General features: G+C 71.1%; 44 protein-coding genes and 1 pseudogene. 14 read left to right on the top strand and 31 right to left on the bottom strand.

The genetic code is table 11. From position 1 onward, the window contains the following. The 14 genes from AB0442_RS31155 to AB0442_RS31090 form a co-directional block, all read right to left on the bottom strand. A partial coding sequence (locus AB0442_RS31155; protein ID WP_366166967.1) for an ABC transporter permease occupies positions 1-668 on the bottom strand: 668 nt, incomplete at its 3' end. A 100-nt stretch (positions 669-768) separates the two neighbouring features. After that, positions 769-1,692 (bottom strand): ABC transporter permease, encoded by a 924-nt coding sequence (locus tag AB0442_RS31150; protein WP_363541271.1) that lies wholly within the window; start codon positions 1,690-1,692, stop codon positions 769-771. Between the two features lie 66 nt (positions 1,693-1,758). After that, positions 1,759-3,402: an ABC transporter substrate-binding protein gene (locus tag AB0442_RS31145; RefSeq protein WP_366166964.1), complete on the bottom strand. Its 1,644-nt coding sequence runs from the start codon at positions 3,400-3,402 to the stop codon at positions 1,759-1,761. A gap of 151 nt (positions 3,403-3,553) precedes the next feature. Then, a complete protein-coding gene (locus AB0442_RS31140) occupies positions 3,554-4,576 on the bottom strand; it encodes a dipeptide ABC transporter ATP-binding protein (protein WP_366166963.1) in 1,023 nt (340 codons plus the stop codon). Then, entirely contained in the window at positions 4,569-5,615 is a 1,047-nt protein-coding gene (locus AB0442_RS31135; protein WP_366166962.1) for an ABC transporter ATP-binding protein, read from the bottom strand. The genes AB0442_RS31140 and AB0442_RS31135 overlap by 8 nt, the downstream gene beginning before the upstream one ends. A gap of 19 nt (positions 5,616-5,634) precedes the next feature. After that, positions 5,635-6,576 carry an ABC transporter permease gene (locus tag AB0442_RS31130; protein ID WP_363541279.1) on the bottom strand — a complete coding sequence of 314 codons (942 nt, stop codon included), beginning with the start codon at positions 6,574-6,576 and terminating at the stop codon, positions 5,635-5,637. Further along, complete coding sequence (locus AB0442_RS31125) at positions 6,569-7,513, bottom strand: ABC transporter permease (protein ID WP_366166961.1); 945 nt, start codon at positions 7,511-7,513, stop codon at positions 6,569-6,571. Before AB0442_RS31125 ends, AB0442_RS31130 begins: the two co-directional genes overlap by 8 nt. Positions 7,514-7,599: 86 nt before the next feature. Next, positions 7,600-9,237, bottom strand: a complete 1,638-nt coding sequence (locus tag AB0442_RS31120) for an ABC transporter substrate-binding protein (protein ID WP_363541281.1) — start codon at positions 9,235-9,237, stop codon at positions 7,600-7,602. A 417-nt stretch (positions 9,238-9,654) separates the two neighbouring features. After that, positions 9,655-11,559, bottom strand: a complete 1,905-nt coding sequence (typA, locus tag AB0442_RS31115) for a translational GTPase TypA (protein WP_366166960.1) — start codon at positions 11,557-11,559, stop codon at positions 9,655-9,657. A gap of 245 nt (positions 11,560-11,804) precedes the next feature. Then, on the bottom strand, positions 11,805-13,553 hold the full coding sequence (locus AB0442_RS31110; protein WP_366166959.1) for an ABC transporter family substrate-binding protein: 1,749 nt from the start codon (positions 13,551-13,553) through the stop codon (positions 11,805-11,807). Positions 13,554-13,686: 133 nt separating this feature from the next. Next, entirely contained in the window at positions 13,687-16,089 is a 2,403-nt protein-coding gene (locus AB0442_RS31105) for a SpoIIE family protein phosphatase (RefSeq protein ID WP_366166966.1), read from the bottom strand. Positions 16,090-16,728: 639 nt separating this feature from the next. Next, positions 16,729-19,482: a SpoIIE family protein phosphatase gene (locus AB0442_RS31100; RefSeq protein WP_366166958.1), complete on the bottom strand. Its 2,754-nt coding sequence runs from the start codon at positions 19,480-19,482 to the stop codon at positions 16,729-16,731. 349 nt (positions 19,483-19,831) lie between these two features. Further along, the gene (locus tag AB0442_RS31095; protein ID WP_366166957.1) at positions 19,832-20,416 is read right to left on the bottom strand and encodes a (deoxy)nucleoside triphosphate pyrophosphohydrolase; all 585 of its coding nucleotides are present in this window, start codon (positions 20,414-20,416) and stop codon (positions 19,832-19,834) included. Positions 20,417-20,542: 126 nt separating this feature from the next. Then, the gene (locus AB0442_RS31090; RefSeq protein WP_366166956.1) at positions 20,543-21,355 is read right to left on the bottom strand and encodes a methyltransferase domain-containing protein; all 813 of its coding nucleotides are present in this window, start codon (positions 21,353-21,355) and stop codon (positions 20,543-20,545) included. Between the two features lie 135 nt (positions 21,356-21,490). Between AB0442_RS31090 and AB0442_RS31085 the strand changes: the two genes are divergently transcribed. The 4 genes and pseudogenes from AB0442_RS31085 to AB0442_RS31070 all read left to right on the top strand — a co-directional run bounded on the left by AB0442_RS31085 (position 21,491) and on the right by AB0442_RS31070 (position 25,921). After that, positions 21,491-22,075, top strand: coding sequence for a pyridoxamine 5'-phosphate oxidase family protein (locus tag AB0442_RS31085; RefSeq protein ID WP_366166955.1), 585 nt, complete (start codon positions 21,491-21,493; stop codon positions 22,073-22,075). 247 nt (positions 22,076-22,322) lie between these two features. Beyond that, positions 22,323-23,470 (top strand): annotated as a pseudogene (locus tag AB0442_RS31080) (dihydrofolate reductase family protein). Positions 23,471-23,557: 87 nt separating this feature from the next. Then, positions 23,558-24,214, top strand: a complete 657-nt coding sequence (locus tag AB0442_RS31075) for an HAD-IA family hydrolase (RefSeq protein ID WP_366166954.1) — start codon at positions 23,558-23,560, stop codon at positions 24,212-24,214. Positions 24,215-24,550: 336 nt separating this feature from the next. After that, positions 24,551-25,921, top strand: a complete 1,371-nt coding sequence (locus AB0442_RS31070; protein WP_363541291.1) for an FAD-binding oxidoreductase — start codon at positions 24,551-24,553, stop codon at positions 25,919-25,921. Positions 25,922-25,948: 27 nt separating this feature from the next. Here the strand turns inward: AB0442_RS31070 and AB0442_RS31065 are convergent, their stop codons facing one another. From AB0442_RS31065 to AB0442_RS31055, 3 genes are all read right to left on the bottom strand, one after another. Next, entirely contained in the window at positions 25,949-27,172 is a 1,224-nt protein-coding gene (locus AB0442_RS31065; protein WP_366166953.1) for a serine hydrolase domain-containing protein, read from the bottom strand. A gap of 360 nt (positions 27,173-27,532) precedes the next feature. Next, positions 27,533-28,714, bottom strand: a complete 1,182-nt coding sequence (locus AB0442_RS31060; protein WP_366166952.1) for a tyrosine-type recombinase/integrase — start codon at positions 28,712-28,714, stop codon at positions 27,533-27,535. Beyond that, a complete protein-coding gene (locus AB0442_RS31055) occupies positions 28,680-29,258 on the bottom strand; it encodes a hypothetical protein (RefSeq protein ID WP_366166951.1) in 579 nt (192 codons plus the stop codon). The genes AB0442_RS31060 and AB0442_RS31055 overlap by 35 nt, the downstream gene beginning before the upstream one ends. Positions 29,259-29,383: 125 nt before the next feature. Here AB0442_RS31055 and AB0442_RS31050 point away from each other — a divergent pair, with 125 nt between their 5' ends. Both AB0442_RS31050 and AB0442_RS31045 read left to right on the top strand, forming a co-directional pair. Then, positions 29,384-29,566 carry a helix-turn-helix domain-containing protein gene (locus tag AB0442_RS31050; RefSeq protein ID WP_366166950.1) on the top strand — a complete coding sequence of 61 codons (183 nt, stop codon included), beginning with the start codon at positions 29,384-29,386 and terminating at the stop codon, positions 29,564-29,566. Between the two features lie 110 nt (positions 29,567-29,676). Further along, positions 29,677-30,051 carry a hypothetical protein gene (locus AB0442_RS31045; RefSeq protein ID WP_366166949.1) on the top strand — a complete coding sequence of 125 codons (375 nt, stop codon included), beginning with the start codon at positions 29,677-29,679 and terminating at the stop codon, positions 30,049-30,051. A gap of 480 nt (positions 30,052-30,531) precedes the next feature. On the opposite strand, the gene AB0442_RS31040 is transcribed toward AB0442_RS31045, so the two are convergent. Next, positions 30,532-30,810: a hypothetical protein gene (locus AB0442_RS31040; protein ID WP_366166948.1), complete on the bottom strand. Its 279-nt coding sequence runs from the start codon at positions 30,808-30,810 to the stop codon at positions 30,532-30,534. A 19-nt stretch (positions 30,811-30,829) separates the two neighbouring features. On the opposite strand from AB0442_RS31040, the gene AB0442_RS31035 reads away from it, so the two are divergent. Then, complete coding sequence (locus AB0442_RS31035) at positions 30,830-32,206, top strand: hypothetical protein (RefSeq protein WP_366166947.1); 1,377 nt, start codon at positions 30,830-30,832, stop codon at positions 32,204-32,206. 493 nt (positions 32,207-32,699) lie between these two features. Here AB0442_RS31035 and AB0442_RS31030 read toward each other — a convergent pair whose 3' ends face one another. The 6 genes from AB0442_RS31030 to AB0442_RS31005 form a co-directional block, all read right to left on the bottom strand. Continuing rightward, complete coding sequence (locus tag AB0442_RS31030; RefSeq protein ID WP_366166946.1) at positions 32,700-32,993, bottom strand: hypothetical protein; 294 nt, start codon at positions 32,991-32,993, stop codon at positions 32,700-32,702. A 62-nt stretch (positions 32,994-33,055) separates the two neighbouring features. Beyond that, positions 33,056-33,886 (bottom strand): helix-turn-helix transcriptional regulator, encoded by an 831-nt coding sequence (locus tag AB0442_RS31025; protein WP_366166945.1) that lies wholly within the window; start codon positions 33,884-33,886, stop codon positions 33,056-33,058. Continuing rightward, a complete protein-coding gene (locus tag AB0442_RS31020) occupies positions 33,883-34,410 on the bottom strand; it encodes a DUF6879 family protein (protein ID WP_366166944.1) in 528 nt (175 codons plus the stop codon). The genes AB0442_RS31025 and AB0442_RS31020 overlap by 4 nt, the downstream gene beginning before the upstream one ends. Next, on the bottom strand, positions 34,394-34,585 hold the full coding sequence (locus tag AB0442_RS31015) for a hypothetical protein (protein WP_366166943.1): 192 nt from the start codon (positions 34,583-34,585) through the stop codon (positions 34,394-34,396). Before AB0442_RS31015 ends, AB0442_RS31020 begins: the two co-directional genes overlap by 17 nt. Before the next feature lie 331 nt (positions 34,586-34,916). Beyond that, positions 34,917-35,990 carry a redox-regulated ATPase YchF gene (gene ychF / locus AB0442_RS31010; RefSeq protein ID WP_366166942.1) on the bottom strand — a complete coding sequence of 358 codons (1,074 nt, stop codon included), beginning with the start codon at positions 35,988-35,990 and terminating at the stop codon, positions 34,917-34,919. 73 nt (positions 35,991-36,063) lie between these two features. Then, the gene (locus AB0442_RS31005; RefSeq protein ID WP_366166941.1) at positions 36,064-36,444 is read right to left on the bottom strand and encodes a glyoxalase; all 381 of its coding nucleotides are present in this window, start codon (positions 36,442-36,444) and stop codon (positions 36,064-36,066) included. A 182-nt stretch (positions 36,445-36,626) separates the two neighbouring features. Between AB0442_RS31005 and AB0442_RS31000 the strand changes: the two genes are divergently transcribed. Continuing rightward, positions 36,627-37,190: a DUF6542 domain-containing protein gene (locus tag AB0442_RS31000; RefSeq protein WP_366166940.1), complete on the top strand. Its 564-nt coding sequence runs from the start codon at positions 36,627-36,629 to the stop codon at positions 37,188-37,190. Positions 37,191-37,250: 60 nt separating this feature from the next. On the opposite strand, the gene ppgK is transcribed toward AB0442_RS31000, so the two are convergent. After that, on the bottom strand, positions 37,251-37,997 hold the full coding sequence (ppgK, locus tag AB0442_RS30995) for a polyphosphate--glucose phosphotransferase (RefSeq protein ID WP_366166939.1): 747 nt from the start codon (positions 37,995-37,997) through the stop codon (positions 37,251-37,253). A gap of 198 nt (positions 37,998-38,195) precedes the next feature. Further along, entirely contained in the window at positions 38,196-39,170 is a 975-nt protein-coding gene (locus tag AB0442_RS30990) for a 4-hydroxy-3-methylbut-2-enyl diphosphate reductase (RefSeq protein ID WP_366166938.1), read from the bottom strand. Between the two features lie 135 nt (positions 39,171-39,305). Between AB0442_RS30990 and xseA the strand changes: the two genes are divergently transcribed. Further along, positions 39,306-40,517, top strand: coding sequence for an exodeoxyribonuclease VII large subunit (gene xseA / locus AB0442_RS30985; protein ID WP_366166937.1), 1,212 nt, complete (start codon positions 39,306-39,308; stop codon positions 40,515-40,517). A 26-nt stretch (positions 40,518-40,543) separates the two neighbouring features. Here xseA and AB0442_RS30980 read toward each other — a convergent pair whose 3' ends face one another. Together AB0442_RS30980 and AB0442_RS30975 are read right to left on the bottom strand one after the other, a co-directional pair. After that, positions 40,544-41,020, bottom strand: a complete 477-nt coding sequence (locus tag AB0442_RS30980) for a hypothetical protein (RefSeq protein WP_344625833.1) — start codon at positions 41,018-41,020, stop codon at positions 40,544-40,546. Between the two features lie 8 nt (positions 41,021-41,028). After that, the gene (locus AB0442_RS30975; protein WP_366166936.1) at positions 41,029-41,508 is read right to left on the bottom strand and encodes a helix-turn-helix domain-containing protein; all 480 of its coding nucleotides are present in this window, start codon (positions 41,506-41,508) and stop codon (positions 41,029-41,031) included. Between the two features lie 186 nt (positions 41,509-41,694). Here AB0442_RS30975 and AB0442_RS30970 point away from each other — a divergent pair, with 186 nt between their 5' ends. The 3 genes from AB0442_RS30970 (at position 41,695) to AB0442_RS30960 (ending at position 43,441) form a co-directional block, all read left to right on the top strand. Further along, on the top strand, positions 41,695-42,378 hold the full coding sequence (locus AB0442_RS30970) for a sigma-70 family RNA polymerase sigma factor (protein WP_366166935.1): 684 nt from the start codon (positions 41,695-41,697) through the stop codon (positions 42,376-42,378). Positions 42,379-42,426: 48 nt separating this feature from the next. Beyond that, positions 42,427-42,681: an exodeoxyribonuclease VII small subunit gene (locus AB0442_RS30965; RefSeq protein ID WP_366166934.1), complete on the top strand. Its 255-nt coding sequence runs from the start codon at positions 42,427-42,429 to the stop codon at positions 42,679-42,681. Positions 42,682-42,847: 166 nt separating this feature from the next. Beyond that, complete coding sequence (locus AB0442_RS30960) at positions 42,848-43,441, top strand: malonic semialdehyde reductase (RefSeq protein ID WP_263103837.1); 594 nt, start codon at positions 42,848-42,850, stop codon at positions 43,439-43,441. A gap of 104 nt (positions 43,442-43,545) precedes the next feature. On the opposite strand, the gene AB0442_RS30955 is transcribed toward AB0442_RS30960, so the two are convergent. Continuing rightward, positions 43,546-44,085, bottom strand: a complete 540-nt coding sequence (locus AB0442_RS30955; protein WP_366166933.1) for a DUF4245 domain-containing protein — start codon at positions 44,083-44,085, stop codon at positions 43,546-43,548. Between the two features lie 198 nt (positions 44,086-44,283). Here AB0442_RS30955 and glpX point away from each other — a divergent pair, with 198 nt between their 5' ends. Continuing rightward, positions 44,284-45,324: a class II fructose-bisphosphatase gene (gene glpX, locus AB0442_RS30950; RefSeq protein ID WP_366166932.1), complete on the top strand. Its 1,041-nt coding sequence runs from the start codon at positions 44,284-44,286 to the stop codon at positions 45,322-45,324. A gap of 57 nt (positions 45,325-45,381) precedes the next feature. Here glpX and AB0442_RS30945 read toward each other — a convergent pair whose 3' ends face one another. Beyond that, a complete protein-coding gene (locus tag AB0442_RS30945; protein ID WP_344625840.1) occupies positions 45,382-45,711 on the bottom strand; it encodes a WhiB family transcriptional regulator in 330 nt (109 codons plus the stop codon). Between the two features lie 315 nt (positions 45,712-46,026). Then, positions 46,027-46,713, bottom strand: coding sequence for a DUF1707 domain-containing protein (locus AB0442_RS30940; RefSeq protein ID WP_366166965.1), 687 nt, complete (start codon positions 46,711-46,713; stop codon positions 46,027-46,029). Positions 46,714-46,922: 209 nt separating this feature from the next. On the opposite strand from AB0442_RS30940, the gene AB0442_RS30935 reads away from it, so the two are divergent. Next, positions 46,923-48,587: a fumarate hydratase gene (locus AB0442_RS30935; protein ID WP_366166931.1), complete on the top strand. Its 1,665-nt coding sequence runs from the start codon at positions 46,923-46,925 to the stop codon at positions 48,585-48,587. Positions 48,588-48,707 lie beyond the last annotated feature (120 nt).

Below are 48,707 nucleotides of genomic sequence, written 5' to 3'. Positions count from 1 at the left end.
ACCGCGTTGGGCAGGATGTGCCGGAGCATCAGCCTGGAGTTGCTCGCGCCGAGGGCCCGGGCCGCGGTGACGTAGTCCTGCTGTTTCGCGGTGATCACGGCGCCTCGGCCGATGCGGGCGATCTGCGGCCAGCCGAGGACCACGATGAAGGCGACCACGATCCAGATCGACCGGCTCGGGATGACCGAGAGGAAGACCAGGCCGCCGAGCAGGATCGGGATGCCGAAGAAGATGTCGGCGACCCGGGAGATGACCGAGTCGGACCAGCCGCCGAGGAAACCGGCCAGCCCGCCGAGCACGGTGCCGAGCAGGGCGGCGCCGACGGTCGCGCAGACGCCGACGGTGATGGAGGCGCGCGCGCCGTGGACGGTGCGGGAGTAGACGTCGCAGCCCTGCCCGTCGAAGCCGAAGGGGTGGCCGGACTCGGAACCCTGCTGGGCCTTCGAGAGGTCGCACTTCAGCGGGTCGGTGGAGGTGAACAGTCCGGGCCAGATCGCCATCACCACCAGGAAGATGATCAGCAGTCCGGAGATGATGAAGATCGGGTTGCGGCGCAGGTCGCGCCAGGCGTCCTGCCACAGGCTGCGCGGCTTGACCCGCTCGTCGGCAGCGGCGATCTCGGGCTCGTCGTCGAGGCGTTCGTTCTTGATTAAAGTCTGCGCTTCCATGGTGCCGAGGTCGAAGGTCCTGCTCTCGACGGCACTCTGGATCTCTTCTTCCTCGGTGCCGGCGTCCGCGAGCGGGTCCGCCTTGTTGTACTTCTCCTGGTCAGGCATAACGGATCCTCGGGTCCAGGACCGCGTAGAGCAGGTCGACGAGCAGGTTGGCCGCCAGGTAGATGATGATCAGGACGGTCACGAAGCCGACGACCGTGGCCGTGTTCTGGCGGACGATGCCCTGGTAGAGGTAGAAGCCCACGCCGTGGATGTTGAAGATCCGCTCGGTGACCAGCGCGCCGCCCATGAGCGCCCCGAGGTCGGCGCCGAGGAAGGTGACGACCGGGATCAGCGAGTTGCGCAGCAGGTGGTTGATCGTCACCCGGCGGCGCGGCAGGCCCTTGGCCGTCGCGGTCCGCACGAAGTCCGCCCGGGAGTTCTCGGCGACGGTGGTGCGGGTGAGGCGGGCGACGTAGGCGAGCGACACGGAGGCGAGCACGATGCCCGGTAGCAGCAGCGACTCGAAGGTGAGGTCCTCGCCGGCGGTGGCGGGCAGGATGCCCCACTGCACGCCGACCAGGTACTGGAGCACGTAGCCGGTGACGAAGGTGGGGATGGAGATGACGACCAGGGTGAAGATCAGCACCGTGTTGTCCGACCAGCCGCCGCGACGCAGGCCGCTGATGAGGCCGAAGCCGATGCCGAAGATCACCTCGATGGTGAAGGCCACCGCGGTCAGCTTGATCGTCGCGGGATAGGCGGTGGCGAGCAGCGAGGTGACCGACTGCCCGTTGAAGGTGGTGCCGAAGTCCCAGCGGAACAGGTTCCCCATGTAGATCAGGTACTGGAGCCACAGCGGCTCGTCCAGGTTGTACTGCTTGCGGATCTGCTCGGCGACGACCGGGTCGGGGGCCCGGTCGCCGAAGAGGGCGTTCACGGGGTCGCCGAGCGCGTGGACCATCACGAAGATGAGGAAGGTGCTCCCGAGGAACACCGGGATCATCTGGAGCAGGCGTCGGATGACGTAGCGTCCCATGCGAACCTCCAGGGGGCCGCCGGAAGGGCGGCGCCGGGGCCGTGCGGCCCCGGCAGCCGCTGCCGACTACTTGACGGTGATCTGGTCGTAGACCGGGACGCTGAACGGGTTGAGCAGGACGTTGGTGACGCGGGAGGACCAGCCGACGGTGCCGTTCTGGTACCAGAGCGGGATCGCGGGCAGGTCGGTGGCGAGCAGCTTCTCGCCGTCCTGGAACTGGCTGATCGCCCCGGACTTGTCCGAGTTGGCGTTGGCCTGGTTGATCAGGGAGTCGAACTGCGGGTTGCTGTAGCCGGAGTCGTTCGACGCGGCACCGGTGAAGTACTGCGGCTGCAGGAAGTTCTGGATCAGCGGGTAGTCCATCTGCCAGCCGGTGCGGAAGGGGCCGGTCATCTTCTTGGTGGTGACCTGGTTGCGGAAGTCCGCGAAGGTGCCGATCGGGTTGCCGACGCAGGCGCTGGTGTTGCCGAGGGCGTTGTTGATGCTGTTGCAGACGGCGTCGACCCACTCCTTGTGCGGCCCGTCGGCGTTGTAGGAGATGGTGAGCTGGCCGCCGGGGATGCCGCCGCCCTCCTGGACGAGCTGCTTGGCCATGGTCGGGTTGTAGGTGCAGGCCTGGCCGCAGATGCCTTCCTTGAAGCCGCCGGCGGCGCCGAGCACCGGGGAGGTCCAGTCGCTGGCGGGGGTGCGGGTGTTGTTGAACACCACCTTGGTGATGGTGTTCCGGTCGATCGCCATGGCGAGGCCGAGGCGGACCTTCTGCGCGTTGGGGGTGTTCCAGTTCGCCTGGTAGAGCGGGAACGAGATGGTCTGGATGATGCCGGCCGGGGTGTTGAGGAAGCGCCCGTTGAGGTCGGTCTCGACGGTCTTCAGCGCGCTGTTCGGCAGGCCGTTGTCGACGTCGAGGTTGCCGGCCTGGAGGTCGGCGTAGGCGGCGTTGGTGTCGGTGTAGACCTTGAGGTCGATGCCGCCGTTCTTGGGCTTGTCCGCACCGGTGTAGCCGGAGAACGGCCGCAGCTCCATCTTCGCGCTCTTGGTCCACGAGGAGATCTCGTACGGGCCGTTGCCGATCGGCTTGTTGAGGTAGGCCGCGTGGTCGGAGAAGAAGCTCGCCGGGAGCGGGACGAAGGCCGAGTAGCCGAGCGTCGCGGGCCAGGTGGAGAACTTCTGGGTGAGCGCCACGGTGAAGGTGTTGTCGTCGACGACCTTCAGGCCGGACAGGGTCTGCGCGGTCGGGTTGCCGGAGGCCGGCGCGACCTGGTCGTAGCCCTGGATGTACTGGAAGAAGCTGCTGTTCAGCTGCTTGTTGGTGGAGAGGGCGCCGTAGTTCCAGGCGTCCACGTAGGACTTGGCGGTGACGGTCGTGCCGTCGCTGAACTTCCAGCCCGGCTTGAGCTTGACCGTCCAGTTCTGCTGGTCGTCCGAGGTGATCGACTCGGCGTTGGCGTTGCTCGGCTCGCTGGTCTTCGGGTCGTACTGGACCAGGCCGGTGAAGATCATGTCGATGACGGCGCCACCGTTGGTCTCGTTGGTGTTCGCCGGCTCGAGCGGGTTCTGCGGGTCTCCCCACCAGGCGGTCACGATGCCGCCGGTGCCTCCGCTGGCGCCGCTGCCTCCTCCTCCGCCCCCGCTGCTGCCGCAGCCGGTGGCCACCAGGACCACGCTCGTCGCGACGACCACGGCCCAGCGCACTCTGGTCGCTGCAGGCATGAGGCTCCTCCTCTGGGTGTATGACGCATCACACCCCATCGAAGGATCGGGTCATCGGCGGCGCGAGCTGGATACGGCCGGATGGGTGCCGAAAACCCCGCGGGCCCGTGGCGCGCTCGCACCACGGGCCCGGGAGGGGTCGTCCGGCCGGTCAGGAGGCCACCGCGACGCTCTCGCGCACCGCGGCGAAGTGGCAGGCCGAGGCGTGCTTGGCCGGGCCCTCGCCGATCTCCGGGACGGCCAGCAGCGGCAGCTCGGTGCTGCAGCGCTCCTCGGCCTTCCAGCAGCGGGTGCGGAAGCGGCAGCCGGACGGCGGGTTCGCCGGCGAGGGGATGTCACCGGAGAGGATGATCCGCTCGCGGCCCTCGCGGCCGGCCGGGTCCGGTACCGGGACGGCGGAGAGCAGTGCCTGGGTGTACGGGTGGGTGGCGTGCTCGTAGATCTCCTCGTCGGAGCCGATCTCGACCATCGTGCCGAGGTACATCACGCCGACCCGGTCGGAGATGTGCCGCACGATCGAGAGGTCGTGGGCGATGAACATGTAGGAGAGCTCGAAGTCCTTCTGGAGCTGCTCCAGCAGGTTGATCACCTGGGCCTGGACGGAGACGTCGAGGGCGGAGACCGGCTCGTCGCAGATGATCACCTCGGGCTTGAGCGCGAGGCCGCGGGCGATGCCGATGCGCTGGCGCTGGCCTCCGGAGAACTGGTGCGGGTACCGGTTGATGTACTCCGGGTTCAGACCCACCACGTCCAGCAGGTCCTGCACCGCCTTGCGGCGGTCGCCCTTGGGCGCCACCTCCGGGTGGATCTCGAAGGGCTCGCCGATGATGTCGCCGACCGTCATCCGCGGGTTCAGCGAGGTGTACGGGTCCTGGAACACCATCTGGATGTTGCGGCGGACGGCCTTGAGGGCCGCGCCGGACAGCCGGGAGATGTCCTCGCCCTTGAAGAGCACCTGGCCGGAGGTGGCCCGCTCCAGGTTCATCAGCACCTTGGCGAGCGTCGACTTGCCGCAGCCGGACTCGCCGACGATGCCGAGGGTCTCGCCCTTGTGCAGCTCGAAGGAGATGCCGTCGACGGCCTTGACCGCACCGACCTGCTTCTTGAAGAGGATGCCCTGGTGCAGCGGGTAGTGCTTGACCAGGTCCTTGACCTCCAGGATGGGCTCAGCCATGGAGGGTCTCCTTCCAGAGGTGGCAGGCGCTGCGGCGGCCGGCGAGCTCCGCACCGTCCTTGTCGAGCACCTGGTGCAGCACCGGGATCTCGGTGCGGCACAGGTCGGTGGCCGCGTCGCAGCGCGGGTTGAACGCGCAGCCGGACGGCACCTTGAAGAGGTTGGGCGGCAGGCCCTTGATGGCGTACAGGTCCTCGCCCTTCTGGTCCAGTCGCGGGATCGACCGGAGCAGGCCCCTGGTGTAGGGGTGGGCGGGGTTCGCGTACAGCTCGTGGACGGGCGCCGTCTCGACGATCCGGCCGGCGTACATCACGGCGATCTTGTCGGCCACGTCGGCGACCACGCCGAGGTCGTGGGTGATCAGGATCAGACCCATGTTGTACTCGGCCTGGAGCTCCGCCAGCAGGTCCATGACCTGCGCCTGCACGGTCACGTCCAGCGCCGTGGTCGGCTCGTCCGCGATGATCAGGTCGGGCTGCAGGGCCAGCGCCATGGCGATCATGATGCGCTGGCGCATGCCGCCGGAGAACTGGTGCGGGTAGTCGTTGACCCGCTGGGCGGCGGCCGGGATCCGGACGCGGTCCATCAGCTCGACGGCCTTGGCCTTGGCCTCCTTCTTGGAGGCGCCCTCGTGCACCCGGAACATCTCGCCGAGCTGGTAGCCGACGGAGAGCACCGGGTTCAGCGAGGAGAGCGCGTCCTGGAAGATCATGGCGATCTTGCGGCCGCGGATCCTCCGGCGCTGCTCCTCCTTCATGGCGAGCATGTCCTCGCCGCGGTAGAGGATCCGGCCCTGGGTGATCCGGCCCGGCGGCATGTCGAGGATGCCCATGATCGTCTGGGCGGTCACCGACTTGCCGGAGCCCGACTCGCCGAGCACGGCGAGGGTCTCGCCGGCGGCGACGGAGTAGTTCACGCCGTTGACGGCCTTGGCGACGCCGTCGCGGGTGCGGAACTCCACGTGGAGGTCGCGGACCTCCAGCAGCGGCGTGCCCACGGCGAGCCGGTCGGTCTTCTTGGTCTCGATGGCGGTGGTCATCCGATCGTCACCCCTTCTCTCAGCGCAGCTTCGGGTCGAGGGCGTCGCGGACCGCGTCGCCGACCATGATGAAGGCCAGCACCGTGACGCTCAGCGCCGCGGCCGGGAAGAGCAGCACGTGCGGCGCCTCCAGGAAGCGGTTCGAGGCGTCGCTGATCATCAGGCCCCAGGAGATCTGCGGCGGCTGCACACCGATGCCGAGGTAGGAGAGCGCGGCCTCGGCGCCGATGTACACGCCCAGGCTGATCGCGGAGACCACGATGACCGGGGCGACGGCGTTCGGCATGATGTGCCGGAAGGTGATCCGCAGGTTGCCCGCGCCGAGCGCCTTGGCGGCCACCACGTAGTCGTTGTGCTTGTTGGCGATCACCGAGGCGCGCATGATCCGGAAGATCTGCGGCCAGCCGAGGGCGGCCAGCACCATCGACACCGACAGCACGTTGCCGGAGCCCCAGAACGACATGATCAGCATGCCGCCGAGCAGCGACGGGACGGCGAAGAAGATCTCGGTGAAGCGGGACAGCACGCTGTCGAGCACACCGCCGACCCAGCCGGCCAGCAGGCCGAGCAGGCAGCCGACGACGGTCACCAGGGTGGTGGTCAGCACGCCGACCACGATGGAGTTGCGGGCCGACCACACCGTGCGGGTGTAGACGTCGCAGCCCTGCACGTCGAAGCCGAACCAGTGCTCGGCGCTGGGGCGCTTCAGCGAGTCCGCGAGGTCGCAGGCGTCGTTGGCGAACGGGCTGCCGCTGGTGAACAGCTGCGGGACGGCCGAGACGACGAGCAGCAGGAGCACCAGGGTCGCGCCGATCACGAAGACCGGGTTGCGGCGCAGGTCGCGCAGGGCGTCGCTCCACAGGCTGGCGACGCGCTCCGGCTTCTGCTTCGGCTCCTGCCCGCCGGCCGCGGCGGCGCTGCCGCTCGGGGCCTCGGGGTCGACGACGATCGTGTCACTCATAGCGGATCCTCGGGTCGAGCACGGCGTACAGCAGGTCCACGAGCAGGTTGGCGACCAGGTAGACCAGCACCAGCAGGGTCACCACACCGACGATGACCACGCCCTGCTTGTTGTAGATGGACTGCGCGAGCAGGCCGCCCACACCGTGGATGTTGAAGAGCTTCTCGGTGATGACCGCACCGCCCATGAGCGCGCCGAGGTCGGCGCCGAGGAAGGTGACGATCGGGATCAGGGCGTTGCGCAGCGCGTGCCGGCCGATGACCCGGCGGCGGCTGAGGCCCTTGGCGACGGCGGTGCGCACGTAGTCGGCGCGCATGGTCTCCATCAGGCTGGTGCGGGTCAGCCGGGCGACGTACGCCAGCGAGGTGGAGGCGAGCACCAGGGCCGGCAGCAGGTAGGCGCGCAGGCCGTCCTCCTCCCGGAAGGAGACCGGGAAGAAGTCGATGCCGTAGTCGTTGCGGAGCTTGACGCCGAGCAGCAGCTGCAGCGCGGAGCCGAGCACGAACACCGGGACGGAGATGACCAGGAGGGTGGAGATCAGCACCAGCTGGTCGAGGAACCTGCCCCGGCGCAGGGCCGCCAGCACACCCGCGGACACACCGATCACGGCCTCGATCGCGAAGGCGACCAGGGCCAGGTTGACGGTGTACGGGAGCGCCTCGCTGATCATGTCGATGACCGCGCGACCTCGCATGTCCTCACCGAGGTTGCCGGTGAAGACCCCGCTGATGTAGTGCCAGTACTGCACCAGGAACGGGTCGTTGAGGTGGTACTTCTCGCGGATCAGCGCGGCGACCAGCGGGTCGGGGCGCTTCTCGCCGGAGAGCGCCTGCACCGGGTCGCCGGGCAGTGCGTTCACCAGGTAGTAGATCAGAAGCGTCGCACCGAGCAGTACAGGGATCGCCTGTATCAGTCGGCGGATGACATAGCGGCCCATCAGACCTCCACACTTTCGGGCAAGGAAGGAGGCGGCCGGCCGGGTCCGAGGACCCGGCCGCCCGCCCCCGGTCGTCTGCTACCGGGTCAGCCGGCGAGCTCGACGTTGGCCAGGTCCATGCGGCCGAAGGCGTCGGTGTCGACGTTCTTCACGGACTTGGTGTACGCGGCGGAGGACATGTTGGTGTACACGGGGATGTACGGCAGGTCCTGGACGAGGACGTCGTCGGCCTGCTGGTACAGCTTCAGGCCCTCCTCCTGGGTCTTCGCCTGGTCGGCCTGGGTGAGCAGGCTCTCGAACTTGTCGTTGACGTAACCGCCGTAGTTCGAGCCCTGGTCGATGGCGACCTTGGAGAAGATCGGGCGCAGGTAGTTCTCGGCGGACGGGTAGTCCATCGACCAGCCCATGCGGAAGGCGCCGGAGTACTGCTTCTCGCCGAGCGAGTCGAGCAGCTTGCCGAACTTCTCGAACGGCTTGGCGGTGACCTCGACGCCGAGGTTCTTCTTCAGCTGGTTGGCGACGGCCTCGATCCACTCCTTGTGGCCGCCGTCGGCGTTGTAGCCCAGCTCGATGGTGTTGTTCGGGACACCGCCGGCCTGGGTGAAGAGCTCCTTGGCCTTGGCCGGGTTGTAGGTGCCGGCCTCGCCCAGGGCGCCCTTGCGGTAGCCGGCCACCAGCGGGCTGATGAAGTCGTCGGCGGGGACGCGGCTGCCGTTGAAGATGGTCTTGCTGATGGCCTCGCGGTCGATGGCCATCGAGATCGCCTTGCGGATCTCCGGCTTGCCGTAGGTGGCCGGGTTGGTGGCGATCGGGAAGCCGATGTAGCCGACGCCGGACTCCGGCTTGTAGATGTAGCGGTCGCCGAACTCCGACTTCACCGTGGACATCGCCGAGGTGGGCAGCTTGTCGGTGATCTGGATCGCGTCGGTGCGCAGGTCGTTGTACGCGGTGTCCAGGCTGTCGTAGATCTTGAAGGTGACGCCCTGGAGCTTGGCCTTGCCGTCCGCGGCCGGGAAGGCGTCGTAGCGCTTCACCTTGATCTGCTTGTTGTGCTCCCAGGAACCGTCCATCTGGAACGGGCCGTTGCCGACCGGCTTCTCGCCGAAGGCCTTGGGGTCGGTGAAGAACGCCTTGGGCAGCGGGTAGAACGCGGTGTAGCCCAGCATGGTCTTGAACTGGGAGAACGGCGCGTTCAGGGTGACGGTGAAGGTCTTGTCGTCGACGACCTTCAGGCCCTTGAGCTCCTTGGCGGTGGGCTTCTTGTCCTTGCCCGGGGCGAGCTCCTCGGAGCCCTCGATCTTGGCGAAGAAGGGCAGGCCCTCCTGCGCGTTGTCCTGGTTGGCGCCGTAGTTCCAGGCGTCGACGAAGGACTGGGCGGTGACCTTCTCGCCGTTGTGGAAGGTGTAGCCGTCCTTCAGCTTGATCGTCCAGACCTTGCTGTCGGCGGACTCGATGGACTCGGCGACGCGGAGCTTGGGCTCGCTGGTCTTGACGTCGTAGTCGACCAGGCCGGCGAAGAGGGCGTTCAGCACCTCGGCGCCCTCGGACTCGGCGGTGTTGGTCGGGACCAGGCCGTGCTGCGGCTCGCCGAGCTGGACGGCGATCGAGCCGCCGTCCTTGGCGGTGGCCTTGTCGCCGCTCGTGCCGGACGTGCTGCAGGCGGTCGCGGCGAGGGCGACAGCGGTGGCGGCCACGATCCACTTGGCCGGGGTTGCTCCGCGCATGGGGAGATGCCTCCTGAGGTGGTTTCAACGCGGAGGCACCGCAGGGGGAATGGCCGGAGTCTTCGCGCCGGCCATGAGGTGCCTCCTCGCCCGAGGTTCGGCGCGCACCCCTGCGCGTGACCCGTGACCCGAGCTCGACTGTCCCACTATCGGACACCGCGAGATGCGGAACTGACCATTACGGATCTCAATTTGGTCACATGCGCGACGAATTGGTTTCACAAATTGGACATTGAGGGCATACCTAACCGGCACCAAACGGACAGTCGTCGCGCATGACGGTCGGTCACGCACGATTACCGGACATCACCGGCACTCCGGATACCGGACACCCGGCCCGGCCCGGGGACAGACGAACGGCCGGCTCCCGCCCCGCGGAGGGGTGGGAGCCGGCCGTCGGATGCCGTGCTGCGGGCGTCAGCCCTTCTTGGCGCGCGAGGCGGTGCGGCCGCGCTCCTTCTGGTCCAGGACGACCTTGCGGATGCGCACGGTCTCCGGAGTCACCTCGATGCACTCGTCCTCGCGGCAGAACTCCAGCGACTGCTCCAGCGAGAGCTTGCGCGGCGGGACGATCGACTCGGTCACGTCGGCGGTCGAGGACCGCATGTTGGTGAGCTTCTTCTCCTTGGTGATGTTCACGTCCATGTCGTCGGAGCGCGAGTTCTCGCCGACGATCATGCCCTCGTACACCTCGGTGCCGGGATCGGTGAACAGCACGCCGCGCTCCTGCAGGTTGGTCATCGCGAAGGCGGTGACCACACCGGCCCGGTCGGCGACCAGGGAGCCGTTGTTGCGGGTCGTCAGGGTGCCGAACCACGGCTCGTAGCCCTCGTGGATCGAGTGCGCGATGCCGGTGCCGCGGGTGTTGGTGAGGAACTCCGTCCGGAAGCCGATCAGGCCGCGGGACGGCACCACGAACTCCATGCGGACCCAGCCCGAGCCGTGGTTGGACATGTTGTCCATCCGGCCCTTGCGGATGCCCATGAGCTGGGTGACGGCACCCATGTGCTCCTCGGGCACGTCGACGGTGAGGCGCTCGACCGGCTCGTGGGTCTTGCCGTTGACCTCGCGGGTGACCACCTGCGGCTTGCCGACGGTCAGCTCGAAGCCCTCGCGGCGCATGGTCTCGATCAGGATGGCCAGCGCCAGCTCACCGCGGCCCTGCACCTCCCAGGCGTCCGGGCGCTCGGTGTCCAGCACGCGCAGCGACACGTTGCCGATGAGCTCGCGGTCCAGGCGGTCCTTCACCTGGCGGGCGGTGACCTTGCGGTCGACCTTGGCGCCGGACTTGGCGTCCGCGCCCTTGCCGGAGCCGCCCTTGCCGACCAGCGGCGAGGTGTTGGTGCCGATGGTCATCGAGATGGCCGGCTCGTCCACCGTGATCAGCGGCAGGGCGATCGGGTTCTCGGTGTCGGCCAGGGTCTCGCCGATCATGATGTCGGAGATGCCGGCGACGGCGCAGATGTCGCCCGGGCCCGCCACCTCGGCCGGCTTGCGGGTGAGTGCCTCGGTCATCAGCAGCTCGGAGATGCGGACGTTCTGGATCGAGCCGTCGCGCTTGATCCAGGCCACCGTCTGGCCCTTGCGCAGCTCGCCCTGCTCGACGCGGAGCAGCGCGATGCGGCCGAGGAAGTTGTCGGCGTCCAGGTTGGTGACGTGCGCCTGCAGCGGGGCGGCGTCGTCGTAGGTCGGCGCCGGGACGTGCTCCAGGATGGTGGAGAAGAACGGCTCCAGGCTGGTGGAGTCGGCCGGGACGGTGCCGTTCTCCGGCTTGGTCAGCGAGGCGACGCCGTCACGGGCGCAGGCGTAGACGATCGGGAACTCGATCTGGTCCTCGTCCGCGTCCAGGTCCAGGAACAGGTCGTAGGTCTCGTTGATGACCTCGTCGATCCGGGCGTCCGGACGGTCGGTCTTGTTGATGCAGAGGATGACGGGCAGCCGCGCGGTGAGCGCCTTGCGGAGGACGAAGCGGGTCTGCGGCAGCGGGCCCTCGGAGGCGTCGACCAGCAGGACGACCGCGTCCACCATCGACAGACCGCGCTCGACCTCGCCGCCGAAGTCGGCGTGGCCCGGGGTGTCGATGATGTTGATGGTGATCGGCGCGCCACCGTCCTTGGGGTGGTACTTCACCGCGGTGTTCTTCGCGAGAATGGTGATGCCCTTCTCGCGCTCCAGGTCGTTGGAGTCCATCATGCGGTCGTCGAGCTGCTGGTGGGCGGCGAAGGCGCCGGCCTGCTTCAGCATGGCGTCGACCAGCGTGGTCTTGCCGTGGTCGACGTGGGCGACGATGGCGACGTTACGGATGTCGTTGCGCGTGGGCATGCGGAGCGGAATCTCCCGGTTCGTGGGTTTCGGCGCCCGGCTGCGTGACGCCGACTTGCGATCCCTGTCGATCGCGGCCGCCCGTTCCCGCCTGCTACTACCGGTCCACCCGCCGGGCACACCATGCCACGGCTCCTCCTATGGTACGGGGATTCGTGTCAAGGGCCGAAACCGCCGGTGGCACCGGGTGCAAGATCACATCGCGCCGCGGGACCGGCCGTACCCGTCCGGTGCCCCCGCACCGGTCAGTCCTGCCGGAAGCCGACGTCCTGGTACCGCGGGGTGGTGAAGCCGTACGCGCCGGCGCCGGCCACCCCGTTGCGGACGGCCACCAGGTCGGGGCGGCGGTAGAGCGGGACGACGTCGGCGAGCTGCCACAGCCGGGCGTCGGCCTGCTGGAGCAGGCCCTGCCGGGCGGCCGGGTCGAGTTCGCCGGCGGCGCGGTCCAGCAGCCGGTCGATCTCCGCGGTGCCGCCGCGGCCGTAGTTGCGGCCGACCACCGGCAGGCCGTCCGGGCCGGGCTGCGGCTTGGCGTACAGCGGCCGGGTGTCGGAGGGGTAGGCGCTGGCCGGCCAGGAGAACAGCGCGAGGTCGAAGTCGCCCTTGGCGAGGTGGTCGGTGACGAAGGTGTCACCGGGAACGGGCTTGGCGGCGACGGCGATCCCGGCCGCGGCGAGGTCGGCGGTCAGCGCGTCGGCGGTGCGGCGGGCGGTGGTGGAGCCGTCCGGGATGAGCAGGGTCAGCGCGAGCTCCTTGCCGTCCTTGCTGCGGGTGCCGTCCGAGGAGGCCCAGCCCGCCCGGTCGAGCAGGGTGCCGGCGGCGGCCGTGCCGAGCGCTCCGCTGTTGTCGCGGTAGCCGTCCTGCCCGGCCACCAGCAGGTGGTTGCCGAGCGGGACGGCGCCGAGGCCGAGCGGGCCGAGCGCGGCGGTGGCGGTCTTCTGCCGGTCGACGGCGCGGGCGACGGCCTGCCGGACGGTGGTGTCGGCCAGCGGACCGCGGGCGGTGTTCAGGGTGAGCTGGGTGAAGGCCGCGGCGGGCGCCCGGTGCAGGGTGAGGCCGGGCAGCGTCTCGGCCCGGTGCAGGGCGTGCGCGGAGGCCTCGACCATGGCGGCGGCGTCCGGCGGCGCGGCGGCCGTGGTGCCCTCCGGGACGGCCCGGTCGACGGAGGCGGTGACGGCGGCGATGTCGAGCTCGTCCTTGGCCAGCGCGTCCAGGCGGCCGGCGGCGGGGACGGCCAGGAAGTCGATCTCCTGTGCCTTCGCCGGGTCGCCCCACCAGCGGGGGTTGCGGGTCAGCACGGCGCGGCCGGCGCCCTTGTCCCAGCCGGTCAGCACGAACGGCCCGGCCGAGGTCCGGAAGCCGCCGTCGAGCGGCTGGTTGAAGGCGTCCGCGGTGGCCGTCCGGGCCGCCGGGTACAGCGGGGAGAAGAGCGAGCGCCAGTCCGCGTACGGCTGCTTGAAGACCACCTTCACCTCGTGCGGACCGCTGCCCTGCTCGACGGAGGCGATCGCGTCGTAGCCGGCCGGGCGGTCGCTGCGGAAGGCCGGGTCGGCGCCGGACAGCGCCTTCCACTGGGCGGTGAAGTCTGCGGCCGACAGCGGCGAGCCGTCGCTCCACACCGCGGCGGGGTTGAGCCGGTAGGTGACGGTCTGCGGGCTGCGGCCGGCCGGGGTGGACTCGGCGCCGGCCAGGTAGTCCGGGTCGGGGGTGGCGCGGCCGCGGTCGTCCAGCCGGAACAGGCCGGGCAGCAGGGCGCGGGCGATCAGCTCGGAGTCGGCGTCCGCCGCGGGCTGGTAGACGTTCAGGGTGGCCGGGACGGCGTCGACCGCCCAGCGCACGGTGCCGCCGTCGCGGGTGTGCGCGCGGTCCGCGGCGGTGACGTCGGAGGCGGCGGGGCCGTCCTGGGAGCCGCCCGTGCAGCCGGCGAGGCCGGCGGCCAGACAGAGGGCGGCGGCCGCGGCGGCGGCCCGGTCGGCGGCTCGGCTGGCGCGCATGCGCTCCTCCGTCGGGGTGTGGCCGGCCCGAGGAATCCGGGAATGCCCCAACGAAAGGCCATCGGCCGCGCCCGCCCGGGGCGACACGGCGCCCGGGCGGACAGATCCACCCGGGCGGCGTAGACCCTCGGGATCAGAGCGCCAGTTCGAACCAGACGATCTTGCCGTTGGGGGTGCGGCGGCTGCCCCAGCGTTCGGCGAGCAGGCTGACCAGTTGCAGGCCGCGCCCGCCCTCGTCGGTCTCCTGGGCCCGGCGCTGCCGGGGCTGCGCGTAGCCGTCGTCCCAGACCTCGCAGAGCACCGTGCGGTCCCGCATCAGCCGCAGCCGGATCTCGCCGCGGCCGTGCCGCAGCGCGTTGGTGACCAGCTCGCTGACCAGCAGCTCGGTGGTGTCGACCAGCTCGTCGAGGCCTCGGTTGATCAGCCAGTCGCAGGACCGCTCGCGGGCCCGGCCGACCGAGGTCGGCTCGGCGGGCAGCTTCCAGTCGCCGACCGAGCCCTCCGGCAGGGCCTGGACCTTGGCCATCAGCAGGGCGATGTCGTCCTCGCCGTGGTGCGGGATCAGCTCGTCGAGCACCTCGTCGCAGAGCTGCTCCAGGTGCTTGGAGCCGTGGGTGAGCGCGGCCCGGAAGGCCCGCAGGCCCTCGTCCAGCTGGTGCTTGCGGGACTCCACCAGGCCGTCGGTGTAGAGGCCGAGCACCGCGCCGTCGGGCAGCGTGATGGTGACCTCCTCGAAGGGCTCGCCGCCGACGCCGAGCGGCAGGCCGGGCGGGACGTCGAGCATCCGGGCCGGCTCGCCGGGGCTGAGCAGCGCGGGCGGCAGGTGGCCGGCGCTGGCGAAGGTGCAGCGCTGGGTGACGGCGTCGTACACGGCGTAGACGCAGGTCGCGAGGTAGACCTCGACGCTGCCCTCGCCGGAGGTGCCGCCGGGGTCGCCGTCGCCGAGCCCGCGGGCGATCTCGTCGAGGGCGCCGAGCACCTCCGCCGGGTCGAGGTCGAGCATGGCGAGGGTGCGCACCGCGGTGCGCAGCTGGCCCATCGCGACGGCGGCCCGCAGTCCGCGGCCCATGACGTCGCCGATGACCAGGGCGGTGCGGCTGCCGGGCAGCGGGATCACGTCGAACCAGTCACCGCCGACCTCGGTGTTGTTGTTGCTGGGCAGGTATCGGCGGGCGATCTCCAGGCCGGTGGCCGCCGGGTTGCCCGGGGGCAGCAGGCTGCGCTGGAGGATCAGCGCGCGCTCGTGCTCGCGCCGGTAGAGCCGGGCGTTGTCGATGCAGACGGCGGCGCGGGCGACGAGTTCCTCGGCGATGGCGACGTCCCGCGCGTCGAAGGGCTCGGAGCCGATCGCCCGGGAGAGCTGGACGAGGCCGAGCACCTGGTCGCGGGCGACCAGCGGGACGACCAGGGTGGAGCGCAGCAGCGGGTCGGGGCCGGGCTGCGGGACGACGCTGCGGCCGGTGCGCAGGGCGCGGGCGTGCGGGGAGCGCGGCGGGTAGCAGAGGGTGCCGCCGGCCTCGGCGACCGGGACGGCTCCCAGGCCCTCGCCGAGCACCGAGGAGGCGCCGCCGACGACGCTGGAGACGGCGACGCGGCGCAGTTCGCCGGAGCCGTCGAGCAGGCCGGGGCCGCCGGAGAGCGGGCCGGAGTCGCCGGAGAGGAGCGCGGTGTAGAGGTCGACGGTGGCGAGGTCGCAGAACTGCGGGACGATCACGTCCAGGAGTTCCTTGGCGGTGGTCTCCAGGTCGAGGGTGGACCCGATGTGGGTGCTGGCCTCGTTGAGCAGGGCGAGGCTGCGGCGGACGCCGGCGGCCTCGCGTTCGGCGACGTGCCGGCTGGTGACGTCCTGTACCTGGCCGGCCACGCCGAGCGGGGCGCCGCCGGGGCCGTTCAGCCGGAACAGGGCGGCGGACCAGCGGCGGCGGCCGTCGCGGGTGCCGGCGGCGGGGACGCCGCCGGCGAAGCGCAGGTCGAGGATCGGCTCGCCGCCGGCCAGCACCTTGCGCAGGGCGACCTGCAGCCGCTCGGCCTCGCCGGGGGCGAAGAGCTCGGCGGGGGCGAGGCCGGGGAGGTCCTCGGGGTCGCGGCCGACGCAGGCGGCGAAGGCCGGGTTGACCCGTCGCAGGCGCAGGTCGGGGCCGAAGAGGAAGAAGCCGGTCGGGGTCTGGCCGAAGACCGCCTCGGAGGCGGCGAGTCCGTCCTCGACGGTGCGCAGCCGGCCGACGTCGACGGCGAGGCAGGTGGCGCCGGCGGCGGGGCCGCTGTCGACGGGCATCAGGTAGAGCTCGGCGAGGCCTTCGCCGCCCGCGGTGTCGCGGTAGGGGGTGGTGCCCGTCCACTCCTCGCCGGCGAGGACGCGTTCGAGGCGGGCGCGGCCGCGCTGCCAGTGCTCGCGGGGGACGAGGGTGGTGATCGGGTCGGCGCCGAGGGCGTCGCCGGCGGGTACGCCGAAGAATTCGGCGGCGCGGCCGCTCCAGTGACTGATCCGGCCGTCGGGGCCGATCGCGAAGGTGGCGACCCGCAGGTAGCCGTAGATCGAGCCGGGTTCGCCGGGGCCGCGACCGCCGGCGTCGCCGCGGGGGGCGACGCCCTCGTCGTCGGGTGCGCCGGGCTGTCCGGGCACGGCGGCATGACCGCTGCTGCTCGGCGCCTGCGGCGCCGGAATGCTGTTCAACGGACCGACCCCTCCAACCAGTGCCCATCCGGATGTCGAGAAGACCGAGTATTCATCATCCGGGTGCGAGCGCACACGCCCCCGAGCATCACAACATCGAATCGGGGGAGGCCCGCGCGGTGCTCCTTACCCGGCCGTCGCTGTTCGAACCGGCCTGGCCTGCACGGATCGGGCGGTTCGGTCAAGAGCCGGGTCGGACATGGCTGCGTCGTGCACGGATCTGGCAGGATCGATCCGCCGTGTGTCTCGAAAACGCCTACGGATTCGGGCATTTCATCACATGACACAACATCAGCGCCAGCCTGCCGGAACACCCGTCCCGCGGCGTTCCCCCGCAGGTCGCGCGGCGGCTGCGGAGGTGTCGCCCGGGAGCCCGGGGAATCGCGCGGAGCGCACGCCGAAGTCGGAAAAGTCAGACTTTATGGGTCCGCCTGCCGGACGCCGTCGCCACCGTCCGCACCGGCACGCCTGCGCCGCGCACGGCCACCGCGGGCGACCGTCCTACTCCTCCGAGTAGTCGCCCTCGGGGTCGTCCGGGGAGAGCTCGAACCAGACGACCTTGCCCATGCCCTCGGCCCGGGCGCCCCAGCGCAGCGCGAGGCGGCGGACGAGCTCCAGGCCGCGGCCGCCCTCGTCGGCCTCGGCGGCGTGCCGCTCGCGGGGCGGGTCGGGCAGCGGGTCGCTGATCTCCACCAGCAGCATCTCGCCGAGGGTGAGGCGGACGCCGATCGGTGCGCTGGCGTACCGGACGGAGTTGGTGACCAGCTCGCTGACCAGCAGTTCGGCGGTGTCGGTGAGGTGCCCGGCGCCCCATTCGGCGAGGGTGCCGCGGACGAGGCGGCGGGCCCGGGAGACGGCGGTCGGCTCGGCGGGCAACGTCCAGCCGGCCGTCGGGGTGCCGGCCTCGCCGTGGCTGAGCCGGGCGAGCAGCAGGGCCACGTCGTCGGGCTCGCGGCCCTGTTCCATGGTGCCGAGCACGGCCTCGCAGGCCTGCTCGATGGAGGCGTAGGGCTGTTCCAGCACGCTGATCAGCCGGCCGAGGCCGACGTCGAGGTCCTTGTCCCGGGACTCCACCAGGCCGTCGGTGCACAGGGCGAGCAGGGCGCCCTCGGCCACGTCCAGCTCGACCGATTCGAAGGGCACGCCGCCGACGCCGAGCGGGGCGCCGGAGGGCAGGTCGAGGACCTGGCCGACGCCGCCGGGCAGCGGGCCGCCGGCGGCCGGGGCAGGGCCGTCGCCGTCCTTGGGCACCACCAGGACGGGCGGGATGTGGCCGGCCTTGGTGACGGTCAGCCGTCGCCGGACGGGGTCGAAGACCGCGTACACGCAGGTGGCGAGGAGCGCCTCGTCGGGGCCCTGGGCGAGGTCGTCGGCCAGCTCGTGGACGTGCCGCAGCAGGATCTCCGGCGGCAGGTCGAGGGCGGCCAGCACGCGGACGGCGGTGCGCAGCCGGCCCATGGTGGCGGCGGCCCGCAGGCCGTGGCCCATGACGTCGCCGACCACCAGGGCGGTGCGGTCGCCGGGCAGCGGGATCACGTCGAACCAGTCGCCGCCGACCTCGGTGCCGCTGCTGCCGGGGACGTAGCGGTAGGCGACCTCGACGCCGGTGGGCTGCGGAACCTGCTGGGGCAGCAGGGTGCGCTGCAGGGTGAGGGCGGCGGTCCGCTCGCGGGCGTAGAGGCGGGCGTTGTCGAGGGAGCTGCCGGCCCGGTCGGCGAGTTCGACGGCGAAGGCCAGGTCGTCGCGGTCGAAGCCCTCCCGGTAGCCGGCCCGGCTGACCACCAGCAGGCCGATGACGATGCCGCGGGCGCGCAGCGGGACGACCAGCCGGGAGTGCACGCCGAGCTCGTGCGCCGCCTGGGCCTTCGGGTCGCCGGGGTAACTGAGGTCCTCGGACTCCTCCTTGCCGCTGAGCAGCTCGGGGATGCCGGTGCGCAGCACCCGGCCGAACGCGGACTCCTCGGTGAAGGTGATCCGGGCGCCGCGGCGGAGCATCACCTCGACCTCCGGGCCGTCCTGGACGGAGGCGGTGCCGAGCTGCAGCAGGGAGGTACGGCGGTCGTGGCCGTGCCGGGGCAGGTCGTCGCCGTGCGCGACGGCCTGCAGCAGGATGACGGCGGAGTAGTCGGCGAGCCGGGGCACCACGGCGCCGGCGAGCTCCTGGGCGATCCGGGAGGCGTCGAGGAGGTCGCCGATCCGGGAGCCGAACTCGTTCAGCAGGGAGAGCCGCCGGCGGGCGTGCTCGACCTTGGAGACGGCCCGGTAGCGCTCGGTGACGTCCATGACGGTGCCGGAGATGCCGAGCACCCGGCCGGCCCGGTCGGTCATCCGGCTGTAGGAGATCGAGCGGAAGCCGGAGCGGGCGGTGACCGGTGCGGCGAGGGTGACGTCGATGACCGGCTCGCCGGTGGCGAGGACCTGCCGCTGGATGGCGGTGATCTCGTCGGCGGCCCGCTCGGGGAGGGTCTCGCCGGTGGTGCGGCCGACGTGGTCCTCCATCGGGACGCCGTTCATCTCGGCGAGGGTGCTGTTGACGGCGGTGTAGCGCAGCTCGGTGTCGAGGACGGCGATGCCGAGCGGGGACTGCTCGAAGAGCGCGTCGCGGATGGCGAGGTCGCGTTCGACGGCGGCGACGGTACGGGCGTCGGCGAGCGCCACCTGGAGGAAGGGCGTGCCGTCGCCGTCGACGAGCAGTGAGATCCGCACCTCGACGGGGACGTTCACCCCGTCCCGGTCGGAGAGCCGGGTGATGCCGTGCCAGCTGCCGATCCGCAGCGTCTCCTCGATGGCCAGCCGGGCCTGGCCGATCAGCTCGGGGTCGCCGATCAGCTGGTCGATCCGGCGGCCGACCAGGAGCTCGCTGGGCCAGCCGAGCATGTCCTCGGCGGCGGGGCTCCAGAGCACCACCCGGCCGGAGGTGTCGAGGATCGCGATGGCCACCTTGACGACGTCGAAGAGGCTGCCGCGGGCCGGCTCGGCGACCTTGGCGCCGGCGGCGGGGGTGCCGGGGAACGGCAGGATCGGGCGGCCCCGGGGCGAGGCGTTGGGCGGGATGTCGCGGGGCTGCGGTCCGGGCCGGGTCTGCTCGACGGGGCGGGCGCGGCCGCCGCGGCGCAGCCGGGCGCGGGCGGCGGCGCTGCCTGCTGCGGCGCCGGCGGTGCGGCCCGGCACGCCGGGGGTGGCCGTGCGCTGCGATCCGCGCCGGGGGAGGCGACGGGCCCGCCGCTCTCCCCCGCCGTTTCCCGTGGTCGACACCGACGGCGCCTCCGGCTCGTGGGCTGGGCACCGCGGCCGGGGCCGGGTGCGGGAGGGGTCGGCGGGGCGCCGCCGCGCCCCGCCGATCCCGATGAATTCTGCCGAACTGTGACATACCCCATGCAATGGGTTGATATCCCGGCAAGCGGGTCGACTTTCCGATTCGGCCGCGATCCGGCGGCTGCGGTTCGGCTGCGTGGAGCAATCGGTGGCGGAACGGCCCCACCGGTCCCGTACCCGGTCCGGGGGCGACTCAGCCCCGGACCGGCCGACTCCGGTCGGCGGGCCCCGGGGTGCGCCTCGGGGCGGCCCCCGGGGTGGGCCACGGCCGGCCGGGCCGGCTGCGGGCTCAGTCCTCGGCGAGCAGCGCGGCGACGTGCGGGAGGACCTCGCGGTCGTGGGCGAGCCAGTCGACGTCGTCGAGTTCGCCCGGGCCGAGCCAGCGCAGCTCGGAGTGGTCGGCGAGCGCGCGGGGCTCGCCGGAGAGCAGTTCTGCGGCCCAGATCCGCAGTTCCAGGCCGGCCCGCACCGACCAGCTGCCGGGCAGCGGGCGCAGCGCGCGGGCCCGGATGCCGAGCTCCTCGGCGAGTTCGCGTTCCAGGGCCTGCTCCTGGGTCTCGCCGGGTTCGGCCTTGCCGCCGGGGAACTCCCAGTAGCCGGCGACCTCGGGGGGCGAGTTGCGGCGGGCGGCGAGCACCCGGCCGCGGTGCACCAGGGCGCCGCCGACCACGTACCGGACCTCGGGCCGCTTCGGCTGCGGGGTGTCCGTTCGCTGCGGGGCGCGGGGTTCGACGGCCTCGACCCAGTACAGCTGCTTGTGGCCGCGGGCCTCGAACTCGGCGGCGAGCGCCTCGGCCTCGGCCCGGCCGAGCCCGGTGGCGACGAGGTAGCGGTTGCCGTTGTCGTCCTGTCGCATCACCCGGTGATCGTCCATGCCGCCACCGTAACGGGCCCGGCCCGGTGGGGGACAGGCCGGACCCGTGCGCCGACCGTAGGCCACCATTGCTACCGGCCGGTACGGGCGCGGTTAACGGTGGGTAAGACGGCCACGCACCGCCGCTCAGCGGCGGGCGAGCAGTTCGCCGTGCAGGACGGCGAACCAGCCGTCCGGGTCGGCGGCCCAGCGGCGCCAGCCGGCCGCCATCCGGGCCAGGTCTCCGGCGTCGGCCAGGCCCTCGGCGAGGGCCGTGGCGGCGGTGGCGGACCTCTCGGTGCGCTCGGCCCAGGTCTCGCCCCACCACTGCCGCCGTTCCGGGTCGGCGAAGGTCCAGCTGCCGGAGCCGGCGGTGAGGTCGGTGAACCCGGCAGCGCGGGCCCAGGCGCCCAACCGGCGGCCGGCGTCGGGCTCGCCGCCGTTGGCCCGGGCGATCCGCCGGTACAGCGCGGACCACTCGGCCAGCTCCGGGAGCTCCGGGTACCAGGCCATCGCGGCGTAGTCGGCGTCGCGGACGGCGACCAGGCCGCCGGGTGCGGTGACCCGGCGCATCTCGCGCAGGGCGGCCACCGGGTCGGCGACGTGCTGGAGCACCTGGTGGGCGTGCACCACGTCGAACGCGCCGTCGGCGTACGGCAGCCGGTGCACGTCGGCGACCTCGAAGACCACCGTGCCGATCCCCCGTTCCGCGGCGTGCGCGGCGGCCTGCGCGAGCACCTCGGCGGAGGTGTCGACGGCGACCGTCCGGCCGTCGGGGCCGAGCCGTTCGGCCAGGTCTGCGGTGATCGTGCCCGGCCCGCAGCCGACGTCCAGCAGCCGCTGCCCGGGGCGGAGTTCCGGCAGCAGGTAGGCGGCGGAGTCCGCGGCGGTGCGACTGCGGTGCGAGCGCAGTACGGACTCCTGGTGGCCGTGGGTGTAGGCGGCCCGACGGTTCGTCATGTTCGGCTCCTCTCGGCTCCTCACGATGCCGCCGAGCGTAGACCCGTCTCGCTTGACGAGAAATATCGTCCCATCATTCAAGATGATGGGGCGTCGGCGTGGTCACCGCAGGGGCCGTGCGATGACAATCGGAGCATGGGAAAGACGTACGAACGCATCGACGGCCGGCTGCGCACCTTCATCGAGAGCCAGCCGGTCTTCTTCACCGCCACCGCTCCGCTGGCCGGCGACGGGCACGTCAACCTGTCCCCCAAGGGCCGCGCCGGCACGCTCGCCGTCCTGGACGAACTCACCCTGGCCTACCTGGACTTCGGCGGCAGCACCGCCGAGACCCTGGCCCACGTGCGGGAGAACGGCCGGATCACGCTGATGTGGTGCGCCTTCGACGGGCCGCCGACCGTGGTGCGGGTGCACGGCCGCGGCGAGGCCGTCTTCCGCGACGACCCGCGCTTCGCCGAGCTGATCGGGCACTTCGACCCGGCGGCGGACGGCTCCGCGCTGCGGGCCGTGGTACTGGTGCACGCCGAACGGGTCAGCGACTCCTGCGGGTTCGCCGTGCCGTTCATGGACTATCGCGGCGACCGGGAGCTGCACGCCCAGTACTTCGACCGCAAGACCGACGAGGAGTTCGGCGTCTACTGCGAGGGCAAGGAGTACGTCGGCACCAGCATCGACGGCCTGCCCGCACTGCCGCTGCCGCTGCCGCCGCGGACCGGCTGAGGCCCGCGGCGGCAGCGGCGGCGGATCGGTTCAGGGTGAACCAGATGGAGCGGGACTTCCACTCCGGGTGGGTGAGGTCCTCGGCCTCGGCGCCGTCGGCGTAGAGGTCGGCGGCGCCGTCGTCGGTGATCAGCTGGGCGCGGCCGCCCGGCGCGGTGAGGTCCGGCACGTCCCCACGGCCTCCGGTCACCTGGTCGTACGGGCGGTGACCGTACGGTGGAGCGGTAGCCGACAGATCGGAGACCCCGTGTCCCGCCGCCCGTACGTCCTGCTGAGCGCCGCCGTCTCCCTCGACGGCCACCTCGACGACGCGTCACCGGAGCGGCTGCTGCTCTCCAACCCGGCGGACTTCGACCGGGTGGACGAGGTCCGGGCCGGCTGCGACGCCCTGCTCGTCGGCGGCACCACGCTGCGCCGCGACAACCCGCGACTGCTCGTCAACTCGCCCGAGCGGCGGGCCCGACGCGTCGCGGACGGCCGCCCGGAGTACCCGCTGAAGGTCACCCTGACCGCGAGCGGCGGCCTCTCGCCCGCACTCAACTTCTGGCACACCGGCGGCGCCAAGGCCGTCTACACCACCGACGCCGCCGCCCCCGCACTGCGCGGCGCGCTCGACGGGCTCGCCGAGGTCGTCGCGCTCGGCGGCGAGGTCGGGCTCGGCGCCCTCCTCGACGACCTGGGCGGCCGCGGCGTGCGGCGGCTCATGGTCGAGGGCGGCGGCAGCATCCACACCCAGTTCCTCGCCCAGGGCCTCGCCGACGAACTCCAGCTCGCCGTCGCCCCGCTGCTGGTCGGCCAGAGCGGCGCGCCCCGCTTCCTCGGCCCGGCCGACTACCCGGGCGGACCCGCCCGGCGGATGCGGCTGCTGGAGGCCCGTACGGTGGGCGACGTCGTCCTGCTCCGCTACGCCCCGAAGGAGTCCACCCCGTGACCAGCGAAGCCGCCCCCGGCACCGACCTGTACTGGCTCGCGCGCGCCGTGGAGCTCTCGCGCCGCTGCCCGCCCTCCGCGACGGCCTTCTCGGTCGGCGCGGTGGTCGTCGGCGCCGACGGCGAGGTGCTCGCGGAGGGCTACAGCCGCGAGGTGGACGAGAGGAACCACGCCGAGGAGGCCGCGCTCGCCAAGCTGCCGGCCGGCGACCCGCGGCTGCGCACGGCCACCGTGTACAGCTCTCTGGAGCCGTGCGGGCAGCGCGCCTCGCGGCCGCGCACCTGCGCCCAGCTGATCATCGCGGCCGGGGTGCCGCGGGTGGTGGTCGCCTGGCGCGAGCCGGACCTCTTCGTGCAGGCCTGCCAGGGCACCGCGCTGCTGGAGGCGGCCGGGGTGGAGGTCGTGGAGCTGCCGGAGCTCGCCGGGCCGGCCCGCGAGGTCAACGCGCACCTGCTGGGCGGCTGATCCGGCCCGGGCGTCCGTCCCGGCCCGCTTCGGCGGCACTTTTGTATCCTGGAGAGACAAACAGCCGTTTCCGAGGAGCCGCCCCGCATGACCGCCACGACGCTCACCACCCGCGCCCTGCTGCTCGACATGGACGGCACCCTGGTCAACTCGGACGCGGTGGTCGAGCGGTGCTGGCGCCGCTGGGCGGCCCGGCACGGCCTCGACGGCGACGCCGTCATGCGCGTCGTGCACGGCCGCCAGGGCCACCTGACCATGGCCGTGCTGCTGCCCGACCGTCCGATGGAGATCAACCTCGCCGAGAACCGGCAGCTGCTGGCCGAGGAGACCGCCGACACCTACGGCGTCGTCCCCGTCCCCGGCGCCGAGGCCTTCCTCGCCGCGCTCCGCGGGCAACCGCACGCCCTGGTGACCTCCGCCGACGAGCCGCTGACCCGTGCCCGGATGGGCGCCGCCGGACTCCCGCTGCCGCAGACCATGATCACCGCCGGCTCGGTCGGCGCCAGCAAGCCCGACCCGGAGGGCTTCCTCAAGGGTGCCGCCGCCCTCGGCTTCGCCCCCGCCGACTGCCTCGCCTTCGAGGACTCCGAGGCCGGCATCACCGCCGCCCTCGCCGCGGGCATGCCCGTGGTCGGCATCGGCCCGCGTGCCCTGCCGCACCCCGCCACCGTGCACGCCGAGGACCTGGAGCAGGTCGCGGTCGCCCCGCAGCCGGACGGCTCGCTGCGGATCACCGTCGGCTGAGCCCGGCCGCCCCGGGGCGCCCTCCCGTGCAGCACCCGGGTGCCGTCCCGGTGCGTCACCTCCCGGCCCGTCACCGCCCGGTGCGAGGCGGCCAGTTCCCCGGGGGGAGGCGCGATCCGGAACGGCGGCGCTCGGCGGCAGGGCGATTCCCCCTGACGATCCGCGGCCGTCGTCCGCACCTCGCTCCGAGCCTTGCTCCCACCCGGCGGGCGCCCGCGCCCGCCGGGTGGGGTGCGCCCGCGAGTCGTACCGTGGAGGGAGGCCGACCGGGATCGTCGGCCCTCGCTCCGTGCCCGGTCCGGCCCAGGGGGTCGGCACGGTCAGGAGCTTCTTGTCATGGGCAGCAAGACGATCGAGGAACTGGCGGGCGCCCTCCACGGGAGTGTGGTCGGGCCCGGCGACGAGGACTACGACGAGGCCCGCAGGGTCTACAACGCGATGATCGACCGCAAGCCGGCAGCCGTGGTGCGCTGCGCCAACGCCGGCGACGTGATGGCGGCGGTCGACTTCGCCAGGAACAACGGAATGCCGCTGGCCGTCCGCGGCGGCGCGCACAGCGTCCCCGGGTACGGCACCTGCGACGGCGGCGTGGTCGCGGACCTCACGGGCATGCGCGGCGTCCGGGTCGACCCCGTCCGCCGCACCGCACGGGTCGAGGGCGGCGCCACGCTCGGCGACCTCAACGCGGCCACCTACCCCTTCGGGCTCGCCGTCACCGGCGGCATCATCTCGACCACCGGCGTCGGCGGCATCACCCTCGGCGGCGGAATCGGCTACCTGGCCCGCAAGTTGGGGCTCACCTGCGACAACCTGCTGTCCGCGGACGTGGTGACGGCCGACGGCCGGCTGCGGGTCGTCAACGAGAAGGAGGAGCCGGACCTCTTCTGGGCCCTGCGCGGCGGCAGCGGCAACTTCGGCGCGGTCACCTCCTTCGAGTTCGGGCTCAGCCCGGTGAAGGACGTCTTCGGCGGCCCGATGCTCTTCGAACTGGAACACGCCGAAGCCGTCCTGAAGCGCTACCGCGAGTACATCGAGGAGGCACCGGAGGACCTCGGCGTCTTCCCCGGCTTCCAGATCGCCCCGCCGCTCCCGTTCATCCCGGAGGACCGGCACGGCGACACCTTCGCCCTCGTGGTGGCCTGCTGGGCGGGCCCGATGGAGGAGGCCGAGGCGGCGATCCGGCCGATGCGCGAGGTCGCGCCGCGGGTCGCGGAGATGGTCGGCCCGATGCCGTACCCCGCGCTCAACAGCGCCTTCGACCCGCTGGTGCCGCCGGGCCTGCAGCACTACTGGAAGGGCGTCTTCTCGACCGAGCTCACCGACGACGCGATCACCGCCCACCTGGAGCACGGGCCGAAGGTGCCGGCCGTGAACTCCACGATGCACATCTACTCGATCAACGGGGCGTGCCACCGGATGGCACCCGGGGCCACCGCCTTCGCCCACCGCGAGGCCACCTTCGCCACCGTGATCGCCGGGATGTGGCCCGACCCGGCCGAGAACGACGCCAACGTCGCCTGGGTGCGCGACTACTACGCCGCGGTCGCCCCGCACTCCGAGGCCGGCGGGTACGTCAACTTCATGGCCGACGACGACCAGCACCGGGCCGCCGACAACTACGGCTCCAGCTACGCCCGGCTGGTGGAGGTCAAGCGGGCCTACGACCCCGGCAACCTGTTCCGGGTCAACCACAACATCAAGCCGTAGCCGGGTCGGCGGCCGGGGCCGCGGCCGTCAGCCGAAGACGGCGCCGGCCAGCTGCATGATGACCGGGGTCTCGGCGCCGTCCAGGCCGGTCGGGTTGAGCGAGTAGACCACCGTCCGGGAGAGGTCCCGGGTGGCGAACACGCCGTTCGTCCAGCCCGGCCGGGAGCCGGTCTTGCCCCAGATCTCCACGCCGCCGACCTTCGTCCGCTCCAGGCCCATGCTCATGCAGGCCCGGCCGGCGTCCGGCCCGGTCTCGCAGTGGCTGCTGTGGTGGGTCGGCACGTCGGGAACGGTGAACAGCGCCTCCTGCTGGGCGGGCGGCAGCAGGCGGCCGCGGAACAGCGCGGTGACGAAGCGGTCCAGGTCGGCGGCGCTGGAGATCAGCCCGCCCTCCGCCCACGGCCAGGGGCTCTGCTCGGTCACGTCCACCTGCCGCGGGGTCCCGTCCGGGCCGGGCACGGTCAGCCGGGGGCGGGCGGCCGGGTGCCGCAGCGCCGGGTCGTCCGCGGCCGGCACCGAGGTGTCGTGCAGCCCGAGCGGGCGGACGATCCGCTGCTGCACCTCGTGCGCGTAGTCGTGCCCGGTGACCTGCTCGACCAGCAGGCCGGCCACGAAGGTGTTCATGCCGTTGTACTGCTGCGCGGTGCCGGGCACGAAGGCCATCTCCTGACCGTCCATGGTGGCCACCACGCGCTCCGGCGACCAGGACTCGAAGCGGTGGTCGACGAACCACGCGGCCGTGCCGTCGCCCCACGGGCCGTCGGCGCCGTTCGGGAGCCCGCTGGTGTGGTTCAGCAACTGCCCGACCGCGATCGGCGGGAAGGAGGCCGGCAGCAGGCCGGGCAGGTAGTGCTGGACGGGGGTGTCGAGGTCGAGGCGGTGCTCGGCGGCCAGTTGGAGCACCACCGTCGCGGTGAACACCTTGGAGATCGAGCCGATCCGGAACCGCCCGTCGGCGTCCGGGGCCCGGCCGGTGGCCGGGTCGCCGATGCCGCCCACCGCGTCCAGCCGGCCGGCCCGTCCGGAGACGTGCACCAGTGCCCCGGACACCTCGGAGGTCGGCAGCCCGGCGAGCACCCGGCGGACGGCCGCCCGGTCCAGCGGCGGCACCGCCGCGTCCTGCCGCACCACGGCCGCCGGCCCGGAGGCGGCCGAGGCGGGTCCGGCCGCGGTGCCCACCGCCAGTGCGGCGAGCACCGCCCCGGCGGCGGCGACGGCGGTCCAGCGGGTACGGCGCACAACAGCGGTCACGGCGGCATCTCCTGATGGTTCGTCGGCACGGGCCGGTCCGCCCGGCCCCGCACAGGAGTCTGCCGAAACCGGCCCGCCGATCCATCGGGGACGAACCCCCACCCGCCCCCGATCCCGCACCCGGGACAACCCCGACCCGGGCGCCCCTCCGGGTCGGGGGACCGGCGAAGGGGCCGCCCCCGGAGGAGCCGACCCCTTTCGAGCCGCGTGCCCGCCACGTACCGACGCGGCGCCGGACGGTCAGACGTTGAAGCGGAACGTTCGGCATTCGCCTCCCTCCCCAGTATTCCCAAGGGTTCTGCCCCTCCGATCGGGTGCTGGGTCAGCACCAGGTCAGCACCGTGCACCGAGGTCAGCACCTCACGCCGCCGTGGCGACGAGTCGAGGCGCGGGGCGCAGCGCGTTCTGGATCACGTCGCGGCACCGGTCCCACGCCTCGGGCACGAGGTGCCCGTACGTGTCGACGGTCGTCTTGATGTTCCGGTGTCCGAGCCAGCGGCTCACCTCGTGGATCGGCACACCGTTGGCCAGAGCCATCGAGGCGAAGAAGTGGCGCAGCGAGTGGGGCGTGTACTTCGGCTTCCCATCGGGAGACACCACGCCCGCCGCGATCAGCGCCTTCCGCCAGTGGTAGCCATACGTCGAAGCCGTGGGCATCTGCCCCTTGCCCCGCTCGCGCGGGGAGAACAGCACTTCCAGGCCGTCGACCGTGACCGTGCCCCACCGCTTCAGATGGCTGCCGATCTCCTGGTCGAGGAACGGTGGGGTCGGCACGTCCCGGTACTCGTCCGCTGTGCGGTGCTTCAGAGGCACGAGCCGTGTCTTGCAGTCCTGCTGATTCGCCTTCGCGCTGACCTGCCTGCGGAGCCGCAGGAAGCCGTTCCGCTGGCAGTCGGCGGAGAACCCCAACACCTCGCTGATACGCAGCCCTGCGCCGGCCTGGAGCCACACGGTCAGTCGGTACTGGTCGGACATAGCCGCCGCGATGGCGTTCACCTCCGCCAGCGTCGGGATCTCGTCCGGGTCGACCGCCGCACCAGCCGTCTTGAGCGGGGCCACGCCATCGCAGGGACTCTCCGGTATCCGCCGCTCCTTGACGGCCGCCGCCATCATGGCCCGCAGGATGTTCATCCGGTCGTTGACCGTCGATGCGGCAAGACCACCCGCGCTCATGCTCGTCTGAAGCTTCTTCACGTCGGCCACCGTCACACCTGCGATGGTCTTCGAGCCGAGAGCCGGAACCAGATGGTTCGTGATGAACCCCTGGTAGTTCCGGCGCGTCGACTGGTTCACGGGATGCTGCCCCAGCCACTCCTGCGCCCACTTGCGGAGGGAGACCCGGCCAAGCTGGTGGTCGATGTAGACACCCTCGCGCTTGTCGTTCTCCGCCTTGATACCGAAGCTCTCGGCTTCCCGCTTGGTCGGGAACGAGCGCTCTCGTTGGCGACCGCTGCGCCCTCCCGGCTCCCGGTATCGAACCGTCCACGGGTGCTCGCACCGCGTCTGGTTACGGCAGTCGCACTTCTTCAGGACCTTCGCCACGCTGTATCCCCCTCAGAGTCTCCATCGCCTTCTCCGTCAGTCGGCCACCCGCTTTGCCCTCGACCTTGGTCAGGAACCCCCGCTGCCGAGCGGCACGGAGGTGCCCCTTCAGCGTCGCCTGCTTGCTCCCGGTCCAGATCTCAAGATCGTGGATCGGCGCACGTCGCCCGGCGTCCACGTTGCGCACGTACAGCGCGGAGAGCACCGCGAGGTACTCATCGGAGAGCCCCTTGGGGAGGGCAGCCAGCTCGCGGCGGAAGCTCTCCACATCCTGTGCAGAAGCGCTGGCCAGGTCCGCCAGCGGCTTCGTCTCCTCAGCGAACGACGCCGTGTCGATCTGCCGCAGGACCGTGCTAGAGATGCCGCGCGCGACCTCCTGCGGGTCACCGTTCTCGTGCGGCTCAATCCGGACCTCGTGTGGGCCGCCGGTGGCCGAGTCCAGTGGCCGCCACATGGTCACCTTCCAAGCGCCGATGAGCTGGATCTGCTCAATGCCTTCACGCGGGGGCGTACCGCCCGCAGTGCCATCGGGTGTGATCACCATGGACGCCAACGTACGTGACGCCGCCGGATTAGACAAGTCCAGATGCGACAGATCCGGCTTTGACGAAACTGGACTGAACGTGCAGGATGGCTCTCGATCGACATCCCCAACCCTCAGGAGCGCCTTTGCAGCCCAACAGGCTGATGAACGTCAACGAGCTGGCCAGCTACCTCGCCATGAAGCCCGCGTGGGTCTACAACAACCACCGCACACTCGGCATCCCGTCCCGCAAGATCGGCGGACATCTCCGATTCCGGCAGTCCGAGGTGGATCGGTGGATCGACCGCGACTGCCCCGCCTCCGCTTGACCCCACAACTCCGCCCACCTGCGCACCCCAACAGAAAGGAGCGCATGCCCCGTTCAGCAGGGCAATCGACCGGCGCGAACGCGCCCGACACCGCAGGGAGGACACCAACCGTGGGACGAACCCCCTTTCAGTTCGAGGGCGACTTTGCCGCCGTCTCGCAGGAGCAGTACAAGCGCCGGGCCAGGGACCCGCGCTTCGACTACGCCCACCGCGTCGAATACGCAGCCATGGGATGGGCGAACCGGATCGGACACGCCGAGTTCCCGCCGGGCGAGCTGAACAAGATCCTCGCCGACAAGGCCGGCCGAGTTCCGACCAACAACGCCGTGAACAACCACATACGCAAGACCAAGGGCTGGGGCTTCATTGAGCCCGACTCGAACCGCCGATGCCTTGTACTGCCGGAGCACCATTTCCAGAAGGGCATCGGGGACAGGACCTGCGATGAGCACGGCGTGCGCCCGGTCAAGCAGTGGCCTCGGTAGCCACACCCGAGACGTGTCCGTCACGGGAGCAGTGACACCTGAGATGTGCCGATCAGAGGCTGAAGGGCACGTGAGTCGTGTGAGTGCAAGTCCGCCACCTGCGGAAACTGCCACGACCCTCTCTATCTCTGTCTTGTGAGTCGCATCGCTGTCGGTCACAGTCATGTGCAGGGAACGGCCCCTGCCGGGGCCGACAGAGCGAAGCCCGTACCGCAACGGCGATAAGGAATGTCGGGGCGCGGCAGCGCCCCCATCTCGAAGTCGCTGACTGAAAGTCACTGAGCAGAGGGGCCGCTTACGCGGCCCACATGGGGAAGCCCCCTAGACGTTCCTCGCCACTGTCCCAAAGCGGCGCAGCTCGTCCCGGCTGGTCAGGCGCGGGGTACGGCGGATCGCGCGGACAATCACACCTGCCCGAGAAGGGCGATGGATACGTTCTACTTCACAAGGAGAGACGCGCTCTCCGCTCCCATAGGGCTACTACGCCACCTTGCCGCCGATGAGTCCCACGATCGCCCCGAAGCCCATCATGTATGTCGTGGAACAGGCCTCAGCCGCAGCCTTCACCTGCTCGGAGTCGCCGCCAAATGCGGCAAGTAGCACATTCAAGATCAGCGCCAGGACCGTTAGCACGGCCACTGTAGAGAAGATCAGCGTGAAGCGGGGCGTCAAGTCCGACTTGTCCTCAGACTCGTGGGTGCTCTGCTGCTCAGATTCGTACGATCGCGCTCGGCTGCGACTGGGGCTTTGGTTCTCCATGCCCTCGTATACTGCCCAGATGGGACATTGGTGGGACGGTCTCGTCGACGAGGTCGCTCAGCAGATCGGCGGCAACCCTGACCGCCGTATGCTGACGGAGATAGCCGCCCAGGCCGGTCACGAGATAGAGGCTCTCTCTGGCCGGAGCTTCCAGCCGGCGCGTCGAACGACATCGATCTTCGAGCCCAATGGCATGCCCTTCGTGGATGTCCCGGACCTGCGGGTCGGCTCGATGGAACCTGTAGAGGGAGCATGGGCGATTCCCGATCCGGTTGACGCCCAGATAGCGCCTGTCTTGCAGGTATCCCCCTTGGCTCTTCCAGTCGCGAAGGCCGCACCTCGTGCTGATGCACTCTGGATCGCAGGCCAGATCCTCGCTGCGGCATCACAACAGGGGCGCCTGTCCGGGGACCACGTCCTGCGCTGGCTCGGCGCTGTGGACCGCGAGCCCCGGATGGAAATCATGCGCCGGGCCATGGACCCCGCCGTTCGATTCAGCGTCCCGATCCTTGCAGCCCCTGTCAGCGGGTGGTGGATCCAGATCACCCGCCGTCTCATCTGGGTGACGAGCGAGACCGAGGATGAAGGGCGGCTCCTCGAACTATTGCTGGACAGCACGAAGACCGGCAGCGAGCCGATCCCACTCGTGGCCACCGAACCCATCCTGATCGTGGCTCCGATGACACATCAGCCAGTCGAGTGGGCATTCACCGCCCGCATCTGGACCGAGGGAGTTCAACGCCCCATCGACCGGCCATGGACCAGGATCGCGACGGCTATCCACGGCCACGGCATACCGACCATCACCCTTGATCCCATCTCAAGTCCATACGAGATCGCGTGCCAGCTGGTCTTGAAGGGCTACTGGCACGGCTACATCGGGAGCGACGAGCCGGCGCTGGCGACCGCCCTCTCAATGGCGTACCCGCAGCAGGTCGCTCGAATTCAGCGTGAGACTCGTGCCCCAGATAGGGATTCTGCGGCCGCGACACTGCTCGAACAGCTGATCCGCCCGGGGTTCGACCCCGCCCAGGGCGCGGAAGCGACCCGTCGGTACGTGCGCCGAAAGGCAAGCATCGCAGTAAAGCAGTACCGGAAGGTTGAGAAACCAGACCGGTACCCTTGGACGCAGGTCGGAATCAGCGAACGCCGCTACTACAAACTCTTGCCCTTGTTTGCGCAGAAGGTCAACGGCCGCTACAACTACGACCTCGACGACGTGGTAGCGCGTATGAAGGACCACCTGAACCGTGTGGACGACGCGCGAGCAGTTCGAGCAGCGGCCCTTGATGTTCTCCGGTCACACGGCTTCGGCGAGCAGGCAGCACGCAAATGGCTACAACGGCATCGACCCGAGGAGGCCATAAACGCGTGGCCACGTGGCCGACAACCGTAAGTACGAACTATTCGTTCAAGTTCTCGACGTGGAACCACACGAGCCCTGGCGCGCCACGCACGGGAAGAGATTAGGCATCACTCCCATGCAGCCCCAGGCTGCCAGCCAACCCTGACCCAGGCCTTGACCTGCACGTCTCTTCGGCGCATTCGTCCCGCAGTTCCCCTGATCGACCTTAGAACTGTGGCGGAATCAGAGCAGCTAAGACGTGGCGGTGCTACCGAGGGGCTCAAGGGGTCACCCCCCACCTCTCAGCCTCGACTTGCCGACCAGGCGTAGAACCCGCCCGGCTGGTCGTCTGGAGGGATCAGCTCGGACGGTTTCACTTCCTGTTCGACACCCCCTCGGAGGGCGCGGACGAAGACGCGGCCAGCATGGAAGTCCATGACCCTGACGGCTGCGCCGGTGGAACGGAGATAAGCCGTCTGCCCCTTCTCTGGAGTCCACGAGCCTGCCTGCGAATCCTGCACACCTTCCGATCCCCGGCCAACGCTCATGACGCCATCTCGACCCGGACAGCGTGGGGACGCCCAGCCATGGTGAAGCTTAGAGCCAGGTAGCCGTCACGTGCGAGGAACTCCGCCACCCGGCGAGGGGCGTCGTCCTCGGTCAGGAAGTAGCGGTAGGCGTCGTACTGCGTCCATCCCAGCGGGAGTGCCCGAAGGGCGTCCCAGAGAGCAGCCAAGGCGTCATCGAGACGGTTGAAGGTCGCGGGGGTCGTCACGTCCTCAATCGAGACGGTGAACGGGCCACACACCGTCTGGCGTCCCGTGATTGTCGCGGTCATTCAAGCTCCCCGTGCTTGGCGCCGATTGATGCAACCACGGTAGAACTGAGAAGGGCAGATCCCTAGTCGCTTTCCTGTTCCCTCAAGAACTCGTCTCGGATGCCCTCGATCATGCTGCGCATCGTGTCGCCTGCCACTGCCATCTCAGCAAATCCATCAAACTTCCGGACGTAGAGCGAAACGTCCCGAGGATCAGATACGACCAGCTCCGCGTGCACCGTCTCAACTGTCACCGTATTGTCATCACGGATGACGAATGCATGGTTCGCAATGTCGCTCTGCACGGACGACAGAGGCACAACTCTGATGTCGACGTTCGGCAGTCTCGACATGGAAATGATGCGGTCGAGCTGAGCAGCCATCATTCCGACAGAGACAATGCGCCATCTAAGGACCGGTTCCGTGATCACAAACCGCAGCGTCCTGCCGGCCTCATAAAGAACGGACTGCCGGTCAATCCGAGCGGCCATCGTACGTGCCATGGATTCTTCGGGAAGGTCGTGGCGTGCTAGCACTGCGCGGATGTACTCCGGCGTTTGGAGAAGGCCCGGGACCAACGCCGGCTGGAACAGCTTGAGCTCCCGCATTGCCGCTTCCAGGGCACGGGTACGGTGCTGGGCTTTGTAGATCCCCGTCCGGCGTAGCAGCCGCCAGGCCGTGGCCTCGGTTGATGCGGCGCGCGCCGCGCTCATGTACTCGGCCCGCACCTCATCGGAGACACCCAACGCCGACAGGATGCGGTCCACATCAGCTGGGCTGGCCGACAGCGCGCCGTTCTCAATCTTGCTGAGCTTGCTGGGCGACATGACAGCACTGCGAGCAACCGCCTTGGCTTCCTTCCCGGATGCCAGACGCAATGCCCGCAGTGCGGCCCCTAGCTCGTTCTTGTTCACATGCCCCCGTGCTGTTCCCACCACTCGGCAAACGGCACGGCATGCTTCATTGCGATGTCTCGGTACCGGATGAACTCCGGCGCCCGCTCTTCGGAGAGAACTTCCCGGCGGATTACCTCTCCCGTCTCGTCATAGCCAAGAACGAAGGGAACGGCTTCCGAGAACAGCCAGAAGTCTGGCACATCCTCCAGGGGATTTGGCTTCTCGGTGGTGTCGAGGATGAAGAACTCTTCGCCAGCGGTTGAGTTCTTCCGGTAGCCCCATCCAAGTTCGAACCGGAGATACGGAGTCAGCGGGCGCGAGAGAATGTGAACGCGATAGATGCGCTTTCCTGCACCCGTAGCGGCGCCGAGAAAGTCACACCACTCTTGATTGTAGTCTTCAGGTTGAGGCTCCCCCGCAAGGAACGCCCGCAGGCTCTCGGGGTTCGATGATTTGGTGTAGTCATCGAGGGTTTCCAACCGGAATGCTTCGCCGCTGAAGTTGTCGAACAGGTCGCCGAACCTGCTAGATGAGCTGCTCACGCACGACCTTCCGGAGCAGGTCCATCGGGATCTCCACCACGCTTTCCCCGTCCGGGATAGTGAGGCCGTGCTCGTCCGTCACGGCTCCCTGCACCAGGATCGTGCCCCGGTCCGTGGTGTAGATCGTCGGGCAGTCGTTGAGGTCGCACGACCCGACCAGCCTGGTAACACGCATCGTTCCCCCTCCACCGGTTGCTGTGTGTAGCTCGATGCTCCCGAAGCTGTGACACACGGTCAAGGTGCTCCAGTTGAGAGAACGGGAAACCGGGCTGATGGGCTGGATAGCTGGTCAGCTCGGGTCCGCCGCACGGGCGCTGTGCCCGGCAACGCCGCCCCTGCTCAGCACCAGTCCACAGGTCGTCGGACGGTCAGCACGAAGTCAGCACAGGACCCGGAAACAGGCTGAATCAGGCTGAGGAAACAGGAAGGGCCAGACCTCTCGATCTGACCCTTGACCTGCGGCTTCTCGTCCTGACCTCCGCCTCAGCGGATCAGCCGGTCAGGTGTCAGACGTTGAAGCGGAACTCCACCACGTCGCCGTCCTGCATGACGTACTCCTTGCCCTCGATGCGGGCCTTGCCCTTGCTGCGGGCCTCGGCGATGGAGCCGGTCGCGACCAGGTCGTCGAAGGAGATGACCTCGGCCTTGATGAAGCCCTTCTGGAAGTCGGTGTGGATGACACCGGCGGCCTCGGGGGCGGTGGCGCCCTTCTTGATCGTCCAGGCCCGGGTCTCCTTGGGGCCGGCGGTCAAGTAGGTCTGCAGGCCGAGGGTCTCGAAGCCGACCCGGGCGAGGGTGGCGAGGCCGGGCTCGTCCTGGCCCATGGACTGGAGCAGCTCCAGCGCCTCCTCGTCGTCGAGCTCGATCAGCTCGGACTCGATCTTGGCGTTGAGGAAAATCGCCTCGGCGGGGGCGACCAGGGCGCGCTGGGCGTCCTTGAAGTCCTCGTCGGCGAGCTCGTCCTCGTCCACGTTGAAGACGTAGAGGAACGGCTTGGCGGTCAGCAGGTGCAGCTCGCGGATCGGGTGGGTGTCGAAGCCCGCCTCGAAGAGGGTCTTGCCGGTCTCCAGGATCGCCTTGGCGGCCTCGGCGGCGGCCAGCACCGGCGCGGTGTCCTTCTTGAGGCGCGCCTCCTTCTGCAGGCGCGGCAGGGCCTTCTCCACGGTCTGCAGGTCGGCGAGGATCAGCTCGGTGTGGATGGTCTCGATGTCGTCCTTGGGCGAGACCTTGCCGTCGACGTGCACCACGTCCGGGTCGGTGAAGGCGCGGACGACCTGGCAGATCGCGTCCGACTCGCGGATGTTGGCGAGGAACTTGTTGCCCAGGCCCTCGCCCTCGCTCGCGCCGCGGACGATGCCCGCGATGTCGACGAAGTCGACGGTGGCCGGCAGGATGCGCGCCGAACCGAAGATCTCGGCGAGCTTCGCCAGCCGCGTGTCGGGGACGCCGACGACGCCCACGTTGGGCTCGATGGTGGCGAACGGGTAGTTGGCCGCCAGCACGTCGTTCTTGGTCAGGGCGTTGAACAGGGTCGACTTGCCGACGTTCGGCAGGCCGACGATTCCGATCGTGAGCGACATGAAGCGATGTCCCGTGGGCTTGGAGGGCGTGGAGCGGCCGGAGGCGGCCGATCCCCCAGTCTACGGGGCGCGCTCAGCCCGTCCGGTCGGGCTCCAGGAACTCCAGCCGGTTGCCGAGCGCGTCGGCACTGTGGAAACGGCGGCGACCCGGGACGGAGTCGTCCCACCGGACGGGGTGGCCGTGCTCCTCCAGGCGGGCCGCGAGCGCGTCCAGGTCGTGCACCAGGATGCCCGGGTGGGCCTTGGCCGAGGGCGCGAAGTCGGGGACGACGCCGAGGTGCACCTCCACTCCCCCGCTGCGGAACCAGCAGCCGCCGCGCGCCGCCAGCACCGGTGGCTTGGCCAGCTCGGTCATCCCGAGCACCCCGGCCCAGAACGCCCGGCAGGCCGGCTCCGCACCGGCAGGGATGTCGAGCTGCACGTGGTGCAGCCGCTCGAAGCCGAAGTCCGTCATCGCACCCCTCCACCGGTGACCGCCCTCGGTCACCCCTGCTCCGGTTCGTCGCCGTCCGATCCCCGCCCGGCCCGCCGGCGGACCGCGTCGGTCGTGGACGACGCTACTCCTGCCGCGGACACGCCCGGTCCGGAATTCCGGCATTACACACTGTGGCGATGATCGGACCGTACGTTGGGTGGGTGGAGCAGCAGAGCATCCGTACCCAGCCCCCCGGGCCCCGGCGGCAGCCGCCGTCCGGCACCGACCGGGCCGCCGTCCCGGGCCCCGCCGCGCCCGTCGACTCCCGGTTGCGCTCGGCCTCCGGCGGCGCGCCGGTCCGCCGTCCGCGCCTGCCGTGGGCGGGCCGCGGCCGGGGGCGGACGGGGCGTCCGGCCCGGCTGACGGCGGTGGGCACCGGGGTGGCCGCGGTCGCCGGGACCCTGCTGGTCGCCGGGGTGGACCGGACGCTGTTCGGCGGCCTCGGCGTGCTGTTCGGCCTGGGCTACCTGGTGCTCTGCTTCCAGCTGGCCGTCCGGGTGCGCTACCCGGACCTGCCGGCGGCGCCGATCGCCGGGCCGATCGCGTTCGCGCTGGCGCTGGCGCTGCTGCAGCCGGCCGCCACCTCCGGGCTGACCGGCCGGGTGGTGTCGCTGGCGAGCGGGCTGGCGGTGCGGGCGGGCTGGCTGTTCGCCGGGACGGGCCTGGCGGCCGTGATCGTGGCCGCCCGGTTCGTGGCCCAACGCCGGATCCGCCGCACCCGTTAGCTCCGCAGGGGTGGTCGTTTCAGGGGCGCGTGGGGGCACCTGACGTGACCGCCCCGGGCTCTAGGCCGCGTGGGCCGCGGCGGCCATCGCGGCGCCGACGATGCCGGCGTCGTTGCGGAGTTCGGCGGGGAGGACCTCGGCGTCGCGCTTGCGCAGCAGCGGCAGGAACTTCTCGTGCTTGCGGCTGACACCGCCGCCGATGATCATCAGCTGCGGCGAGAACAGCATCTCGACCAGGTCGAGGTACTCGTCGACCCGCACCGCCCACTCGGCCCAGGACAGCCCGTGCCGTTCCCTGGCGGCCGAGGAGGCGCGCCGCTCGGCGTCCTTGCCGCGCAGTTCGAGGTGGCCGAGCTCGGTGTTGGGCACCAGGGCGCCGTCGACGAAGAGCGCGCTGCCGATGCCGGTGCCGAAGGTGAGCAGCAGGACGGTGCCGCCCCGGCCGCGGCCGGCCCCGTGGGTGACCTCGGCGATGCCGGCCGCGTCCGCGTCGTTGACGACGGTGGCGGGCAGGTCGAGGGCCTCGCGGAAGAGCCCCTCGGCGTCCATGCCGATCCAGTCCTTGTCGACGTTGGCGGCGGTGCGGGTGCGGCCGCGGACGACCACCCCGGGGAAGGTCAGGCCGACCGGCCCCTGGTGGCCGAAGTGCCGGACGACCTCGACGACCGCCTCGACCACCGCGTTCGGCGAGGACGGCTGCGGGGTGAGCACCTTGAAGCGCTCCTCGGCGAGCCCTCCCCCGGCCAGGTCGACCGGGGCGCCCTTGATGCCCGAGCCGCCGATGTCCACGCCGAATACCGTCGCCATTCCGCAGTTCCTCCCTCGAAGCGTCGTCCACAGCCTGTGCACAAACCACGGGCTGCGCACCAACCTACGGGGGCGGGGCCGCCCCCGCCCGCCGTGCCGTCCCTCCGGTACCCGGTGGCGGACAGCACGAAGCCCGGGCGTCCGCGGTGTGCGGGCGCCCGGGCTCGGGGCGGGGGCCGCCGGGCCCCGGTGCGCGGGTCAGAGCTTGCCGGCGGCCTCGGCGCGCAGGTCGCGGCGGAGCTCCTTCGGCAGCGAGAACTGCAGGTGCTCCTCGGCGGTCTTCACGGTCTCGACGTCGGCGTAGCCGCGCTCGGCGAGGAACTCCAGGACGCCGTCGACGAGGATCTCGGGCACCGAGGCGCCGCTGGTGAGGCCGACGGTGGTGACGCCCTCCAGCCAGGCCTCGTCGATCTCGTCGGCGAAGTCGACCAGGTGGGCGGCCTTGGCGCCGTACTCCAGGCCGACCTCGACCAGGCGGACGGAGTTGGAGGAGTTCTTGGAGCCGACGACGATCAGCAGGTCGGTCTCGGGCGCGAGCTTCTTCACCGCGACCTGGCGGTTCTGCGTGGCGTAGCAGATGTCGTCGCTGGGCGGGCTGACCAGCAGCGGGAAGCGCTTCTGCAGCTCGCCGACGGTGGCCATGGTCTCGTCCACGGAGAGGGTGGTCTGGGAGAGCCAGACGACCTTGGACTCGTCGCGGACCCGGACGCGTGCGACGTCCTCGGCGCCGTCCACGAGGTGGATGCGGTCCGGGGCCTCGCCCATCGTGCCGATGACCTCCTCGTGGCCCTCGTGGCCGACGAGCAGGATGTCGTAGTCCTCCTCGGCGAAGCGCACGGCCTCCTTGTGCACCTTGGTGACCAGGGGGCAGGTGGCGTCGATGGTGGCGAGCTTGCCGGCCTTCGCCTCGTCGTGCACGGACGGGGCGACGCCGTGCGCGGAGAAGACCACGATCGCGCCCTCGGGCACCTCCTCCGTCTCGTCGACGAAGATCGCGCCCTTCTTCTCGAGGGTCTGCACGACGTACTTGTTGTGGACGATCTGCTTGCGGACGTAGATCGGGGCCCCGTACTGCTCCAGGGCCTTCTCCACGGCGATGACGGCGCGGTCGACGCCCGCGCAGTAGCCCCGGGGGGCGGCGAGCAGGACACGGCGCTGTGCAGTGGTGGACATGGCTCCATCGTACGGGCGCCCCGCCGCGGCGCCCGACGCGCAGGGGGCCGACGCGCGCGGGGCCGACGCGCGCGGGGCCGATGCGCCGGGCCGGGCGCGGCGGCGGCGTCACCGGGCGGCGCTAGCCTCGTGGGCATGGCGAACAGCAGCTCCCCCGAGGCGCCCGTCCCGGTCGGCAGGGTGTCGGCGATGATCGGCGGTTGGATCGACCGGCTGGGCGAGGTCTGGGTGGAGGGGCAGATCGCGCAGCTGAACCGACGCCCCGGCGCGGGGATGGTGTTCCTGACGCTGCGCGACCCGGAGCGGGACGTGTCGCTCACCGTGACCTGCTTCCGTCCGGTCTTCGAACAGGTGGCGGAGGCCGTGCAGGAGGGCTCGCGGATCGTCGTCCACGCCAAGCCCGAGTGGTACACCGCGCGCGGCACGCTCTCGCTGCGGGCCTCGGAGATCCGGCTGGTCGGGCTGGGCGAGCTGCTGGCCCGGCTGGAGCAGCTGAAGCGCAAGCTCGGCGCGGAGGGGCTGTTCGACGCGGAGCGCAAGCGGCCGCTGCCGTTCCTGCCGCACTGCGTGGGCCTGGTGACCGGCCGCGGCTCGGCGGCCGAGCGGGACGTGCTGGAGAACGCCCGGCGGCGCTGGCCGGCCGTCCGCTTCGAGGTGCGCAACGTGCTGGTGCAGGGACCGAACGCGGCGGCGCAGGTGGCGGCCGCGGTGCGGGAGCTCGACGATCACCCGGAGGTGGACGTCATCGTGGTGGCCCGCGGCGGCGGCAGCGTGGAGGACCTGCTGCCGTTCTCCTCCGAGGAGCTGGTGCGCACCGTGGCGGCGGCCCGCACCCCGGTGGTCAGTGCGATCGGCCACGAGCCGGACCAGCCGCTGCTGGACTTCGTCGCCGACTTCCGTGCGTCGACGCCGACCGACGCGGCGAAGCGGGTGGTTCCGGAGGTGGGCGAGGAACTCGCCCGGGTGCGCCAGCTGCGGGACCGCGCCCGGCGCTGCGTGGTGGGCCGGGTCGAGCGGGAGCTGCACGGGCTGGAGGGGGTGCGCAGCCGTCCCGTGCTGGCCGCGCCGCACCGGCTGGTGGAGGACCGGGCGGCGGAGGTGACGGCGCTGGTGGAGCGGGGGCGGCGGGTGCTGGGGCACCGGCTGGACCATGCGCAGACGGACCTCGGGCACGCGCTGGCCCGGGTGGTGGCGCTGTCGCCGCTGGCCACCCTGCAGCGCGGCTACGCGGTGCTGCAGCGGGCGGACGGGGCGGTGGTGACGGACCCGGCGCAGGTGGCGGCCGGGGACGAGCTGCACGCGCGGGTGGCGGAGGGCGGCTTCGGGGTGACCGTCGCGCCGGAGTGAGCGCGGGCCCCGGCGCGCGACCGGGCTCATTCGACCGGTGTGCGGGCGTGCGGGGGACGGCTCATGGTCTCCTGCACGAGGGTGTTCCACTCTCGGCTGAGGTCGGCGAGCTCGGCCTGGGCCCGGTCGGCCGCCTCGTGCGCGTGCCGCAGTTCCCGGTGCACGGCCTCCAGCAGGCGCAGCAGGGCGTCGGCGCCGAGCTGTCGGCCGTCGGCGAGCGGCGGTGCGGGGGGCGGCGGTATCCCGGGCGGCGCGGCCGGCGGCAGGGCGGCCGCGCGGGCGGCGACGAGCTCGGCCTGACGGGCCGTCCTGGCCTCGGTCTCGCGCATCCACCGCCTGGTCCTCGCCAGGGCGTACTCGGTGGTGGACAGCGCCGCCACGGCCAGGCAGCCGAGGAACGGGATCCAACGGGTGTCGTAGGTGCCGGCGACGATCAGTGCTGTTCCGCCGACCGCGCCCACCGCTCTGAGCGCGTCGGCCGCCACCGGAGAGAATCTCGGCATTACTGGCCTCACCTCTGCATGTGCACTGCCCCTCCCCCGCGGTTCTCGTCCGGCGGAAAAGAACAGCGCTCGCTTTCCTGCTGCAGGCCGATCGCCTGGGCGATGGAGGCGAGAAGGAATTTCCGGATCATGGGGTGGGTTACACCCCAGGCGTCCAACGCTTCCTCAGGGGTGATGGGTGAGCGTACTCCCCGGGGGAGATCGTTTGCGGATTCCTCGGAAATCACTCCGCCGCGCACCAGCAGCTCGTGCAGGTCCAGGTGGACGACCTGCGCGATTCTCTGGAATTGGGAGGGGCGGGGAAGGGTGTCGCCGCGCAGCATGCGCCCGACCGCGGAGGCGCTCATGCCGGTGTCCCTGGCGAGGGCGAGCCGTCCGCCGGCGCCCGGGGTGAGGTCGTAGCCCGCGCGCCGGGCGGCCTCGTGAACGACGGCACCGAAACGTTGGGCGGGGGTGGTCTCCGAGGCGGTGTCCTCAGTCGGCTGCATGGCGGGCAAGGCTAGCGCGTGTCATGTCCCAGATGCATCTACTTGCATGAGTGCAAGCCAATGACGATCAGTCAGGTCGTGCTAAATCTGGGTGGCAGTGGGGCGAACTGACGGAATTTCGGAATCGCTTGCACGCATGCATGCCCGCTCGTATCGTTGCGGGACCTGCTCTCCGGGAGGTCCGGTATGGATGGGACGCTGCGTGGAACGCCGCGTGGAGCACCGCACCTGATCGAGGCCGCCAAGGCCGGCGACCGGGACGCCTGGGCGGAGTTGTACCGCCGATATCGGGGGCCGGTCCTGGCCTTCCTCACACGGCGCACCGGGAATCGCGCACTCGCCGAGGACCTGACCCAGGACACGTTCGTCCGCGCAATGGCGTGCATTGACGGGTTCCGCTGGACGGGGAAGGACATGGGGGCGTGGATTTTCACCATCGCCCGGAACATCATGTTCGACCACGACAAACGGCGGGCCACCCGCAGCGAGTCGACGGTGGCCGCGGTCGCGGATTCCGATGCGGGAATCTGCGTCGAGGACCAGGTGGTCTCCCTCGTCGAGGCCGAGCGCGTTTTCGCCGCGCTCGCGACATTGACCGAGCACCAGCGGACGGCGCTCACACTGCGCTACTGGGACGACCTCAGTTCGCGGGAGGTGGCGGACGCGATCGGCATCCGGGTGGGCGCCGTGAAGACCCTCACCTGGCGGGCCCGCAGCACCCTGCGCCGCACCCTCGTCGCCCCCGCCGCCGCCTCCGCCGCCGCCTCCGCCGAGCGCTGCGGCCCCGCGGAGCACCGCGCCCCGGCCGAGCGCTGCGCCGCGGCCGAGCGCCGCAGCCCGTCCGCCCGGCGGCCGGTCAGCCCGCACTGACGGCGGCGACCGCACCGGTCTGTCGTCCGCAGCCCCTACGCTGGCGGCATGGCAGATCAGCAGCAGGACGGTCAGGCGGTCCGGGGTGCGGCCGGCGGCGACGAGGCGCTCGGGTACGAGCAGGCCAGGGACGCGCTGCTGGAGGTCGTCCGGCAGCTGGAGACCGGCGGCACCTCGCTGGAGGAGTCGCTGGCGCTGTGGGAGCGCGGCGAGCGGCTGGCCAAGGTCTGCCAGCGCTGGCTGGACGGCGCCCGGGCCCGGCTGGACGCGGCGCTGGCCGCCGAGGAGTCCGCCGACGGGTGAGCCGCCGACGGCGACGGCGGGTGACCCGGGGCACGCCCCGCAGGCGTGACGGGGGTCACACCCGCTTGCGGAATAGTTTAAGTTTCACCTAACGTTGGAGCCCGGTGAACGGTCCTCCCGGCCGTCCCGACCGCTCTCCCGTCTTCCGTTTGAGGTGGATTCCGCAATGACCCTGGCACTCGACGCCGCCGCCCAGGACCTGCTCTTCCGCGAGGCCCGTACCGCCAACACCTTCACCGACGAGCCGGTCAGCGACGAGCAGGTCCGGGCCATCTACGACCTGGTCAAGTTCGGCCCCACCGCGTTCAACCAGCAGCCGCTGCGCATCGTGCTCGTCCGCACCGACGAGGGCCGCGAGCGCCTGCTGCAGCACATGGCCGAGGGCAACCGCGCCAAGACCGCCACCGCCCCGCTGGTCGCCATCCTCGCGCAGGACAACGAGTTCCACGAGGAGCTCCCGACCCAGCTGCCGCACTTCCCGCAGGCGAAGGACATGTTCTTCTCCGAGCGCCCCGTCCGCGAGGCCTCCGCCACGCTGAACGGCGCCCTGCAGGCCGCGTACTTCATCATCGGCGTGCGCGCCGCCGGCCTGGCCGCCGGCCCGATGACCGGCTACGACGCCGCGGGCCTGAACAAGGAGTTCTTCGCCGACGGCGAGCACTCCGTGCTGGCCGTGGTCAACATCGGCAAGCCCGGCGAGGACGCCTGGTTCCCGCGCTCCCCGCGCCTGGAGTACGACGAGGTCGTCACCACCGTCTGATCCTGCTCCGGGCCGCGCACGGCCCGGCCAGGACGAAGGCCCCCGCGGTTCGCCGCGGGGGCCTTCGTCGTACGTCCTCGGGGCGCGCGCACCGGCGCCGCGCGCTACTTCAGCGCGGCGGCCAGCTGGGCCAGCTCGTCGTACGAGGCGGAGCCGGTGACGACCGTGGTGGCGGTGCCGGCCGGGGTGGCGAGACCGCGGTACTTGGTGCCCTGGAAGCGCTGCCAGTCCTGGCCGGCCACCGGCGCGCTGCCGTCCGGCCTGCCGCCCGGCACCACGGTGTCGATCACGTCGTCACGGGTTCCGTTGGACTGCTCCACCGCGGCGTACTGGCCGGACGGGGTCACGAAGCCCAGGTGCCACACGGCGTTGCCCTTGCCGTCCTTGCGGTACTCGACCGAGGTCGCCCGCCACTGCTCGGAGAGCCCCTGCGGGCCGAGCACCGGGTAGGGCGCGGCGCGCTTCGCCGAGGCCAGCGCCGAACGGTAGTCGACGACGTGCACGCCGTCGCCGCCCTCGTGCGGGATGAAGAGGTATCCGAAGAAGCCCACGACACCGACCGCCAGCATCGACAGGATCATGTCCCGTACCGTCTGCCGGCCTCTCTTGCTGCTGCTGCCTGCCACCCGTCCATGGTGGACCATGCCCCCCGCGCCCCCGACCACCGGGTACCCCCCGGCGGGGTGAAGCCGGACGAACCGCCGCATACCGGCTGGTCGCGCCGGGTGCGCCACAGACACCCGTCCGGGTGCCGGATACGATCGCACCAACCCTCACCACGGCGTTCCGACCTGGCAGTAGTCGGGCGCTCACTGGCCGTCGCGTACAGAGAGGTAACGACGATGACCACGCAGTACCCGCACCACCTCCCCAGCTCGCTGGAGGTCGCTCCGGAGGCCCCGGACCGCAACCTCGCCCTGGAACTCGTCCGCGTCACCGAGGCCGCCGCGCTCGCGGCGGGCCGCTGGGTCGGCCGCGGCGACAAGAACGGCGCCGACGGCGCGGCCGTGAAGGCCATGCGCACCCTCGTCTCCACCGTCTCGATGAACGGCGTCGTCGTCATCGGCGAGGGCGAGAAGGACGAGGCGCCCATGCTGTACAACGGCGAGCGTGTCGGCGACGGCACCGGCGCCGAGTGCGACGTCGCCGTGGACCCGGTGGACGGCACCACGCTGACCGCCAAGGGCATGCACAACGCGGTGGCCGTCCTCGCGGTCGCCGACCGCGGCACCATGTTCGACCCCAGCGCGGTCTTCTACATGGACAAGCTGGTCTGCGGCCCGGAGGCCGCGGACTTCGTCGACATCTCCGCGCCGACGGCCGTCAACATCCGCCGGGTCGCCAAGGCCAAGGGCATCGCCGTCGAGGACGTCACCGTCGTGGTGCTGGACCGGCCCCGCCACCAGGGCCTGGTCAAGGAGATCCGCGAGGCCGGCGCCCGGATCAAGTTCATCTCCGACGGCGACGTGGCCGGCGCCATCATGGCCGCCCGCGAGGGCACCGGCGTCGACCTGCTGATGGGCGTCGGCGGCACCCCGGAGGGCATCATCGCGGCCTGCGCGATGAAGTGCATGGGCGGCGTCATCCAGGGCCGGCTGTGGCCGAAGGACGAGACGGAGCGGCAGAAGGCGCTGGACGCCGGCCACGACCTCGACCGCGTCCTCACCACCGACGACCTGGTCTCCGGCGAGAACGTCTTCTTCGTCGCCACCGGCATCACCGACGGCGAGCTGCTGCGCGGCGTGCACTACCGCCAGGAGACCGCCACCACCAGCTCGCTGGTGATGCGCTCCAAGAGCGGCACGATCCGGCGCATCGACTCCACCCACAAGCTGTCCAAGCTGCGGGCCTACAGCGCGATCGACTTCGACCGCGCCAACTGACGCGGCACGTCGCGAACGGCGGCCCCGGGCGTCCGCGCCCGGGGCCGCCGCCGTGCGTCAGCCGGCTATCCGGCCCGTCGGCACCCGCCGCGCCTCGCGCAGCTCCGCCTCCCGGCGCCGCCGCCGGGCCAGCACCACCCGCCGCTCGGCCGCGGTCAGCCCGCCCCACACCCCGTACGGTTCCGGCATGGCCAGCGCGTGCTCGCGGCACTCCAGCAGCACGGGGCACCGGGCGCAGACCTGCTTGGCCTGCTCCTCACGCGAGAGCCGGGCCGCCGTCGGCTCCTTGGACGGCGCGAAGAACAGCCCGGCCTCGTCGCGACGGCAGGCCGCCCCGGTGTGCCACGGGTTGTCCTCCAGCGGGTCCGCAGGGGCCCCCACCGCCACCGGACTGCGGCGGACGGCGGCGGAGCCGGTGGCGCTGGACTCGATGGGATGCAGCACGGCTACTCCTGACGCGGTACGGGACTCGGGGAAGCTCGTCCCTGCCCGACTGCCCCGTGCCCACCCGCCGCGGCGCCGCCGCCGTACGGGATCACAGCCGTAACAGGAACCGATGTGCGTGGGGAACTACCCCCTCGCCCCCCGATTCATGCACACCGCACGCAACCGACTACTCCCTGCACTCGACACAACGACGAGTGCCCGCAGCGCAGTTGGCCGGGCGGCAGACTCCCCGCCCGGCTCCGCACCCGGCGCCGCTCAGCGGTCGAGCTGCTTGCGCGCCCACTCCCGCAGCTTCTTGCCGCGGCGCGGCTTGGCCTCGCAGCCGCCGAAGACCGCCGCGCCCTTCACCCGCACCACCGGCGCGTACGGGTCGGCCGCGGTCTGCTCGCGCACCGAGAAGCCGCCGAAGATGCCCACGCCGCCGCCGTGCAGGCTGACGTTCTCCGGCACCTTGATGTCCACGCCGCCGAAGATCGCGGTCACCTCGATGACCACCTCGGGCGATTCGAAGACCGCGTCGGTCAGGTCGATCTCCACCCCGCCGAAGACCGCGACGGCCCTCAGGTGCGGCCCGACCCGCCAGCGGCCCTTGCGCTCCGCCCCGCCGAACACCGCCACCATGGTCGGCGCCTCCTGGCGGGCCGGCGGCAGCGGCGCGCGCTGCTGCTGCAGCGGCGGCTTCTCCATCGAGAGCGGGGCACCGGTGGCGGCCGGCAGGTCCCGGGTGAGCGGGACGAGGTCGCCGAAGGTCTTCGCGGCGTAGGCCGCCTCGATCCGCTCCGAGTGCTCCTCCACCGTCAACCGGCCCTCGGCGTACGCGTCGCGCAGCAGGTCGGCGACCCGCTCGCGGTCCGCGTCCGAGCACCGCAGATCGGCCTCGGCGACCGGCGCGGCGACCGCGGGCTGCGCCTGCGGGACGGGGGCCGGCTCCTGCTTGGTCATGGGTACGGGCTGCTGCCCCTGGTCGTCGGGCGACGGCGAAGTGTCCACGCCCAAAGCCTAGCCATCGGGATCACTCCGAACGAGAGTTCGCCGGAGAAAGGCGTGAGCCCCGTCACGCAGGCTCACCTGCGCTCCGCCGCCGCGCCGCCTGCACCTACATTGGAGGGTGCTTCGCAGACGCAGCCGACCCCGCTTAAGGATCTCTCCCCATGGCCACCCCGGAATTCGAGTACCGCGACCTCCTCCCGCTCGGTGCCGACCCCACGCCGTACCGGAAGCTCACCTCCGAGGGCGTCTCCACCTTCGAGGCGGACGGCCGCACCTTCCTCAAGGTCGAGCCGGAGGCGCTGCGGCTGCTCACCGCCGAGGCGATGCACGACATCTCGCACTACCTGCGCCCGGACCACCTCGCCCAGCTGCGCCGCATCCTGGACGACCCGGAAGCGAGCCCCAACGACCGCTTCGTCGCGCTCGACCTGCTGAAGAACGTCAACATCTCGGCCGGCGGCATCCTCCCGATGTGCCAGGACACCGGCACCGCCATCGTCATGGGCAAGCGCGGCCAGAACGTCCTCACCTCCGGCCGGGACGAGTCCGCGATCGCCCGCGGCGTCTACGACGCGTACACCAAGCTGAACCTGCGCTACTCGCAGATGGCGCCGGTCACCATGTGGGACGAGAAGAACACCGGCAACAACCTGCCGGCCCAGATCGAGCTGTACGCCACCGACGGCGACGCCTACAAGTTCCTCTTCATGGCCAAGGGCGGCGGCTCCGCCAACAAGTCGTACCTGTACCAGGAGACCAAGGCGATCCTCAACGAGTCGTCGATGCTCTCCTTCCTGGAGCAGAAGATCCGCTCGCTGGGCACCGCGGCCTGCCCGCCGTACCACCTGGCGATCGTGGTCGGCGGCACCAGCGCCGAGTTCGCGCTCAAGACCGCCAAGTACGCCTCCGCGCACTACCTCGACAACCTGCCGACCTCCGGCGACGCGAGGACCGGCCACGGCTTCCGCGACCTGGAGCTGGAGCAGAAGGTCTTCGAGCTCACCCAGAAGATCGGCATCGGCGCGCAGTTCGGCGGCAAGTACTTCTGCCACGACGTCCGCGTGATCCGCCTGCCGCGCCACGGCGCCTCGCTGCCGGTCGCGATGGCCGTCTCCTGCTCCGCCGACCGCCAGGCGCTCGGCAAGATCACCGCCGAGGGCGTCTTCCTGGAGCAGCTGGAGACCGACCCGGCGAAGTACCTGCCGGACACCACCGACGCCCACCTCGACGACGAGGTCGTCAAGGTGGACCTCAACCAGCCGATGGCCGACATCCGGGCGCAGCTGTCCAAGTTCCCGGTGAAGACCCGCCTCTCGCTCAGCGGCACCCTGGTCGTCGCCCGCGACATCGCCCACGCCAAGATCAAGGAGCGCCTCGACGCCGGCGAGGGCATGCCGCAGTACATGAAGGACCACCCGGTGTACTACGCCGGCCCGGCGAAGACCCCCGAGGGCTACGCCTCCGGCTCCTTCGGCCCCACCACGGCCGGCCGGATGGACTCCTACGTCGACCAGTTCCAGGCGGCCGGCGGCTCCATGGTCATGCTCGCCAAGGGCAACCGCTCCAAGCAGGTCACCAAGGCGTGCAACGAGCACGGCGGCTTCTACCTCGGCTCGATCGGCGGCCCTGCCGCCCGCCTCGCCCAGGACTGCATCAAGAAGGTCGAGGTGCTGGAGTACCCCGAGCTCGGCATGGAGGCCGTCTGGCGCATCGAGGTCGAGGACTTCCCGGCGTTCATCGTCGTGGACGACAAGGGCAACGACTTCTTCGCCGAGGTCACGGACGGCCCGCTGATCACCAGCCTGCGGGTCCGCTCCGCGGAGTAGGCGCACGACGGCGCGCGCCCCGGTCCGCGGAGGGGCGGGGGGGCGCGCGGGGGTGGGTGAAGTAATGGGCGAGTTGTGATTTTTACGAGCGGCACCTAGGTCTACTGCGGGTTGATGTCC

The organism is Kitasatospora sp. NPDC085895 (assembly GCF_040702125.1).
In the GTDB taxonomy this organism is placed as follows: Bacteria; Actinomycetota; Actinomycetes; order Streptomycetales; family Streptomycetaceae; genus Kitasatospora; species Kitasatospora arboriphila.
The sequence above is the reverse complement of the archived record's forward strand: the minus strand, read 5'-3'. Positions and strand labels throughout refer to the sequence as shown.

Coding starts and splice junctions, on each gene's coding strand:
- AB0442_RS31150 (WP_363541271.1), bottom strand. CDS start 1,692: ATGGGACGCTACGTCATCCGACGCCTGCTCCAGATGATCCCGGTGTTC.
- AB0442_RS31145 (WP_366166964.1), bottom strand. CDS start 3,402: ATGCCTGCAGCGACCAGAGTGCGCTGGGCCGTGGTCGTCGCGACGAGC.
- AB0442_RS31140 (WP_366166963.1), bottom strand. CDS start 4,576: ATGGCTGAGCCCATCCTGGAGGTCAAGGACCTGGTCAAGCACTACCCG.
- AB0442_RS31135 (WP_366166962.1), bottom strand. CDS start 5,615: ATGACCACCGCCATCGAGACCAAGAAGACCGACCGGCTCGCCGTGGGC.
- AB0442_RS31130 (WP_363541279.1), bottom strand. CDS start 6,576: ATGAGTGACACGATCGTCGTCGACCCCGAGGCCCCGAGCGGCAGCGCC.
- AB0442_RS31125 (WP_366166961.1), bottom strand. CDS start 7,513: ATGGGCCGCTATGTCATCCGCCGACTGATACAGGCGATCCCTGTACTG.
- AB0442_RS31120 (WP_363541281.1), bottom strand. CDS start 9,237: ATGCGCGGAGCAACCCCGGCCAAGTGGATCGTGGCCGCCACCGCTGTC.
- typA (WP_366166960.1), bottom strand. CDS start 11,559: ATGCCCACGCGCAACGACATCCGTAACGTCGCCATCGTCGCCCACGTC.
- AB0442_RS31110 (WP_366166959.1), bottom strand. CDS start 13,553: ATGCGCGCCAGCCGAGCCGCCGACCGGGCCGCCGCCGCGGCCGCCGCC.
- AB0442_RS31095 (WP_366166957.1), bottom strand. CDS start 20,416: ATGGACGATCACCGGGTGATGCGACAGGACGACAACGGCAACCGCTAC.
- AB0442_RS31090 (WP_366166956.1), bottom strand. CDS start 21,355: ATGACGAACCGTCGGGCCGCCTACACCCACGGCCACCAGGAGTCCGTA.
- AB0442_RS31085 (WP_366166955.1), top strand. CDS start 21,491: ATGGGAAAGACGTACGAACGCATCGACGGCCGGCTGCGCACCTTCATC.
- AB0442_RS31075 (WP_366166954.1), top strand. CDS start 23,558: ATGACCGCCACGACGCTCACCACCCGCGCCCTGCTGCTCGACATGGAC.
- AB0442_RS31070 (WP_363541291.1), top strand. CDS start 24,551: ATGGGCAGCAAGACGATCGAGGAACTGGCGGGCGCCCTCCACGGGAGT.
- AB0442_RS31055 (WP_366166951.1), bottom strand. CDS start 29,258: ATGGTGATCACACCCGATGGCACTGCGGGCGGTACGCCCCCGCGTGAA.
- AB0442_RS31040 (WP_366166948.1), bottom strand. CDS start 30,810: ATGGAGAACCAAAGCCCCAGTCGCAGCCGAGCGCGATCGTACGAATCT.
- AB0442_RS31035 (WP_366166947.1), top strand. CDS start 30,830: ATGGGACATTGGTGGGACGGTCTCGTCGACGAGGTCGCTCAGCAGATC.
- AB0442_RS31030 (WP_366166946.1), bottom strand. CDS start 32,993: ATGACCGCGACAATCACGGGACGCCAGACGGTGTGTGGCCCGTTCACC.
- AB0442_RS31015 (WP_366166943.1), bottom strand. CDS start 34,585: ATGCGTGTTACCAGGCTGGTCGGGTCGTGCGACCTCAACGACTGCCCG.
- ychF (WP_366166942.1), bottom strand. CDS start 35,990: ATGTCGCTCACGATCGGAATCGTCGGCCTGCCGAACGTCGGCAAGTCG.
- AB0442_RS31005 (WP_366166941.1), bottom strand. CDS start 36,444: ATGACGGACTTCGGCTTCGAGCGGCTGCACCACGTGCAGCTCGACATC.
- ppgK (WP_366166939.1), bottom strand. CDS start 37,997: ATGGCGACGGTATTCGGCGTGGACATCGGCGGCTCGGGCATCAAGGGC.
- AB0442_RS30990 (WP_366166938.1), bottom strand. CDS start 39,170: ATGTCCACCACTGCACAGCGCCGTGTCCTGCTCGCCGCCCCCCGGGGC.
- xseA (WP_366166937.1), top strand. CDS start 39,306: ATGGCGAACAGCAGCTCCCCCGAGGCGCCCGTCCCGGTCGGCAGGGTG.
- AB0442_RS30980 (WP_344625833.1), bottom strand. CDS start 41,020: ATGCCGAGATTCTCTCCGGTGGCGGCCGACGCGCTCAGAGCGGTGGGC.
- AB0442_RS30975 (WP_366166936.1), bottom strand. CDS start 41,508: ATGCAGCCGACTGAGGACACCGCCTCGGAGACCACCCCCGCCCAACGT.
- AB0442_RS30970 (WP_366166935.1), top strand. CDS start 41,695: ATGGATGGGACGCTGCGTGGAACGCCGCGTGGAGCACCGCACCTGATC.
- AB0442_RS30965 (WP_366166934.1), top strand. CDS start 42,427: ATGGCAGATCAGCAGCAGGACGGTCAGGCGGTCCGGGGTGCGGCCGGC.
- AB0442_RS30960 (WP_263103837.1), top strand. CDS start 42,848: ATGACCCTGGCACTCGACGCCGCCGCCCAGGACCTGCTCTTCCGCGAG.
- AB0442_RS30955 (WP_366166933.1), bottom strand. CDS start 44,085: ATGGTCCACCATGGACGGGTGGCAGGCAGCAGCAGCAAGAGAGGCCGG.
- glpX (WP_366166932.1), top strand. CDS start 44,284: ATGACCACGCAGTACCCGCACCACCTCCCCAGCTCGCTGGAGGTCGCT.
- AB0442_RS30940 (WP_366166965.1), bottom strand. CDS start 46,713: ATGACCAAGCAGGAGCCGGCCCCCGTCCCGCAGGCGCAGCCCGCGGTC.
- AB0442_RS30935 (WP_366166931.1), top strand. CDS start 46,923: ATGGCCACCCCGGAATTCGAGTACCGCGACCTCCTCCCGCTCGGTGCC.